Annotated in this window: 42 protein-coding genes, 4 tRNA genes and 2 pseudogenes (2 of these 48 running past the window's edge); 22 read left to right on the plus strand and 26 right to left on the minus strand. The window is 70.2% G+C overall.

The window, feature by feature from the left end; genetic code table 11:
• From P2L57_RS16970 to P2L57_RS16990, 5 genes are all read right to left on the minus strand, one after another.
• Nucleotides 1-1,177, minus strand: partial view of an MFS transporter gene (locus P2L57_RS16970; RefSeq protein WP_275815250.1) — the 5' portion only. It extends 335 nt beyond the left edge of the window; the window shows 1,177 of its 1,512 coding nt (coding positions 1-1,177); it begins with the start codon at nt 1,175-1,177; its stop codon lies beyond the left edge, outside the window.
• Nucleotides 1,178-1,254: 77 nt separating this feature from the next.
• Nucleotides 1,255-3,480 carry a glycosyltransferase family 39 protein gene (locus P2L57_RS16975; RefSeq protein ID WP_275815252.1) on the minus strand — a complete coding sequence of 742 codons (2,226 nt, stop codon included), beginning with the start codon at nt 3,478-3,480 and terminating at the stop codon, nt 1,255-1,257.
• Nucleotides 3,477-4,781 carry a bifunctional glycosyltransferase family 2/GtrA family protein gene (locus P2L57_RS16980; protein WP_275815254.1) on the minus strand — a complete coding sequence of 435 codons (1,305 nt, stop codon included), beginning with the start codon at nt 4,779-4,781 and terminating at the stop codon, nt 3,477-3,479. The genes P2L57_RS16975 and P2L57_RS16980 overlap by 4 nt, the downstream gene beginning before the upstream one ends.
• Before the next feature lie 27 nt (nt 4,782-4,808).
• Entirely contained in the window at nt 4,809-6,446 is a 1,638-nt protein-coding gene (locus P2L57_RS16985) for a sensor histidine kinase (protein ID WP_275815256.1), read from the minus strand.
• Nucleotides 6,443-7,261: a response regulator transcription factor gene (locus P2L57_RS16990; RefSeq protein ID WP_275815258.1), complete on the minus strand. Its 819-nt coding sequence runs from the start codon at nt 7,259-7,261 to the stop codon at nt 6,443-6,445. Before P2L57_RS16990 ends, P2L57_RS16985 begins: the two co-directional genes overlap by 4 nt.
• A 433-nt stretch (nt 7,262-7,694) precedes the next feature.
• Between P2L57_RS16990 and P2L57_RS16995 the strand changes: the two genes are divergently transcribed.
• Nucleotides 7,695-8,084, plus strand: coding sequence for a VOC family protein (locus P2L57_RS16995; RefSeq protein WP_275815260.1), 390 nt, complete (start codon nt 7,695-7,697; stop codon nt 8,082-8,084).
• Nucleotides 8,085-8,113: 29 nt separating this feature from the next.
• Here the strand turns inward: P2L57_RS16995 and P2L57_RS17000 are convergent, their stop codons facing one another.
• A complete protein-coding gene (locus tag P2L57_RS17000) occupies nt 8,114-8,890 on the minus strand; it encodes an alpha/beta fold hydrolase (RefSeq protein WP_275815262.1) in 777 nt (258 codons plus the stop codon).
• A gap of 91 nt (nt 8,891-8,981) precedes the next feature.
• Between P2L57_RS17000 and P2L57_RS17005 the strand changes: the two genes are divergently transcribed.
• The gene (locus P2L57_RS17005) at nt 8,982-9,620 is read left to right on the plus strand and encodes a TetR/AcrR family transcriptional regulator (protein WP_275815264.1); all 639 of its coding nucleotides are present in this window, start codon (nt 8,982-8,984) and stop codon (nt 9,618-9,620) included.
• Nucleotides 9,621-9,677: 57 nt separating this feature from the next.
• On the opposite strand, the gene P2L57_RS17010 is transcribed toward P2L57_RS17005, so the two are convergent.
• A tRNA-Met gene (locus P2L57_RS17010) sits at nt 9,678-9,751 on the minus strand.
• 956 nt (nt 9,752-10,707) lie between these two features.
• Here P2L57_RS17010 and P2L57_RS17015 point away from each other — a divergent pair.
• A complete protein-coding gene (locus P2L57_RS17015; protein WP_275815265.1) occupies nt 10,708-11,415 on the plus strand; it encodes an alpha/beta fold hydrolase in 708 nt (235 codons plus the stop codon).
• 346 nt (nt 11,416-11,761) lie between these two features.
• On the opposite strand, the gene P2L57_RS17020 is transcribed toward P2L57_RS17015, so the two are convergent.
• Nucleotides 11,762-11,834 (minus strand) — tRNA-Arg (locus tag P2L57_RS17020).
• A gap of 230 nt (nt 11,835-12,064) precedes the next feature.
• Nucleotides 12,065-12,154: transfer RNA gene (locus P2L57_RS17025), tRNA-Ser, on the minus strand.
• 257 nt (nt 12,155-12,411) lie between these two features.
• On the opposite strand from P2L57_RS17025, the gene P2L57_RS17030 reads away from it, so the two are divergent.
• Together P2L57_RS17030 and P2L57_RS17035 are read left to right on the plus strand one after the other, a co-directional pair.
• Nucleotides 12,412-12,939 (plus strand): SSI family serine proteinase inhibitor, encoded by a 528-nt coding sequence (locus tag P2L57_RS17030; protein WP_275815266.1) that lies wholly within the window; start codon nt 12,412-12,414, stop codon nt 12,937-12,939.
• A 348-nt stretch (nt 12,940-13,287) separates the two neighbouring features.
• On the plus strand, nt 13,288-16,881 hold the full coding sequence (locus P2L57_RS17035; RefSeq protein WP_275815268.1) for a response regulator: 3,594 nt from the start codon (nt 13,288-13,290) through the stop codon (nt 16,879-16,881).
• Between the two features lie 77 nt (nt 16,882-16,958).
• Here P2L57_RS17035 and P2L57_RS17040 read toward each other — a convergent pair whose 3' ends face one another.
• The 7 genes from P2L57_RS17040 to P2L57_RS17070 form a co-directional block, all read right to left on the minus strand.
• Complete coding sequence (locus P2L57_RS17040) at nt 16,959-18,605, minus strand: long-chain fatty acid--CoA ligase (RefSeq protein WP_275815269.1); 1,647 nt, start codon at nt 18,603-18,605, stop codon at nt 16,959-16,961.
• Between the two features lie 142 nt (nt 18,606-18,747).
• Nucleotides 18,748-19,257 carry a SigE family RNA polymerase sigma factor gene (locus P2L57_RS17045; RefSeq protein WP_275815271.1) on the minus strand — a complete coding sequence of 170 codons (510 nt, stop codon included), beginning with the start codon at nt 19,255-19,257 and terminating at the stop codon, nt 18,748-18,750.
• Between the two features lie 214 nt (nt 19,258-19,471).
• Nucleotides 19,472-20,707 carry a DUF1906 domain-containing protein gene (locus P2L57_RS17050; RefSeq protein ID WP_275815273.1) on the minus strand — a complete coding sequence of 412 codons (1,236 nt, stop codon included), beginning with the start codon at nt 20,705-20,707 and terminating at the stop codon, nt 19,472-19,474.
• Between the two features lie 159 nt (nt 20,708-20,866).
• Nucleotides 20,867-22,051 (minus strand): lipid-transfer protein, encoded by a 1,185-nt coding sequence (locus P2L57_RS17055; RefSeq protein WP_275815274.1) that lies wholly within the window; start codon nt 22,049-22,051, stop codon nt 20,867-20,869.
• Complete coding sequence (locus tag P2L57_RS17060; protein ID WP_275815276.1) at nt 22,048-22,455, minus strand: MaoC family dehydratase; 408 nt, start codon at nt 22,453-22,455, stop codon at nt 22,048-22,050. The genes P2L57_RS17055 and P2L57_RS17060 overlap by 4 nt, the downstream gene beginning before the upstream one ends.
• Nucleotides 22,456-23,352 carry a bifunctional MaoC family dehydratase N-terminal/OB-fold nucleic acid binding domain-containing protein gene (locus P2L57_RS17065; protein WP_275815278.1) on the minus strand — a complete coding sequence of 299 codons (897 nt, stop codon included), beginning with the start codon at nt 23,350-23,352 and terminating at the stop codon, nt 22,456-22,458.
• Nucleotides 23,353-23,558: 206 nt separating this feature from the next.
• The gene (locus P2L57_RS17070; protein ID WP_275815280.1) at nt 23,559-23,816 is read right to left on the minus strand and encodes a hypothetical protein; all 258 of its coding nucleotides are present in this window, start codon (nt 23,814-23,816) and stop codon (nt 23,559-23,561) included.
• Nucleotides 23,817-24,391: 575 nt separating this feature from the next.
• Between P2L57_RS17070 and P2L57_RS17075 the strand changes: the two are divergent.
• Nucleotides 24,392-25,263 (plus strand): annotated as a pseudogene (locus P2L57_RS17075) (NADP-dependent oxidoreductase).
• Between the two features lie 470 nt (nt 25,264-25,733).
• Here P2L57_RS17075 and P2L57_RS17085 read toward each other — a convergent pair.
• From P2L57_RS17085 to P2L57_RS17095, 3 genes are all read right to left on the minus strand, one after another.
• Nucleotides 25,734-26,828: an RICIN domain-containing protein gene (locus P2L57_RS17085; protein WP_275815282.1), complete on the minus strand. Its 1,095-nt coding sequence runs from the start codon at nt 26,826-26,828 to the stop codon at nt 25,734-25,736.
• A 431-nt stretch (nt 26,829-27,259) separates the two neighbouring features.
• A tRNA-Ser gene (locus P2L57_RS17090) sits at nt 27,260-27,346 on the minus strand.
• Between the two features lie 85 nt (nt 27,347-27,431).
• The gene (locus tag P2L57_RS17095; RefSeq protein ID WP_372515732.1) at nt 27,432-28,847 is read right to left on the minus strand and encodes a S1C family serine protease; all 1,416 of its coding nucleotides are present in this window, start codon (nt 28,845-28,847) and stop codon (nt 27,432-27,434) included.
• A gap of 238 nt (nt 28,848-29,085) precedes the next feature.
• Between P2L57_RS17095 and P2L57_RS17100 the strand changes: the two genes are divergently transcribed.
• From P2L57_RS17100 to P2L57_RS17110, 3 genes are all read left to right on the plus strand, one after another.
• On the plus strand, nt 29,086-29,919 hold the full coding sequence (locus tag P2L57_RS17100; protein WP_275815284.1) for a glycerophosphodiester phosphodiesterase: 834 nt from the start codon (nt 29,086-29,088) through the stop codon (nt 29,917-29,919).
• 189 nt (nt 29,920-30,108) lie between these two features.
• The gene (locus tag P2L57_RS17105; protein ID WP_275815286.1) at nt 30,109-30,675 is read left to right on the plus strand and encodes an ATP-binding protein; all 567 of its coding nucleotides are present in this window, start codon (nt 30,109-30,111) and stop codon (nt 30,673-30,675) included.
• Nucleotides 30,676-30,806: 131 nt separating this feature from the next.
• Entirely contained in the window at nt 30,807-31,787 is a 981-nt protein-coding gene (locus P2L57_RS17110; RefSeq protein WP_275815288.1) for a DUF5926 family protein, read from the plus strand.
• A gap of 252 nt (nt 31,788-32,039) precedes the next feature.
• Here P2L57_RS17110 and P2L57_RS17115 read toward each other — a convergent pair whose 3' ends face one another.
• Complete coding sequence (locus P2L57_RS17115) at nt 32,040-32,774, minus strand: hypothetical protein (RefSeq protein WP_275815290.1); 735 nt, start codon at nt 32,772-32,774, stop codon at nt 32,040-32,042.
• A 184-nt stretch (nt 32,775-32,958) separates the two neighbouring features.
• The gene (locus P2L57_RS17120; RefSeq protein ID WP_275815292.1) at nt 32,959-33,669 is read right to left on the minus strand and encodes a bifunctional DNA primase/polymerase; all 711 of its coding nucleotides are present in this window, start codon (nt 33,667-33,669) and stop codon (nt 32,959-32,961) included.
• Nucleotides 33,670-34,369: 700 nt separating this feature from the next.
• Between P2L57_RS17120 and P2L57_RS17125 the strand changes: the two genes are divergently transcribed.
• Both P2L57_RS17125 and P2L57_RS17130 read left to right on the plus strand, forming a co-directional pair.
• Nucleotides 34,370-35,914, plus strand: coding sequence for a PP2C family protein-serine/threonine phosphatase (locus P2L57_RS17125; RefSeq protein WP_372515733.1), 1,545 nt, complete (start codon nt 34,370-34,372; stop codon nt 35,912-35,914).
• 113 nt (nt 35,915-36,027) lie between these two features.
• Entirely contained in the window at nt 36,028-37,485 is a 1,458-nt protein-coding gene (locus P2L57_RS17130) for an aminopeptidase P family protein (protein WP_275815294.1), read from the plus strand.
• A 93-nt stretch (nt 37,486-37,578) separates the two neighbouring features.
• Here the strand turns inward: P2L57_RS17130 and P2L57_RS17135 are convergent, their stop codons facing one another.
• Nucleotides 37,579-38,022 (minus strand): ATP-binding protein, encoded by a 444-nt coding sequence (locus P2L57_RS17135; protein WP_275815296.1) that lies wholly within the window; start codon nt 38,020-38,022, stop codon nt 37,579-37,581.
• A gap of 206 nt (nt 38,023-38,228) precedes the next feature.
• On the opposite strand from P2L57_RS17135, the gene P2L57_RS17140 reads away from it, so the two are divergent.
• From P2L57_RS17140 to P2L57_RS17180, 9 genes are all read left to right on the plus strand, one after another.
• On the plus strand, nt 38,229-39,041 hold the full coding sequence (locus tag P2L57_RS17140; protein WP_275815298.1) for a hypothetical protein: 813 nt from the start codon (nt 38,229-38,231) through the stop codon (nt 39,039-39,041).
• Between the two features lie 111 nt (nt 39,042-39,152).
• Nucleotides 39,153-39,866 (plus strand): YcnI family copper-binding membrane protein, encoded by a 714-nt coding sequence (locus tag P2L57_RS17145; protein WP_275815300.1) that lies wholly within the window; start codon nt 39,153-39,155, stop codon nt 39,864-39,866.
• A gap of 83 nt (nt 39,867-39,949) precedes the next feature.
• Nucleotides 39,950-40,615, plus strand: coding sequence for an SCO family protein (locus P2L57_RS17150; RefSeq protein ID WP_275815302.1), 666 nt, complete (start codon nt 39,950-39,952; stop codon nt 40,613-40,615).
• Nucleotides 40,612-41,076, plus strand: coding sequence for a copper chaperone PCu(A)C (locus P2L57_RS17155; protein ID WP_275815304.1), 465 nt, complete (start codon nt 40,612-40,614; stop codon nt 41,074-41,076). The genes P2L57_RS17150 and P2L57_RS17155 overlap by 4 nt, the downstream gene beginning before the upstream one ends.
• A 7-nt stretch (nt 41,077-41,083) precedes the next feature.
• Nucleotides 41,084-43,000 (plus strand): copper resistance CopC/CopD family protein, encoded by a 1,917-nt coding sequence (locus P2L57_RS17160; RefSeq protein WP_275815306.1) that lies wholly within the window; start codon nt 41,084-41,086, stop codon nt 42,998-43,000.
• Nucleotides 43,000-44,289, plus strand: coding sequence for an iron uptake transporter deferrochelatase/peroxidase subunit (gene efeB / locus P2L57_RS17165; RefSeq protein WP_275815308.1), 1,290 nt, complete (start codon nt 43,000-43,002; stop codon nt 44,287-44,289). The genes P2L57_RS17160 and efeB (P2L57_RS17165) overlap by 1 nt, the downstream gene beginning before the upstream one ends.
• A gap of 119 nt (nt 44,290-44,408) precedes the next feature.
• Entirely contained in the window at nt 44,409-45,341 is a 933-nt protein-coding gene (pheA, locus tag P2L57_RS17170; RefSeq protein ID WP_275815340.1) for a prephenate dehydratase, read from the plus strand.
• Between the two features lie 675 nt (nt 45,342-46,016).
• Nucleotides 46,017-47,306: a serine--tRNA ligase gene (gene serS, locus P2L57_RS17175; RefSeq protein ID WP_275815310.1), complete on the plus strand. Its 1,290-nt coding sequence runs from the start codon at nt 46,017-46,019 to the stop codon at nt 47,304-47,306.
• Entirely contained in the window at nt 47,303-48,106 is an 804-nt protein-coding gene (locus P2L57_RS17180) for an HAD family hydrolase (protein WP_275815312.1), read from the plus strand. The genes serS and P2L57_RS17180 overlap by 4 nt, the downstream gene beginning before the upstream one ends.
• Before the next feature lie 52 nt (nt 48,107-48,158).
• Here the strand turns inward: P2L57_RS17180 and P2L57_RS17185 are convergent.
• A pseudogene (locus tag P2L57_RS17185) lies at nt 48,159-48,684 on the minus strand (DUF1203 domain-containing protein).
• A gap of 172 nt (nt 48,685-48,856) precedes the next feature.
• Here P2L57_RS17185 and metG point away from each other — a divergent pair.
• Complete coding sequence (metG, locus tag P2L57_RS17190; RefSeq protein WP_275815314.1) at nt 48,857-50,581, plus strand: methionine--tRNA ligase; 1,725 nt, start codon at nt 48,857-48,859, stop codon at nt 50,579-50,581.
• A gap of 165 nt (nt 50,582-50,746) precedes the next feature.
• Here the strand turns inward: metG and efeB (P2L57_RS17195) are convergent, their stop codons facing one another.
• The 3 genes from efeB (P2L57_RS17195) to aspS all read right to left on the minus strand — a co-directional run bounded on the left by efeB (P2L57_RS17195) (nt 50,747) and on the right by aspS (nt 56,274).
• Nucleotides 50,747-52,063, minus strand: a complete 1,317-nt coding sequence (efeB, locus tag P2L57_RS17195) for an iron uptake transporter deferrochelatase/peroxidase subunit (protein WP_275815316.1) — start codon at nt 52,061-52,063, stop codon at nt 50,747-50,749.
• Nucleotides 52,063-54,303: an iron uptake transporter permease EfeU gene (gene efeU, locus P2L57_RS17200; RefSeq protein WP_275815318.1), complete on the minus strand. Its 2,241-nt coding sequence runs from the start codon at nt 54,301-54,303 to the stop codon at nt 52,063-52,065. The genes efeB (P2L57_RS17195) and efeU overlap by 1 nt, the downstream gene beginning before the upstream one ends.
• 192 nt (nt 54,304-54,495) lie before the next feature.
• Nucleotides 54,496-56,274, minus strand: a complete 1,779-nt coding sequence (gene aspS / locus P2L57_RS17205) for an aspartate--tRNA ligase (RefSeq protein ID WP_275815320.1) — start codon at nt 56,272-56,274, stop codon at nt 54,496-54,498.
• Between the two features lie 308 nt (nt 56,275-56,582).
• Between aspS and P2L57_RS17210 the strand changes: the two genes are divergently transcribed.
• Nucleotides 56,583-57,671 carry the 5' portion of an ATP-binding SpoIIE family protein phosphatase gene (locus P2L57_RS17210; RefSeq protein WP_275815322.1) on the plus strand. It continues 1,032 nt past the right edge of the window, so 1,089 of the gene's 2,121 nt are visible here — the first part of the coding sequence; the start codon lies at nt 56,583-56,585; its stop codon lies off the right edge, out of view.

Genomic DNA, 57,671 nt, shown 5'->3' on the forward strand with positions numbered 1-57,671 from the left:
GCTCCGGCGGAATCGCGCTCATCAGCGCGGCGCCCATCGCGGGCATGGCCAGCGCGATGCCGATCCCCATCAGGATCAGGCCGAGCAGCATGCCCTGGTACCCATGCCTGCCGAGGACCGAGACCAGCGCGAGGCCGATCGCCAGCAGGCTCATGCCCACGACGACGATCCTCGCCGTACCGATCCTGCCCAGCAGGCGGGCGCCGACGCCCAGGATGTTCAGCAGCGCGATGCACGCGGCGAGCGGTGCGGTGCACAGGCCCGCCTTCAACGGCCCGTAGCCGAAGACGAACTGCAGATGCTGGGTGAGCAGGAAGAACGATCCGCCCATCCCGAAGGCCACCAGGATCCCGCCCGCGACCGCCCCGACGAAGCGGCGGTTGCGGAAGAACCGCATGTCCAGCATCGGGTGCGAGGTGCGGCGCTCCCACAGCGCGAATCCGGTGAGCGCCGCGACGCCGATGAACACGGGGAGCAGCGCTTCGGAGGACGTCCAGCCGTGGGCGGGCCCCGAGATGATCGCGTAGACCACGCCCACCATGCCGACGGTGGACAGCAGTGCGCCCAGCAGGTCGGGGCGCTCGCCCAGCGGGTTCTTCGACTCGGGGATCAGGCGGGCGACGGCCACCAGCCCGATCAGCGCCACCGGGACGTTGATCAGGAAGACCGATCCCCACCAGAACCGGCCGAGCAGCGCGCCACCGATCAGCGGCCCGGCGGCGAAACCGAAGGTGAGGACGGTGCTCCACAGGCCGATGGCCTTCGTCCGCTCCTGGTCGTCGAAGACCTGGATGATCACGGCCAGGGTGGTGGTCATCAGCAGTGCGCCACCGATGCCCATCCCGGCGCGGGCGGCGATGAGTTCGCCGGGGTTACGGGAGAACGCCGCGAGCAGGGAGCCCAGGCCGAAGAGGCAGAGCCCGGTCATCAACCCGAGCTTGCGGCCGAAGCGGTCGACGGCGCTGCCGACGGCGAGCAGCAGACCGGACTGGACGAGCGAGTACGCGTTGATCATCCACTGGATGTCCGCGGTGGTCGCGCCCAACTCCTTGGTGAGGGACGGGATGGCGACGTTGAGGATGGTGTTGTCCAGCAGGACCGTGAGCTGCGCCAGACAGATGACGCCGAGGATCAGCCAGCGGCGGGGGTGTGGCTGGTGAGCTGTGTCAGAGGTCAAGGCGGCTCCTTGTAAGGCGTACGGGACGGTGCGGTGCTGTACACCGTAGAAGCCTTCCCATACGCCGTACAAGTCGTTTATTGCGATGCCGCCATGGAAGTGAGGTCGTAGACCGTGGTGCCGCCCACCGTCTTCTTGCTGAAGGTCTTCTCGACCCATGCGCTGATCTGGGCGGAGGTGTTGGTTCCGGCGGTGCCCATGCCGGGTCCGAAGCCGGAGCCGCCGCTCCCGATGAAGTAGTGGATCCTCCGCTCGGCGACCAGCTTCTCGAACTGGGCCAGGACGGGCGCCGGATCCGAACCGTTGAAGCCGCCGATGGCCATCACCGGTCGGCCGGTGGCCAGTTGGTAGCTCGCCTGGTTCTGCGAACCGATGGCGGCGGCGACCCAGGTGTAGTCGTCCGCGTGCTGGGTGAGCAGGTCCTTCATGGCGGTGCTCACCTGGGCGCCGCCCAGCAGCCCGCCCATCCCGCCGCGTCCGCCACCAGGGGCAGCGGGCGAGCCGCCGGGGGCAGTGGCGGAGCCGCCGGGGGCAGTGGCGGAGCCGCCGGGGGCAGTGGCGGAGCCGCCGGGGGCAGTGGCGGAGCCGCCGGGGGCGGCAGGTATGCCGCCGGTGGCCGCGGGCGGGCTGCCCGGCAGGCGACCGCCGCGCGACCCGCCGGGACCGCCCGCCCCACCCGCACCACCCGGACCACCCTGACCCATGCCCGGACTCATGCCGGGACCCATGCCGGGACCGCCCAGGCCACCGCGACCACCGCGAGCACCTGGCCCGCCCGGGCCACCCGGCCCACCCATGGCGCCCGCTCCCGCCGGGCCCGCCGACGGCAGCGAACCGGTGTGGCCGGTGGAGACGGTACTCGCGGCATACGCGGCCGGTCCGGCCAGCGACACCGCGAGCCCGGCCGCCGCCGCGGTCACCGCCATCGCCCGCAGCATCCGGCGCCCGGCCACCGCCAGCACCAGTGCCAGTGCCAGTCCGGCCGCGAGGCCACCGACCAGCACCAGCCAGCGAAGCCACGGCAGCCAGTGCGGGGTACGCCCCAGCAGCTCGTACGACCAGAACGCGGTCACCGCCACCGTCAGCCCGAGCGTGACCGCCGCGAGGGGTGTACGTCGCCGCTCCCACAGCAGCGCGCAGCCCATCCCCACCACCGCCGCGATATGCGGCGCAAGCGCGATGTTGTAGTACGGGTGAAAGATCCCGGCCATAAAGCTGAAGACCCCAGCGGTGATGAGCAGCGCACCGCCCCAGAGCAGCAGCGCCTGCCGCCGGGCATCGCTCCGCTTCGTCCGCCAGGTCACCGCGATCCCAGCGACCAGCAGTATCAGCGCGGCGGGCAGCAACCAGGCGATCTGGCCGCCCATTTGGGCGGAGAACAGCCGGGCGAGGCCGGTCTGCCCCCACATACCGCCGCCCTGTCCCGCCCCCTGGCCTCGGCCCATACCGCCGCCGACACTGCCGGTCTCGTTGCCGCTCAGTCGGCCGAATCCGTTATAGCCAAAGGTGAGTTCAAGGAAGCTGTTGTGCTGGGAACCGCCGATATACGGGCGAGTGGACGCGGGCCATAGCTGGACCACGGCCACCCACCAGCCGCCGCTCACCACCAACGCCACTGCGGCCAGGGCCAGTTGCCACAGCCGCTTCCTCAGCCGTACCGGAGCGAAGACCACGTACACCAGCGCCAGCGGCGGCAGGATCAAGAACGCCTGCAAGGTCTTCACCAGGAACGCGCATCCGAAGAGCACTCCGGCCCACACCAGCCACTTCGTCCGGCCCTCTTCGAGGGACCGCTGGACGGCGTAGACCGCGCAGACCATCAGCAAGGCCAACAGCGCATCGGGATTGTTGAACCGGAACATCAGCACCGCGACCGGAGTACACGCCAGCACCGCCCCCGCGACCAGTCCCGCGCCCGGCCCGAACCGGCGGCGCACCGCCGCGTACAGCACCGCGACCGTCGCCACCCCCATCAGCGCCTGCGGCACCAGCACCGCCCAGGAGCCCAGCCCGAAGAGGCGGACGGACAACTCCATCGGCCACAGTGAGACCGGGGGCTTGTCGACGGTGATGAAGTTGGCCGCGTCCGAGGAGCCGAAGAAGAACGCCTTCCAGCTCCGGCTGCCCGCCTGGACCGCGGCGGAGTAGAAGGAGTTCGCCCAGCCGGAGGAGGACAGGTTGACCAGGTAGAGCAGCGCGGTCGCGGCCAGCAGGCCGACGAACCCCGGCCGCTCCCAGCGGGGTTCGCGGGCGCGTTCCGGCGCCGCGGTGGCGTTCACCGGTGCGCTGACTGCCGTGCTCATCGCGCCTCCTCGTGGCGTTCGGCCGCGTCCGGAAAGACCCAGGCGCGCAGCAGCAGGAAGCGCACCACGGTCGCGGCAAGGTTGGAGACGACCAGAACGGCCAGTTCCGCACGCTGTGTCGGCCGCCCGTCCGCCAGTTGGAGGGCGGCCAGCGAGCCGGAGGTCAGCGCCAGGCCGATAGCGAACACCACCAGACCCTGCGCCTGGTGGCGAGCGGCGCGATCACGCCCGCGCACACCGAAGGTGAAGCGCCGGTTCGCCGCGGTATTGGCCACCGTGCAGACCAACAGCGCCAGGGCGTTGGCCAGTTGAGGACCGAGGCCCTCGCGCAAGGCCGCGAACAGAGCGGCGTTGGCGGCCGTGCTCAGCGCGCCGATCACCGCGAACCCGGCCAGCTGCCGGGCCAGTCCGCTCGGTACCCCGCTGAGCGCGCGGTCACGCGGATCGTCACCGAACGGCCGACGCAGCCGGTCAAGCGGCAGCGCGCCGGTGGCCAGTGCTCGGCCGACCCGCCAGACGCCCTTGAGGTCATCAGTCGCGGTACGCACTATATGGACGGTGCTATGGGGATCGTCTATCCAATCCACCGGCACCTCATGGATGCGCAGGCCCCCGCGCTCGGCGATAACCAGCATCTCCGTGTCGAAGAACCAGCCGGTGTCCTCGACCAACGGCAGCAGCCGCTCCGCTACGTCCTTGCGGATCGCCTTGAACCCGCACTGCGCATCGGAGAAGCGGGCCGCGAGGCCGCCACGCAGAATCAGGTTGTAGGCGCGGGAGATGAACTCCCGTCTGGCCCCCCGCACCACACGTGAACTGCGGGCCAGCCGCGACCCGATGGCCAGGTCGGAATGGCCGGAAACCAGCGGGGCGACCAGCGGCAGCAGCGCGTTGAGGTCGGTCGACAGGTCGACGTCCATGTACGCCAGTACCGGCGCGTCGGACTGCGACCACACGGCGCGCAGCGCCCGCCCCCGCCCCTTCTGCACCAGATGCACCGCGCTGACCTGCGGGAACTCCCGCTCCAGAGCCTCGGCGACCACGGCTGTGCGGTCCGTACTGGCGTTGTCGGCGATGGTGATCCGGAAGCCGTACGGGAAGGCGGCGGCGAGGTGTGCGTGCAGCCGGCGAACGCACGGTTCGAGGTCGGTCTCCTCGTTGTAGACGGGGATGACGACATCGAGCACGGTGTCCTGCGCGGCGGGGCGCAGCGGTGCGCGGGCAGGCAGCCGCTGCCGGGGGCCGCCGGGCGGTGCACCGGCGCGAGCGGGCGGAAGCGGGGGAAGCGTCAAGGTCCTCATGGATCACGACACTCGGCGGCCCCGCTGTCACGACCGTGTGGTCAGCCTGTCCCCAGCCTGTGAGTCCGGGCGGGCGCCAGCGGAAACGGACTCCGCGGGGGCGGTGTCGGCGGCAGCGGTGTCGGCGGTGCCGGGCAGCAGCACGCGGAAGACCGTACGGCCGGGAACGCTTTCCGCCGTGATCCGGCCACCGTGCGCGGTGACCACCGCATGCGCGATGGCCAGGCCCAGGCCGGTGCTGCCCGCCGTCCGGGAGCGGGACACCTCACCCCGGGCGAACCGCTCGAAGACATACGGCAGCAGCGTGGCAGGTATACCCGGACCGTTGTCCAGCACCTCCAGCAGCGCACCGCGCGGATGGCGGGAAACCCGGGCGGTGACCGTGGTGTCCGGTGGGGTGTGGGTACGGGCGTTGGCCAGCAGGTTGGCCAGCACCTGATGCAGCCGAGCCGGATCGGCGCGTACCAGCACCGGGTCATCGGGCAGATCCAGCCGCCAGCGGTGGCCCGGACCCGCCGCACGGGCGTCACTGACCGCGTCGACCACCAGTGGCGAAAGATCCAGCGCCTCGTACGACAACGGGCGTCCGGCGTCGAGCCGGGCGAGCAGCAGGAGGTCCTCCACGAGCGTCGTCATGCGCTTCGCCTCGGACTCGATCCGGCCGAGCGCATGCCGGGTGTCGGGGCCGATCGGCTCACCGCCGCGCCGGGTCAACTCGGCGTAGCCGCGAATCGAGGCCAGCGGCGTACGCAGTTCATGGCTGGCGTCGGCGACGAACTGGCGGACCTGCGTCTCACTGGCATGCCGGGCCTCAAGCGCCGAACCCACATGGCCCAGCAGGCGGTTGAGCGCGGCACCGACCTGTCCGACCTCGGTACGCGGGTCGGTGTCCGACACCGGGACACGGTCGTGCAGCGCCACCTCGCCACGATCCAGGCGCAGTTCGGAGACGCGGGTGGCGGTCGCCGCGACACGGCGCAGCGGGCGCAGTGCGTACCGGGTGGTCACCGCACCGGCCAGCCCGGCGGCCACCAGCCCGCCGGCGGTGACGCAGATCGTGATCACGATGAGCTTGCGCACCGTGTTCTGCACGTCCTTCGCCGGCTGCCCGACGACCAGCGGGACGCCGTCCTCGCTCACCACCCGCATGATCCGGTAGTCGCCAAGGCCCGGGATGTCGACGGTGCGCGGGGTGCCGTCCAGGGCCAGGCCGCTCAGTGCCGCCCGCTGTGCGCCGTTGAACGGGATGCCGGTGAGGTCCCGGCTCTGCGTCGCGGCGCTGAACTGGCCGTCGATGACCTGGCCCTTGAGGTCGAGGATCGCGCCGAGCGTTCCGGGGGCCTGTCCACCGCCGGTGACGAAGCCCAGTACCTGGGCCGGGGTGGGAGCGGACAGGTCCGGACCCGGGCCGGAGTGCCCCACGTCCGGCGGCAGATGCGTCGCCCGCCCGGCCACGCCCCGGACACTGCCGTCCAACTGCTTGTAGAGATAGGACTGCAGTGCCACCGTCGTCACCACGCCAACCACCGTGCAGACGACGGCGACCAGCGTGACCGACCAGGCCAGCAGTCGCGCCCGCAACGACCAGCGGCGACGGGACGCGGTCGCGGAACGCGTCACAGCCGGGTTTCCGATCGGGGCCGAGGGACCGGGCGCGGCGGTCATCCGGCTTCGGCAGGCTTGATCAGATATCCGGCGCCACGCCGGGTGTGAATCATCGGCGCCCGACCCGCATCGATCTTCCGCCGCAGGTACGAGATGTAGAGCTCGACGACGTTGGCCTGGCCGCCAAAGTCGTAGCTCCACACCCGGTCAAGGATCTGGGCCTTGCTGAGCACCCGGCGCGGGTTGCGCATCAGGTACCGCAACAGCTCGAACTCGGTGGCGGTGAGGTGGATGGACCGGCCGGCGCGGCTGACCTCATGGCTGTCCTCATCAAGGGTGAGGTCACCCACCACCAGCAGCGACTCCGAGCGGATGGCCGCCGCCCCGGACCGGCGCAGCAGACCGCGCAGCCGGGCCACCACCTCCTCAAGGCTGAAGGGCTTCGTCACATAGTCGTCGCCGCCCGCGGTCAGCCCGGCGATCCGGTCCTCGACGGCGTCCTTGGCGGTCAGGAACAGCACCGGCACATCGGGCAGTTCGCGGCGCACCCTGGACAGCACCTCAAGCCCGTCGACGTCGGGGAGCATGATGTCGAGCACCACCGCGTCGGGCCGGAAGTCACGCGCGGTCCGCAACGCGGCGCCACCGTCGGCCTCGGTGCGCACTTCCCATCCCTCGTACCGCAACGCCATGGACAACAGATCGGCGAGTGCCGACTCATCGTCGACGACAAGCACCCGGACCGGCGACCCGTCGGGACGCAGCAACTCGGTACGGCCCGCGGCCACGGGCGCGGCGGCGGTCTGGCTGGCGACGGTCCGGCTGGCGCTGGTGGCAGTCCGGCCGCTCTGCGTGGAAGAAGGAATGGCAGGCATGGCCAACACCTTCGACCTCGCCAGTGAGAGCATCCTTTCCGCAATCTGTGAGTTGTCTGAGAAACTCCGGGCCACTCCGTTAAGGAGCCGCCCAGCCAAGGAATAGGCGGGGGGACCTCCGGTTGCCGCTGCCGAGTACACCGGCAGGGACACCACACGGAGGGGGACGGGCCATGGGCACGGCACTGGGACGGTACGGGATCTGGAGCGTCGCGCTGGGGGCGGACGCCAACTCGGACAACGGCGAGGTCATCGAGGCCGTCCGGCGCGGCCGGCCTGGCGCGTGAGGGCTGGCGGCGCCTGGCCGAGGCGCTGGAGCTGAAGGGCTGAACCGGCCCGACAACCCACCCTCGGATCGGACCCGGTGGCCGCTCGGGGCGACAATCAGCCACGACCGGCAGTGTTGGGCCGCTCAACACCCTATGGAGGAACCATGCGCGTGATCGACTTCGACCATCTCGTCCTCAACGTCGCTGACATCGAGCGTTCCCTCTCCTTCTACTGCGGCCCGCTCGGCCTCGCGCCGGTCCGCGTCGACGAATGGCGCGCGGGCAAAGCGCCCTTCCCCTCGGTACGCGTGAGTCCGACGACCATCATCGACCTCGTGCAAGGCCCGTCCGACTCCGTCCAGGGCTCCAACGTCGACCACATCTGCCTGGTCGTGGAGCCCCTCGACTGGCAACAGGTCATCGACTCAGGCGAGTTCACCGTCCTGGACGGCCCCGGCCCCCGCTTCGGCGCCCGCGGCACCGCCCAGTCCCTCTATGTACGCGACCCGGACGGCAACACGGTGGAACTGCGGTGGTATCCCGAGGAGGGGTAACGGGGTCAGCCAGTTGGCGAGTTCCCGGGTCAGGCGACGAAGTCCCTGATGAGACCGGCCAGTTCAGCGGGACGCTCATGGATTACCAGGTGCCCGCTGTCCAGTTCCTCGTAGCGGCTGCCCGGTATCGACTCATGCAACTCGCGAGTGTAGGCGACCGGGACTATCTGGTCCCGGGCCGCGCCGACGACCAGGGTGGGCGCGGTGATGTCGGGTAGCAGCGCGCGGATGTCCAGTGCGATGTCGAGATCGATCTGGCGCCGGGCGCCGTCCGGGAAGCTGGTCTGCGCCACGGTCCGCTCGATCGCCGTGTCCCCCGCGTCATCCAGCCACGCCGAGGACCACCCCTCGGTCGTCACGAAGCGCGCGAACAGTGCCGGGTCCGCTGTCCACAGCCGCCGCCAGAGGCCGAACGCCAGACGCTGCCGCGGGCCGGTGGCCGCCCACCCCGCCACCAGTACGAGTTTGCTGACCAGCTCGGGCCGGATGGCGGCCAGGGCCGCCGCCACGGCGGCGCCAAGAGAGAACCCCACCACGGCTACCGGTCCCGGCGCCCCCGCATCGGCGACCGCCGCTTCGACCTGCCGGGCCAGACCGTCGATGGTCAGCGGACCGCCAGAGTCCTTCGTTCCGCCGCTGCCCGAGTAGTTGGGCGTGATCACCGTGTGCCGATCGGAGAACCGGCCCACCAGATGCCCGTAGTTGCTCTCCGCGTCGCTCCCGGTGCCGTGCACCAGCACCAGCCCGGGACCGCTGCCCGCCGTCGCGTACTCGACCAGGTCAGTACCGCTCGCCACGTATCGCATGGCGCACCCCTCCCGTACCCCCGCGACCTTCTGTAGTAGTCGCTACGGAAAACCATAGCACACCACCTATCGATCGCTATAGAATTTCCCCATGACCGGAACACAGCCGCTGGAGCGGCAGCGGCGGCAAGAGAAGGAGAAGCCGAAGGGCCGCCCCCGGGGCTTCGACCGGGAGACGGCACTGGAGCGGGCCCTCACCCTCTTCTGGCAACACGGCTACGAGGCCACCTCCATCTCCGGGCTGACCAAGGCCATGGGCATCAGCCCGCCCAGCCTCTACGCCGCCTTCGGCGACAAGCGCTCGCTGTTCGAGGAGGCCGTCGCCCGGTACCAGGAGTCCTACGGCGCCTTCACCCCCCGCGCGCTCACCGAGGAGCCGACCGCCCGGGGCGCGATAGAGCGCGTACTCCACGAGGCCGCCGCCGAGTTCACCGCCCCCGGCCGCCCGCACGGCTGCCTGGTGATCTCCGGCGCCGTCAACTGCGGGCCGGAATCCGCCGACGTCGAGGCCGCACTGCGTGACATTCGCGAGGCGAGCAAGCACGCGATACACGACCGCGTGGTCTCCGGCGTCCGCACCGGCGAGCTCCCCGCCGACACCGACACCGAGGCTCTCGCCCAGTACTACGCCGCGGTCTTCCAGGGCATGTCCACCCAGGCTCGGGACGGCGCGAGCCGCAGCGAGCTGGAGGCCCTGGCCGAACTGGCCATGCGCGCCTGGCCCAGCTGAGCGAGCGGGAAGACGCCACGGGCCCGGCACTCGTAAGTGCCGGGCCCGTGACCGCAGTAGCGGGGACAGGATTTGAACCTGCGACCTCTGGGTTATGAGCCCAGCGAGCTACCGAGCTGCTCCACCCCGCGTCGTTGGACACCACCTTACATGCACGAAGACCCCCCGGAACACCACACCACCGCCGGGACACCATGCGGGGCGCTCGAAGCACCTGGGAGGCGCACGCCCGCCCCCCAACGCGCGGGCGCGCGAGAACAGGCCGGTGGGGTATGCCCAGTGCTCTACCGACAGCAGCAAGGCCCTGTCATCATTCACCCTCAGGAGGAGACGTGACCTGTCCCATGTGCGGCTCGACGGACGGCAGGCAACTCAACAATGGAAACTGGCAGTGCAACAAGTGCGGAGCGGTCACGGCAGGCCAGGGCCGCGTGGGAAGCGCTCGACCCTGAGACGCGCGAGCGCGTGCCGTTCTTGTCGCCCGAGGAGTTCACCGTCGCCGACGGCGAGGAATCGGCCCAGCAGTGGCAGCGCTTCGTCGACGTACTCGACCGCGCGGAACGCCACGAGGGCCTGTAGGCCCCACCCCCAGACCGCGCCCCGGTGACCAGCGGCCCAGGTGGCCAGGCAGACTCCGGAAGCCGCACGCGCCCTGCCTGATCTGTGGAAGGCCCGTTCCGACGTCGGAACGGGCCTGATGATGTTGTGCACGCGGCAGGGTTGGAAGCTGCGGCCTTGGATCCGTCGTCGGCGGTCATACAGGCCACCATGGGTGCGGTTCTGACCTGATCGGCACGGACAGACACGGAGCCGTCCCCAGACTCCGGGTTCACGGCATGCCCTGGCCGCGGGGCGGACGCGGGGCCGGCCAACGTCTTCACTGGTGTGCCGCCGCCCCGTGACAGCTGGCGCCGTCTCATGTCGATAAGCGTCATTCGATCGCGGTCTGACGTCGGAATGCCGCTGGATCAACCTCCTGGATCAGGATTCGCCGTCCCAGGATGGTTGTGTGGCGCCGGTGATGAGATCCGTCCGCGACGGGCGCGATCACAGCGCCGGTCGTGGGTTGGGAAACATGGAGGCGGCAGTGTCGAACATCGTGCTGGTGCACGGAGCTTGGAGTGACGGGTCGAGCTGGCAGGAGGTGATCGCCGCCCTCCAGGACGAGGGGCACCGGATGCTGGCCGTCCAGCTGCCGCTGACCTCGCTGGAAGCGGACATCGCCTGGACACAGCGGCAGATCGCGACATTCGACGAGCCGGTGACGTTGGTCGGGCACTCCTACGGCGGCATGGTGATATCCGCGGCCGCGCATCAAAACGCCCAGGTCACCGCGCTGGTGTTCATCGCGGCCTACGCACCCGACGAATCCGAGACGATCCAGATGCTGAGCGATCGTGGCGCGCCGACCCGTGGCCGCGCCGCGATCCGGTTCAGTGAAGATGGCTGGTCGACCATCGATCCCGACCTGTTCGGGGATGCGCTCGGAGCCGATCTTCCGGCGACGACGACCCGGATCCTGGCAGCAGTGCAGAAGCCGACCCACAGCGCCTGCTTCTCGCGTCCGTCAGGGCGCGGTGCGTGGCATGACCTGCCGTGCGCCTACGTCCTCTCCGTGGACGACCAGATCCTCGACCCCGGGCTGCAGCGGTGGTTCGCCGAACGGGCGAATGCCACGGTCACCGAACTACCCTCCAGCCATCTCTCGATGGTCTCGCATCCCGAAGAGGTGGCCGCCGCCATTGGCAGGATGCTGCGCGAGAGAATGTCCCGAAGCCGACGGTGCGCCGGCTGACGTGGGTCAACTACGCATCAATGCTACGGAATTACATCGTTCCAGGGACCGGTCGAAACAAGGCCGCCCGCTCCTCGCTTCCACGGTCTTCGGCCTGCTTGCGCCTCATCGCTCCATGAGCGGCAGACCGACACCCCGACGATCATGGAAGGCCTCGGGCGTGGCGCTGCCCCGGCGCAGGATGACGGCGACGACGGCAACGGGCCGGATGACGATGACGGTTCGGTCGAGGAGCGGTGGCAGTGGCGGTGGCGGAGGCGATCCAGGAGCGGCTGCCGTCAACCACTGCTGTCACGTCCAAGGCAAGAGGCCCTCTCGATCGTTCGAGAGGGCCTCTGAGCTGCTGTGCACTCGGCAGGATTCGAACCTGCAACCTTCTGATCCGTAGTCAGATGCTCTATCCGTTGAGCTACGAGTGCTTGTGCTTCCCGGCGTTTTCTTGCCGGTCGGCGTTGCGGGAACAACATTACATGAACCCCGCCGCCAGGCGAAATCCATTAGCCATACCCACTCCGACCTGGGGAAACGCCGCAACGAGGGGCGTCTGGGCGGCAGCCGGGGCGCGCGGGGGCGATCACGGGGGTGCCCGGAGTCGCTCGGGAAACGCGACAGCCCCGGCCGGAGAACCGGACGGGGCTGTCGGTGAAAGCGGAGGCTCCGGGATTTGAACCCGGGATGGGCGATTAACCCAAACCGCATTAGCAGTGCGGCGCCATAGACCAGACTAGGCGAAGCCTCCAGCACGATCCGCGCGAGCGCGGTGCGTGTCCAGATAATGGCACACCCCCGAGGGGCGTTACCAATCGCAGCTTACGGTACAAGGCCGCCGGTCGGGAGGGCAAAGCCGTTACGAGGCGGTGCGCCGACATGCCCACGATCGGGTGATATGCCGTGGCTGGGCGCGGCCCGGGCGGTAGGAGAGGCGCGTCGCCTTCCGCTGCCCCGCCCCTTCTCCGCCCCTTCTCCGGCGCTTCGCCGCCTTCTGGGAGCCGCCTCATGTTCCGTATCCGTGACCGCGCTCACACCGAGAGCCGCTTCGAAGCCCGCCCGCCGCGGCCGCTCGGACTCTCCCTCACCGCCACGGCGGTCCTGGCGCTGGCCGCCGTTCCCGCCCCGGCCTCCGCGGCCGCACGGCTGCCGGTGCCAGTACCGCTGCCACTGCCGCTGCCGTTGCCGTTGCCCGACTCCGCGGGCGATCAGCTCACCATCACGTACGCCGACGGCAGCGGCCCCACCGTCACCAGCACGCTGAGCTGCCATCCGGCGGGCGGTACGCACCGGAACGCGCGGGCCGCGTGCGACCGGCTCGACGCGCTGGACGGTCCGCTCGGCCCCGTGCCGCACGACCAGATGTGCACCGAGCTCTACGGCGGACCGCAGACCGCGCGGATCACCGGCACCTGGCGCGGTCGGCACGTCGAGGACACGTACACCAGGACCGATGGCTGTCAGGCCGCACGCTGGCAGCGGATGGAACCGGTACTCCCCGAGCCGGGCCGCCCGCCCCGGACCCCGGCCCCGTAGGGCGCGCGCCCGCCAGGTCATCCGGGCGGCGCCCCGGAATCACCCGGGCGGCCAATCGCTCAGCACAGTCGCTCATCCCAGGCCCGGGAACGGTCCGGCGCAGGCGAGAACGGTCCGGCTTGGTCGGCATTAGTCGGTCTTAGTCGGACCCGGACAAGATCGTCACGAAACCTCTCCTCGCTCTCCGTCATCCGCCACCGCGCCCAGGAGGACGCCCCTTACACTCCTGTGGTGACATGCCACGGGGGGAAGGGCAAGATGGGCCATCGGTGATAGCAGCCCGCGATCGCCGAGCAAGCTGAACAAAGAGCGGTATCAGCAAGTGCGGTATCAGGGAGGACGCGTCTCGTGAGCAGCAGGCCATCCCGAGGCGCTGCTCGCCTCGCGGCAATACTCGATGCCCTCCCCGACGCGCTCCTGTTGGTGAACGCCAACGGAACAGTGGTCAACGCCAATGCGATAGCCCTGGAGACGTTCGAGGCCCCCGGCACCGCGCTGGTCGGGCGGGGTCTGCTCGATCTGCTGCCCGCCTTCGACTCCCGGCGCATCCCCGGTTCGATGCGCCGCCCGGACTCGGAGGAGGACCGGCGCACCAAGCCGACCCGGATGGTCGCGCGGCGCACCGACGGCAGCGAGTTCCCGGTCGAGGTGACGAGCGCGAACCTGGAGGACGGGCGCACCCCGTACGCCGATCCGCACCACCTGTACACCGGTGACGAACTGCTGATGCTGGTGGTCCGGGACCTGACCGGCACACTCGACACCGAGGCCGAACTCGCCCGCCAGCAGCGGCAGACCGAGATGATCCTGCGCGCCGCCAGCGAGGGCGTGGTCGGCGTCGACACCGAGGGCAAGGTCGTGCTGGTCAACCCGGCCGCGGCGCAGATCCTCGGCTTTCGGGCCAGTGACCTCGGCGGACAGGAGCTGCACCCGCTGATCCATCACTCTCGGGCCGACGGCACCGCGCTGCCGTACGAGGAGACGCCGCTCGCCGACACGCTGCGCTCGGGACGCAAGCACCGGGTGCGCGGACAGGTGCTGTGGACGAAGAACGGGCGCGCGGTGCCCGTCGACCTCACCACCGCGCCGGTGCGCGAGGGCGAGCAACTGGTCGGCGCGGTGATGTCCTTCACCGACCGCGGCCGCTTCGACGCGCTGGCGGCGCGCCATGCGCAGTTGCGCGAGGTGCTGGACGCGTCGCTGCGCGCGCCGCTGGACGAGCTGCGCGGTGAGCTGTCCGGGCTCGCGGCGGACCCGGCGGGGCAGTTGTGGCCGGAGGCCAACCAGACGCTGCACCATTTGGCCGCCGGGTACGCGCGGATGACCACGCTCATCGACAACGTGCTGGCCTTCCAGCGGCTCGACTCCGGCAAGGAGAAGCTGGAGCGGGCGTCGGTCGGTCTCGACGACGTGGTCGCGGCGGGCGTGGAAGGGGCGATCGACCTGATCGGCCCGGGCCGCGCGCAGTACGCGGTGCACGCGCCGCCGATCGAGGCCGTGGTGGACGGGCCCCGGCTGTCGCAGGCGCTCGCGCATCTGATCGCCGATGTGGCGGGTGTGGACGCCACGGGCCGTACCGCGGTGGTCGCCGGAGGCGGTGACTCCACAATCGTGGTCGCGGCGGCGCAGCGCGGCGACGTGGTACGGATCGAGGTGCGCGGACCGCACAGCGGCGGCAGCCCGGTCCATCTGCCGATCACCCGTGGAATCGTGGAGCGGCACGGCGGAGTGCTGCAGACGCATGACGTTCCGGGGCAGGGCGGTAGCGCCTATGTGCTGGAGGTGCCGGTCGGCGACGGCGGCACGGGTGGTGACACCGACCCGGGCAAGGCGTCGGCGGCGGTGCGCGAATCCGAGACGACGGTGCTGCCGATGCCGTCCGCCCCGGCCCGCGGTACGCAGGGTGCGACGGCCGGGCAGAAGGCCGACGACCCGACGGGCCCGGCCGCCGGGCGGGCGCCACGGCCGCGGCGGCCGGTTGACGACAGCAACGGCGGTCCCGGTGCGGCCATCGCGCTTCCGGCGGGACCGTCGGCCGCCGCGAGCGGCACGTCCGCGACACCGGACCAGCCGACCGGGCGGCGTCGGGCGCTGCGCCGTGCGGAGCCGGGCGGCACGGAACAGCTGCCCGGTCCTGTACCCGACAGCGCGGACGGAACGAACGGCTCCAACGGGTCCGGGCCGCAGCCGCAGGCCGCGGCGGCAGCCCGGCCGAGCGGTCGGCGGGCGCGCCGCACGCTGGCCGAGGGCCAGCAGCCGGAGCTTCCCGCGGGTCCCGCCGCACACGCACTGCCGCCCGGCGATCCGCAAGGCGGCGGGCAGGTGAACGTACCGATGGCCGGTACGCTGCCCGCCCCGCAGGAGCAGTTGAGCCGTCCGGCCCTGCCCGCTCAGGCGGCGCCGCCCGAGCAGGCCGCGGCGCAAACGGCGACGCCTCGGGGACGCCGCGCACGTGCTGTGGACGGTCCAGGCGCGCTGCCCGAGGAGTCGGGTCCGCTCCCCGGTCCTGAGCAGCCCCAACGGCTCGCCATCGAACCGCCGTCCCCTTCGCCCGCCACCGAGTCGGCGCCCCGGCCGTCCGGCCGTCGGGCCAAGAAGCCTGCCGCCGGGCCGGAGTTGCCGGGCGCGATGCCTCCGGCCGCCGAGGCCATGGAACCGGTTCACCAGGGCCTGCCCCAAGGCGAGCGTCCGAGCCAGCAGCAACCGGCACGTCCGACCCCGCACCACGCGCTGCCCGGCCCGGTCAACGGCCAGCAGGGTACGGCCGGTTGGCACGCGGCGGCCGGACCGCGCCCGCTACCCGCGCTCCCGACGGCGCCGGGCGGCGAAGCCGCTCAGTCGCCGCAGTCGGAGGGGCGGGCGATAAGCGTACGGACGCTGGGGCAGGGCGTGGCGTTCACCCAGCCGGGGCAGGCGACGCCCGCGGCCGGGCAGCCCGCCGCGTCCGGTGGTTCGGGGCGGCGCCGGAAGCTGTCCGCTCCGCCGCAGGCGGTGGCCACCGGCGCGGCACAGGCCGTCGAGCCCGCCCGGCCGCACCCGACGGACGCCGTCTCGGCATCGAATCCGGCGTTCCAGCCCAGTGACAGCCAGGGTGAGGGCCAGGCGTTCGCCATAGGCGCGCCCGCCGAAGGGGACGAGGGTCCCGAGCATCTCGACGGCCCTAACGGCGCGGTGGAGGTCAGCGCGGCCTCGGCGCCCGCCGAGGCCGACGGCGACGCGGCGGCCGAACTGAGCAGCCCGCGGCGGCTGCTGGTCTGGCCGGAACCCGATGTGTCGACCCGGCAGGCGTTGACCGACCGCGGCTACCGTCCGGTGACGGTGCGGTCGCGCGAGGAGGTGGACGCGCAGGTCGCCGAGTATCCGGCGGCGCTGTTCGTCGACCCGCTGACCGGCCCGATCACCCGTACAGCGCTTCAGTCGCTGCGTGCGGCGGCGGTGGCCGCCGAGGTCCCGGTGCTGGTGACGGCCGGGCTCGGCCAGGCCACCCGCGAGGCGGCGTACGGCGCCGACCCGGCCGTGCTGCTCAAGGCCCTCGCGCCGCGCGACAGCGAGCAACACCCGCCGCGGGTACTGCTGGTGGAGAGCCACCGGGACATCGCGGCGGCGTTCACCGCGACGCTGGAGCGGCGCGGAATGCAGGTCGCGCACGCGGCGTCGGAGGGCGACGCGGCAACGCTGGCCGCCCAGATACGACCGAATCTGGTCGTGATGGATCTGATGCTGATCAGGCGCCGTCGGGTCGGCATCGTCGACTGGCTGCGGGCGAACGGCCTGTTGAACCGCACTCCGCTCGTCGTCTACACCTCGGTGGATATCGACGCGGCCGAGCTGCCACGGCTCGGCTCGGGCGAGACCGTGCTGTTCCTCGCGGAACGCTCCACCAGCGGCGAGGTGCAGGGCCGGATCGTGGACCTGCTGAGCAAGATCGGCACCGAGCTCTAGGGCCGTCCGTCCGGGGGAGGTTGGCCGTGGTTCACCGCGGCCGTGCGCCCGCCGGACGGACCCCAGAAGGACGGGCCCTAGAAGACGGTCACGTCCAACTGCCCGTCCGCGTACTGGCGGCGGATCACCTTCTTGTCGAACTTGCCGACCGAGGTCTTGGGGACGGCGGTCACGATCGTCCAGCGCTCCGGGACCTGCCAGCGGGCGACGCGTTCGGTGAGGAAGACCCGCAGCGTGGCGTAGTCCGCCGCAGCGCCTTGCTTCAACACCACGGTGGCGAGCGGCCGTTCGCCCCACTTCTCGTCGGGGACCGCGATGACGGCCGCCTCGGCCACATCCGGGTGAGCCATCAGGTGGTTCTCCAACTCCACCGATGAGATCCACTCACCGCCCGACTTGATGACGTCCTTCGCGCGGTCGGTCAGTGTCAGATAGCCGTCCGATGAGATCACCCCGACGTCGCCGGTGCGCAGCCAGCCGTCGTGGAACTTGTCCTCGGGAGTGATGGGTTCGGCTCCGGCGCCGCCGAAGTAGGCGCCCGCGATCCACGGACCGCGTATCTCCAGTTCACCCGCGCTCTGACCGTCCCACGGCATCACCTCGCCGGAGGGGCCGATCAGCCGGGCCTCCACGGAGGTGGGGAAGCGGCCCTGGGTGACCCGGTACTTCCATGCCTCCTCGCCGGTGACTCCGGCCGGGGGGTGGGCCGTCGTGCCCAGCGGCGAGGTCTCGGTCATCCCCCAGGCGTGGCAGACGTCGATGCCGTGCCGCTCCTCGAAGTCCCTCATCAGCGAGGGCGGGCAGGCCGAGCCGCCGATGATGACCTGGCGTACCGAGGAGACGTCCCGTGGCTTGGCGGCGAGTTCGGCGAGCAGCCCCTGCCAGATGGTGGGGACGGCGGCGGCGTGCGTGGGCCGCTCGGCCTCGATCATCTCGGCGATCGCGGCGGGCTGCAGGAACCGGTCGGTCATCAGCATGTTGATGCCCGTCATGAACGCGGCATGCGGAATGCCCCAGGCGTTGACATGGAACATCGGGACGATGGGAAGGGTGGTGTCCTGGTCGGTCAGCGCGAACGACTCGGCCATGTTGACCTGCATCGAGTGCAGGTAGATGGACCGGTGGCTGTAGACCACGCCCTTGGGTTCGCCGGTGGTGCCCGAGGTGTAGCACATCGCGGCGGCCTGCCGTTCGTCCAGCTCGGGCCAGTCGTAGTGGTGCGCGCGGTCCGCGATCAGCGACTCGTACTCATGGACGGTCGGGCGGCAGCCGTCGAGCACGGAGGTGTCGCCTGGGCCCACGACCACCAGGTGCTCCACGGAATCCAGCCGCGGCAGCAGCGGGGCGAGCAGCGGCAGCAGCGTGCCGTTGACGATGATGACCCGGTCCGCCGCGTGGTTGACGATCCAGGTCAACTGCTCGGCGGGCAGCCGCAGATTCAGCGTGTGCAGCACCGCACCCATGGACGGGATCGCGAAGTACGCCTCGACGTGCTCCGCGTTGTTCCACATCAGCGTCGCGACCCGGTCACCGGTGGCGACGCCCAGTTCGTCGCGGAGCGCGTTGGCCAGTTGGACGGCGCGGATCCCGATGTCGTGGAAGGAGCGGCGCTGTGGCTCGCCCTCCCCGGTCCAGGTCGTCACCTGTGACCGCCCATGGACAAGCGCACCGTGAACAAGGATGCGCGTGACGGTCAGCGGTACGTCCTGCATCGTGCTGAGCACCGGGAGCCTCCCACGTTACGGGCGAGTAATCTCCAGGTGATTGTGTCGGCATACCCAGCGGTATGTCACTACCGCGTGACCCACCCGTTGCCAGCGGATCCGTGTGATCCACGGTCTGCCACCGGCGGCACGCCGCCCGCTATCAGGCGAGCAGCTCCGGATCGGTGCGCAGCTTCACCAGCGCCCGCGAGACCGAGCTCTTGACCGTGCCCACCGAGACACCGAGCACCTCGGCGGTCTGCACCTCGGTGAGGTCCTCGTAGTAGCGCAGGACGACCATCGCGCGCTGCCGGGCCGGGAGCCGGCCGACCGCGGTCCACAGCGCGTCGCGCTGCGCCTGGTGCTCAGCCGGGTCAGGGGCGGGCGAGGTGCTCTCCGGCAGGTCCTCGCAGGCGAACTCGTCGAGGCGGCGCTTGCGCCACTGCGAGGTGCGCGTGTTGACCAGGGTGCGCCGTACGTAACCGTCCAGCGCGCCGTGGTCGGCTATCCGGCCCCACGCCAGATAGGTCTTGGCCAGCGCGGTCTGCAGCAGGTCCTCGGCGTCACAGGGGTTGGCGGTCAGGGAACGGGCGGTACGCAGCAGCACCGGCCCCCTGTTCCGTACGTAGGTGGTGAACTGCTGCTGAGCGCTGGTGCACACAGGCGTGGTCATGCCCTCAACGCTATGAGCGCCGACGGCGGCGGGGATCGCCCGCAGGTCCCGAAGCGGGGTCACCCTGAAGTCGTAGTGGTGAGGGTTTCCCTACCTCCCGAGGGTGGACATGATGCGGGGTTCCACCCGAGGGGACACCCCCGGGAGCCGCGGGCAGGGACTATCGGACCGCCGGGATCCGTCCCCGCCCGAAACAGCGGGGCGTTACGGTGCGTTATGCGTCGTTACGGATGATCGCCACCGGTGCGTCGACCAGGTCCCGGTCGATGACGAGGGTCCGGCCGCCGTGCGTCTCGCGCCGGTCACCGGCGTACTGGTGGACGCGGCGGTGCGGGCGCCAGGCGCCGCTGGACAGCTTCGGCTCCTCGTAGACGTCCGGCTCCACGCCCCAGCGCGCGAACCAGATCAGGTCCGGCAGGTCGGGGTGACCGTCCCGGCGGGCGCGCTCCATCTGCGCGATTCCGGCGTTGGCGTTGCTGTAGAAGCCGGGCAGATAGCCCCTGGCACGCAGCTCGCGGCTCCAGGCCTGGGTGAACTCCAGCACCGGACGGGTGCAGTACCGGTAGTTGGTGTCGTACGACTCCATGTCGAGGTAGATCGGACTGTTGCGCTCCATTCCGAGGTCTTCGGCGTTCCGCACCGCGTCGTCGGCCTCGTGCGTGGCCTGGCCGTCGATGTCGTCCTCGTCGATGACGTTGCCGCGGTGGTTCGGGTTCGTGGCGCACGGCGACTGCGCGCCGACGTAGACCGGCAGCAGCCGCCAGCCCATCGTGGTCACCTTGTGGACCCAGGAGTGGGTGAGGTGGTCCTGGGGGCAGCTGCGGGAGTCGCCGCCGATGTAGACCCCGATCGCGCCGTACTTGGAGTCACGCCATGCCCGCATGGTGTCCAGCGGCGGGGCCGAGCAGGTGTCGAGACCCCAGCCCTGGAAGATCTGGGCGCCGTGATGGCGGGGGTCTTCCGTAGTGGGCCACACCCTCGACTCCGAGGCGCGCGGGCGCTGCGTGCTGGGCGGGGTCGGTGCGGTGGGAGGATGGGCGCGCGTGCTGTCGCCTGGTGTGTCCACGCCGCCCACGACACCTACGCCCCCCGGATCTCCCGGGTTCCCCAGATCCCCCAGGTTCCCCAGATCCCGCAGGTCTCCCAGGTCAGGCAGCCGCAGGTCGCCGGGCCATCCGATGCCCGGGAAGGGGTCGCCGGGCAGGCCGGGTCCGGGTACCGGGCCGGGTCCGCCCTGTGCCGGTCCGGTGCTCGGGCCGCTATCGCCGGGCGCACCGAACGGTGCGCTGCCCGGGCCGGGGACGCCGGGACCATCGCCGGCGCTGTGCGCCGGGTGCGGACCTGGCCGGGTCGGGCCCTTCGCCGCGACCGGCAAGATGCCCACGACCCCGCAGGCGAGCGACGCCATCATGACAACCACAAGTCGGATCATCCGGTTGTTATCACGCATGACGGCGAGTCAAAGCGGCGGAGCGCACGGTACGCAGGAGGCGCGCCCCGCAAGATGCCCGGTTCAGCCGTCTGCACCCATCCCGTCCCCCTTGGGTGGGGGAACGGGCATCGCCCCGGCCACACGGGGAACCGTCACTGCGGTCACCCGGTGAAACCGTCACTGCGCGCGGCCGAGCAGCAATCCCGAGGTCGGCACTCCGGTGCCGGCCGTCACCAGGACCCGGGACGCGTCCGGTACCTGGTTGACGCTGGTGCCGCGCACCTGCCGCACCGCCTCGGCGATGCCGTTCATCCCGTGCAGGTAGGCCTCGCCGAGCTGGCCGCCGTGGGTGTTGACCGGCAGCCGCCCGCCGATCTCCAGCCCGCCGTCGGCGGCGAAGTCGGCCGCCTCACCACGCCCGCAGAAGCCGAACTCCTCCAGCTGCATCAGCACGAACGGTGTGAAGTGGTCGTACAGCACGGCGGTGTCCACGTCGCCGGGCCCGAGCCCCGACGTACGCCACAGCTGGCGTGCCACCACCCCCATCTCCGGCAGCCCGGTGAGATCGTCCCGGTAGAAGCTGGTCATCTGCTCCTGTGCACGGCCCGCGCCCTGCGCGGCGGCGGTGATGACGGCGGGGCGTCGCCGCAGGTCATGTGCGCGTTCCAGGGAGGTGACGACGAGCGCTTGGCCCCCGTCGGTCTCCTGGCAGCAGTCGAGCAGCCGTAGCGGTTCGGCGATCCAGCGCGAGGCGGCATGGTCGGCGAGGGTGATCGGCTTGCGGTAGAAGTACGCGGCCGGGTTGGTCGCGGCATGGCGGCGGTCGGCGACCGCGACCGGTCCGAAGGCGTCGGGGCTCAGCCCGTAGGTGTGCAGGTACCGGCGCGCGGCCATGGCGACCCACGAGGCGGGCGTCAGCAACCCGAACGGCAGCACCCAGCCGAGCGCCGCGCCCTCGGCGGACGGCTCGCGGTGCTGGACGCCGGAACCGAAGCGGCGGCCGGACCGCTCGTTGAACGCCCGGTAGCAGACGACCACCTCGGCCACCCCGGTCGTCACCGCGAGCGCCGCCTGCTGGATGGTCGCGCAGGCCGCGCCGCCGCCGTAGTGGACCCGGGAGAAGAAGGACAGCTCGCCGATGCCGGTCGCCTGCGCGACGGCGATCTCCGGACTGGTGTCCATGGTGAAGCTGACCAGCCCGTCGACATCGACGGGACTCAGCCCCGCGTCGTCCAGCGCGGCACGTACCGCCTGCACGGCGAGGGTGAGCTCGCTGCGGCCGGAATCCTTGGAGAACGAGGTGGCGCCGATGCCCACGATCGCGGCGCGGCCGCCGAGGGCGTCTGGACGGCGCAGGCTCATGCGTCCGCCCCCCGAGGAAGGCGGACGGTGGCCTGTCCGGTGACGTGGTGGCCGAGCGCGTTGGCGCCCGTCACCTCGACGACCGCCGTCTGGCCGTCCGCATCGCCCGCCAGCGAAACGATCCGTCCGCTCAACACCATCTCGTCGCCCGGGTAGTTGGGCGCTCCCAAGCGGATGGCGACCCTGCGCAGTTCGGCCTCCGGCCCGAAGTGTTCGGCGAGGTAGCGGCCGACAAGGCCGTTGGTCGTGAGGATGTTCATGAAGATGTCGGGGGAGCCTTTGGCGCGGGCGGCCTCGGCGTCGTGATGCACGTCCTGGTAGTCACGGGTGGCGACGGCACCGGAGACGATCAGCGTGCGGGTGATGGGTATGCGCAGCGGCGCGAGTTCGTCACCGATCCGCATCTAAACCCCCTCCCTCACCCGGAACACCGGAAGGGTCAACTCATCGTCCACGACCGCGAATTCAAGCTCCACGGGCATGCCGATGCGCACCTTGTCGTACGGGACACCGGTCACGTTGGCGATCATCCGCACTCCTTCGGGGAGCTCCACGAGCGCGACCGCGTACGGAGGCTCGAAGGCCGGAAACGGCGGGTGGTGCATGACGACGTACGAGTAGACCGTGCCGGAACCGCTCGCCTTGACGGTGTCCCACGCCTGCCCGCCGCAGCTGTTGCACCCGGGCAGCCAGGGGAAACGCGGCGTACCGCAACCCGTGCACCGCTGTATGAGCAGCTCATGCCGCGAAACCCCGTTCCAGAACCCGGCGTTGTCACGGTTGACGACCGGTCGCGGGCGCTTGCCGGGCGCCTTGCGCGGCGCGGGCGCGTACTTGAGGATCCGGAACCGGTGGGTACCGACCTGTTCGCCGCCGGACCGCAGATCCATCCTGGTGGTGATGAAGTGGCCGATGCCGAGCTTGGTGGTCTTACGTGGTGAGACCGACTCGATCACGGCGTCGAAGACGATCCGGTCACCGGGGCGCAGTGGTCGCACGTACTCCTGCTCGCAGTCTGTGGCGACAACGGCGTCAAACCCAGCGGCGTCCAGAGCGCCCAGCAGTTCGTCGTATGGTCCGGAACGGTCGCCATGGCCGGAGAGCCCGGCCATGGTCCATACCTGCAGCATGGTGGGGGGTGCGGAACCGTCGACGGGCAGGAGGTGCCCCATCGCCTCGCACCAGTGCCGGATCATCGGGGAGTTGACGGGATCCCTGCCCTCGCCTCCGACAGCGGCCGACTGTCCCTCGTAGGCCTTGATCCGCTCGTAGAACCCGGCAGCGGGCTCGGCATCCGTCATGTTCTGACTGTTCGTCAGGTCAGGTGAAGGTGTCAAGACATCCAGAGGTTGTCCACAGCCTGTGGACAACCTCTGGCCATGCCAAAGACACCGAAACAGACTGTGCGACGGCACCGATGATGCCGTCGCACAGCCATCTCACCGGCCTGCCGCGCGGGACCCCGGCCACTGGGAACGGTCGGAGCGTCCGGGCCCCCGCGCGCTCCTCACCAGCACCTGGCGAAGTTCACCCGCACATCGCGCTGCTCGATCCGGGTGTCGCCGGATCCGTTCACACTGGCGGTGTTGCTCTGGTTGGTGGCGCCCGCACCTGAGGACACCTGCCCCGTGCTGTTGACGCTCGCTTGCGAGTGGTCGTTGGCGAAGGAACCGTTGTCCGCCGATGCGGTGCCAGCGAACAGAACCCCGGTGAGCGGCAACGCGGCAAGTGCGGCCAGGGCACGGGCGGTACGGATCTTGCTCATCAATTCCTCCCAGGAACTGGAAGTCAGGGGCGAGGCGGGGCGGTTGGCCGACCGCTCCGCCGACTCTGCGGCGTCGCGAGATCAGACTTGCCCACGGGATCCCCCAGGAACCACTCTGGATAGCCTATTTACCTCGCAAGCGTGACGATCTGTCGATAAACATTCTCAATCCCATCACATGACCGGCAGTCATCGGCGCCACTGTGTCGTCCTTGCGGCGCAACGGGAGAAACGTTACGGCGCACATGTGACCGCAGCTTCAGTATGTCGACTTACCGATACAGGTGGGACTTTATGGCATGCGTGAGGTCAGGAGCCTTGCCGACATGGGACGTTGAGATTCCGAAGGCCGCTTTGGGTTCGGCGACCCCCCGATTGTCGCCGGATGCCGAGCCCCTGGGCGCTCCCATCGACCAACATCCTGCCTGAAGTCTTGGCAGCGAGCGACCAGCAGCTCTTCCCAAAGGGAAGTAGTAGCCCTTGCCGGTAACTACACACCCGGGGATAGCTTCATCGCTGTCAGCGGGAACGGCCGGTGACGGCCCTTCCCCGTGCTCGATCGCCGGAGGTGACGCATGTCCGCATCCACGATGCGCGTGGTGGTCCAGGACGGTTTCGGAGGCCCGGAGGTGTTGCGGGTCCAGGAGGTGCCCCGGCCCGAACCGCTTCCCACGGAGGTCCTGGTGCGCGTGCACGCGGCCGGCATCAACCCGGTGGACTGGAAGACCCGGGCCGGCACCGGCATGGCCGGCGTGCTGGGCGAGCCGCCGTTCGTGCTGGGCTGGGACGTCTCCGGGGTGGTGGAGGCGGTGGGCTTCGGCGTGACCACGCTGAAGGCGGGCGACGAGGTCTACGGGATCCGTGGTTCCCGCGCGCGGCCGGCGGCTACGGCGAGTACGTCACCGCTCCCGCCCGCCAGTTCGCCCGCAAGCCCGCCACCGTGAGCCACGAGCAGGCCGCCGCCGTGCCGCTCGCGGCCCTCACCGCCTGGCAGGCCCTGGTGGACACCGCCGGCGTCCACGCCGGGCAGCGCGTACTGGTGCACGCCGCCGCGGGCGGCGTCGGACACTTCGCGGTCCAGTTCGCCAAGCACCTGGGCACGCACGTCATCGCCACCGCGAGCAGCGCCCGCCACGAGTGGCTCAAGGAACTCGGCGCCGACGAGGTCATCGACTACACCGCCGTCCGCTTCGAGGACATCGCGCGGGAGGTCGACGTCGTCATCGATCTGGTGGGCGACGCCCACGACAAGACCGGGTCGCGCTCGCTGGAGGTGCTGCGTCAGGACGACTCGCCTCCTGATCCCTCGGTCAGGGTCGCGCCTCACAACCACATACGAAAGCCGGACCACCCCTTCGCCTGGACAGCTCTCGGGGTGGTCCGGTCAAGAGTCCCTGTTCAGGACCCCGGTGCCGATGGTACCGGGGTCGTCGTCGTGCGCTCATGACGGGTGACTCCCGTGCCAGGCGGTTGAGTTGGCTCGGCCGATGGAGAGAGACAGTGGTATTCGTCGGATTCGTCAGTGGTGCCGCCCCGTTGGACCTGAGCCACGGAAAGTCAGGGTGTCGCCCCCGCCGAGGTCGCGCGCCGCGCGGGCCACAGCATCGCTGTCCTCTTCCGCTTCTACGCCAAGGTGATCCACGGCCTCCAGCAGCAAGCGAACGAGAAGATTGAGCGGGCTCTGCTGGAAGGGGGCGAAGCCCCCGAGTAGAAGATGCCCGACGGCTAAAAACCCGAGTGCAGTCCGCAGCACAACCAAGCTGCGGACTGCACTCTTTGGTGCTGATGCGAGGTGTCCGGGGCGTCAGTTCGCTACCCCCCGGCCGATGCCCCACACCCACCACTGCGACGGCGGCCGTGGGGGGCGTACGGCAAGACTGGTGAGTACTCAGAAGACTCGGGGCCTGGGTCGTACGGTCAGGACTGCTCGGGGCTGTATTCCAGAGCCTCACGGGGGTACGCGTCGGCGATAGAGGTGTTCGGGTCCCTTGTGGTCCATTCAAGAACCTTGGATCCGTCGAGACGTTCGAGGACGTACTTGTCGCTGCGGTACCAGATCGCCTCGGTTACCCGCCTGCCCGCCTGGTAGTTCCGCTCGAGTGTCACCTCCCGCGAGTGGCTCTTGACCTCCTCGTGCGTGGTGATGACCTTCAGTTCCTGGCTGATGGTCGTGCTCAGCGAAGCACCGACGCCCTTGAATCCGAAGCTGGCCTCGGCGCTGACCGAGATCGTGGTGGTCTCCTCGACGGTCCTGGCGTTCGCCGTCGTCAAGCCCACGGTCGTCTTCTCCGTGTGGGTGTAGTCCGAGGCGCCGCCGTGCTCGTAGGAGTAGACCCGCTCCCAGTAGCCGTACCGACGCAGGATGTAGTACGGGTTCTCCCGGGCCTGGCGCTGACGGTCGAAGGCGGAGTCCTTGACCAAGGGGAAGGGATAGGCCATGACCCCCACCTCGACAGCATCGGTCTTCGCGGACGGCGTCGGCTGATAGCTCGTCATACGGTGGATGTCACCGATACCGGTGTCGGGGATGTCGGGCAGGTCGAGCACGGCCTTGTACTCGTCCTCGACCTCGAAACGCCACGCTTGGCTGTGTTCCAAGTACCACTGCTCGACGATGGCCGACGGCTGCGGGCTGTAGCTCTTGACGTTCAGCGCTAACTGGCTCTTTTCGTTGCTGATGCGGAAGACGCCGCTGCTCACCTGGTTCAGGAACCAGACCTGGGTGGGGCCGTGGAGCGAGGGCTGGAGAGTGAACTGCTCCGCTGGCGCCCCCGCTTTGGTGCTGTTGGAGGCGATGTTCACCACGAGTCCACTGGCCTTGTTGGCCAGCAGGTACTTGCCGAAGTCGAGTGGGAAGACGTGCCAGGTCTGATGGATGCGAGAACCGGAGGGCTGAGAGTTCCACTGCTCTAGCCGCGCGGAAGGAGCGAGGCTGTTGGACTTGACGTTCAGGTACAGGTTGCTCTGCTGGTTCTTAAGCCGGTAGGACCTACCCGCCGGGATACCCGACATCACGGCCACCCTTTCGCTCGGAGATGGAGCCCGACCCACCGCATAGGCAGCACTCATCTCCGACATCCACGACAAGGCGCCGCTAATGAGGTGGTTTCACCCGGGAATGAGTCAATCGCTCAGGACTGTGGACGTCTAGGGAGAGAACCAGCCGCTTTACGCAGGCAGGTGACTTGTACGCGGACAGCCGGTCACGCCGACACAGCGGCCAGTCGCGATCAGTTGTGCAAGACCCGGACGTGGCTATCAGCGGGCCCAGATAACGGCGCCCAGCCCCGCCACGCACCATGCCGTTGAATCTGGTCCACGCCTGGCCCACACGCACTGGTCAACGGCGCGACAGGGGCGGATCAAGGTGAGACAGACCCTACGAAGAAGGGGTGCCCCGAGACTGGAGCACCCCTCCTGACCAGCACATACGCTGGCCTGCGCGGAGAGTGTGGGATTTGAACCCACGGTGACATCGCTGCCACGACGGTTTTCAAGACCGTTCCCTTAGGCCGCTCGGGCAACTCTCCCCCGCGTCGCCTAGGGCGACGCGGGGGACAGCCTAGCCGGTTTCGGGGGGCGGGTGCTCGGGTTGGGGTGCGAAGGGATCTTGGGTCAGCTGTCGCCCTTGCGTTCGCCCAGGGTGACCGTTGTGGTGTGGGTGGAGCCGCCGCGCTGGTAGGTGACCTGGGCCTGGTCGCCGGGGCGGTGCTGCCAGATGGTGCCGATCAGGGTCGGGCCGCTGTCGACCACGGTGTCGTTGAGCTTGGTGATGACATCGCCCGGCTTGAGGCCCGCCTTGTCGCCGGGGCCGCCCGCGGTGACCGCCGAGCCGCCGTTGGCGCCGTTGTCGGAGATCTGGGCGCCCTGGCCGTTGTAGTTCATGTTCACGGACAGGCCCATCACCGCGTAGACCGGCTGGCCGGTCTTGATCAGGGTGTCGGCCACGTACTTCGCCTCGTTGATCGGGATGGCGAAGCCAAGGCCGATGCTCCCGGCCTGCGAGGAGCCGCCGAACGGGCTGCTGGCGCCGTTGTTGGCGGACTGGATCGCCGAGTTGACCCCGATGACCGCGCCGTTCGCGTTGAGCAGCGGGCCACCGGAGTTGCCCGGGTTGATCGAGGCGTCGGTCTGCAGGGCGCTCATGTAGGAGGCGGTCGAGCCCTGTCCGTCGCTGGAGGCGACCGGGCGGTTCTTGGCGCTGACGATGCCGGTGGTGACCGTTCCGGACAGACCGAAGGGGGCGCCGATCGCGATGGTCGCGTCGCCGACGGCGGCCTGGTCGGAGTTGCCGACCGGCAGCGGGTTGAGCTTGGCGTCGCCGGCGTTCTTGAGCTTGATCACGGCGATGTCGTAACCCTGGGCGCGGCCGACGACCTCGGCGTCGTACGTCTTGCCGTTGGAGAAGGTCACGGTCAGTTTGCCGCCGTTCGCGGCGGGGGCGACCACATGGTTGTTGGTGAGGATGTGGCCCTGGGTGTCGTAGACGAAGCCGGTGCCGGTGCCGCTCTCCTGGCTGCCGCTGGCGTTGATCGTCACCACACTGGGGAGCGCCCTGTTCGCTATGCCGGCGACCGAGCTGGGCGGGCGGTTGAGTGCCTTGGGGTCGACGGCGGACGACACCGTCGTCGAGCCGTTGTCGGCGCGGTTCGCCGCCCAGTAGCCGATGCCGCCGCCGACGCCGCCCGCGACCAGCGCGGCCACGATGACCGCGGCGACCAGGCCGCCCGCGCCGGGACGCCGCCTCTGCTCGGGTGCGGGCGCCGGGCTCAGCGCGTACGAACCGTACGGGTCCTGCGGGCCGTTCGGCGGCTGCGGCGGATCCGCGGGCTGCCCGGGTGTGCCCGGTGCGGGAGCGGAGAAGGCCGACGGCGGCACGGGAGGCGGTGGCACGGTGGGGTGCGCCGGGGGGACGGGGGGCATCTGCGCGGTGTCGCGAGGCTGCTCCGAGACGCCCGGCTCGCCCTCCATGGGCCGGCCGCCACCGTCCTGCCCGGAGGCGGGGAGGCCGCCCTCGTACTCGGTGCTCACAGCTGTATCTCCTCGAAGTGCGCGATATGGACGCGATGTGGGGCTGACGGGGACCGTCAGCTGACGGACAGCGGGAAGAGTGCCGTAGGACAGCCTTTCCCATGGGGCGTCGGACCACCGTAAGCAGTCGCCGCCCAAGTGGCCGTATTCCTTTACACCTGATGAAACGGCCATCTTCGACGGATCAGACATCTCCGACTAATCGGATCCTGTCACCAGGCGATGGCACGATAACCTCGTGACCCATGCGTACGTAGCCGGGGATGCCCTGCCAGGCCCGAAGGCCATCCAAGTCGTCGCTCACCGCGGCGCTTCGGAAGACGCCCCAGAACACACCCTCGCCGCGTACCGCAAGGCGATCGACGACGGCGCCGACGCGCTGGAATGCGATGTCCGTCTCACCGCCGACGGTCACCTGGTCTGCGTACACGACCGCCGCGTCAACCGTACGTCCAACGGGCGCGGCGCCGTGTCCGCCCTGGAGCTTTCCGAGCTGGCCGCGCTGGACTTCGGCTCGTGGAAGGACGCCTACGAGTCACCCGACTGGGAGAGTTGGACGCCGGATCCGCTGGAGCGCAGTTCCGTCCTCACCCTGGAGCGACTGCTCGAACTCGTCGTCAGCGCCGACCGCCGCATCGATTTGGCGATCGAGACCAAGCATCCGACGCGCTGGGCCGGCCAGGTCGAGGAGCGGCTGCTGGAACTGCTGGCCCGCTTCGATCTGCTGCGGCCCGCCGAAGGCCGCCCCCAGGTGCGGGTGATGAGCTTCTCCGCGCGTTCGCTGCGCCGGGTGCAGGTCGCCGCCCCGAGCCTGCCCACGGTGTTCCTGATGAGTTACGTGCTGCCGAGGTACCGCGACGGACGGCTTCCGGCCGGGACGCAGATCGCCGGTCCGGGGATGCGCATCCTGCGTACGAACCCCGGATATGTGGCGCGATTGCATCGGGCCGGACACCGCGTACACGTCTGGACGGTCGACGAACCGGCGGACGTGGAACTGTGCGTACGGCTGGGAGTTGACGCCATCATTACCAATCGCCCGAAGCGAGTACTGGAACAACTCGGGCGATAGGCAGTCAAAAACGGCAAGAAATGGTGATAGCCGGACCACTTTGCCCAGTCGCCCCACACGGGGAGTACACCGGCGCGTTCGGACCGTGTTCGACCGCCAAGAGTGCACCAAGGGATGGTGAATGGCCTGTTTCCGGTCCAGGCCTTTGGGGCATCCAATCCGTGGCGTGGGGTGAAGGAGGTAGCGGGGGTGGCGTTGGTGGCAGCCCAAGAGGTACCGACATCCTCGACCATGGCCCTGCCCCATGGTCCGGCGGGAGTCGGCGCGGCACGTCGGCGACTGCGTGAGGAACTGTGCGAGTACCAGACCCCGGACACGGTGGTCGACGATGCGGTGCTGGTCCTTTCCGAGTTGCTGAGCAACGCGTGTCGGCACGGCCGTCCGATCGACGGCGGCGCGGGCGTGAACGGTGACGGCGAGGGTGCGCACGACTTGGGCATACGCGCGGCCTGGCGGCTCGACGAGGACGGATTGCTGACCCTGGAAGTGACCGACGGCGGCGGCCCCACCCGGCCCAAGCCCTCCAGCCCCTCACTGACCGCCCGCGGCGGCCGGGGACTCGGCATCGTCGGCGCCCTGTCGCTGGACTGGGGCGTCAGGGACCGGCCGGGCGAGGTCACGGTGTGGGCGGTGCTGCCGGTACGCGGTCGGCACGCCCGGCGCGATGGCGTGGGCGCACGGATGGCGGTGCCCGCCCTGGGGGCGGTTCCGGACGCGCTGGGGGACCTCGGCGGGCTCTTCGACGATCTGGGGTGAGGGCGCCGGGGCCCCGGTTGCGGCGTCCGAAGCATCTTGACGCGGGACACGTCCGGTGCGGCAACGTCCGCGGCCCGCAGGGCACTAGGCTCGCGCGGGAAACGTTCGCCGCACGCGGGAGACACCCAGTCATGGCCAAGAAGCGCCCCCTCACCAAGGACCGCAAGCCGTCCGCACCGCGAGGCGACGGGGAGGTCCCGGTCGTCGGTGCGCGGGAGGCCTGTCCGTGCGGTTCCGGTCGCCGGTACAAGGCCTGTCACGGGCGCGCGGCGGCACACGCGGTGACCGAGCTGGTGCAGCGGCCGTTCGAGGGTTTGCCGGGCGAATGCGACTGGGTGGCGCTGCGTGAACTGGTCCCGGCCGCCACCGTGGAGTTGACGCTCAAGGGCGGACTGCCCGAGGGTGTGCCCTCGGTCACCCTGGCGACCGTGCTGCCGATGGCCTGGCCCGCACTGCGCCGCGACACCGGCGCCGTGCTGCTCGGCCTGCAGAACGACACCGCGTCCGGCGACATCAGCCGTGATCTGGCCGACACGCTGCGGCGCGCGCTGGAGACCGAGCCCGGCAACCAGGTCGAGGCGCACCGCCCCGACCCGGCGGGTCCGCGGCTACAGGATCTGCTGGATGTGACCGCGCCGTTCAGCCCGGTCGTACACACCGGCTTCGAGTTCTGGCTGGGCAGCCCCGAAGAGGCGGCGAAGGCCACCGGTGAGGTCGCCGCGTCCCTGGAGCGGGCCAACGAGGCGGCGCTACCGACCGTGCGGCTGAGCGGAGTTGAGGCCGCCTACTGGTGCGCGACGCCGGACAAGAACCATTTGCGGTGGGTCATGCCACACCCGGAGGAGAAGCTGCTGGACGCACTGGCCCGGCTGCACGCGGCAGGCGCCGCGTCGTTGGGCGAGGGGACGCGACTGGTGGGCTCGTTCCGCGCGCACGGCCTCGTGGTGCCGGTATGGGACCTGCCGGGGTCGGTGGGGGCGGACGAGGTCGAGAAGCCCGCGGCGGCGTTCGGCGAGCGGCTCGGTGAGGCGCTGGCCTCGGACTCTCCGCTGACCGCGCAGGAGCGCAAGGCGCGCAGCGGCCTGGCGAATCGGCAGATCACGTTGAGCTGAACGACAGATGATCGCCATCGGATCGGCGCTTGATTGGCGTGCGATGGGAACGTGATCCCTGTCACAACTTTCCATAGGGGCCGGTAAATAGGGGTTTTGATCTCGGCACACGAATTTGCGAACGGCCGATCTCTTGTTACCGTTAATTACAGCCCGGTCGCTGGTGCATCCCCCGTCGCCAGCGACCGGGTCTTTCCATGCCCGGATGCCGCCGACGCGTTAGTCGTGACGTTTCCGGTCCGGACCACCCCGCTATTGATCGGTATCGCCGCCGCCATCGCTTCCGGCGTGCAGCAACACCCGGTCCCCGTCCGCCGAGGCGAACTCCGCCACGGCCTGGTACGGCGGTGCGGACGGGTTCGGCGCCACGGTCGGGTCGTGCGGCGTCTCGCACACCCGCGGCTCGGCCGACGCCGCCACCGCGCAGTGCACGACGACGGTCCGCTGGTCCGGCCGCATCAGGGTCAGTACGGCGGTGAGCGGACTGCCGGTCGTGTTGCGGTAGTAGGTACGTCCCCACGTGTTGTGGCCGTCGGTGAGTACACAGGTCTGGGCCTCGACTCCGTGCGGCGAAGTGAGTTGCGGGCCGCAGTTGGCAGATGCGGAAGATTGTCCTCCGGTATTGGATTGCGCTCCGCTCACGCCGATAGATCCGGCGGTTCCGGGCGCTCCGGGAATTGGCGGAAGATCCAGCCCGGAGTCACCCAGCAGACCGCCCGCGTTCTTGGCCGCCCCCGAGGGCGATTCCTTCAGCCCGTTGTCGGCGGATTTCCCAGCCGCGTTCCCGGTTTTGGCGGCGTCACTCGCGGCGCCCTCGGGGGCGCCGGCTGATTCCCGGGACGCGTTGCCGACCAGCCCCGGCGGGGTCGCCGGGGCCTTCCTGCCCTGCCCCGCCGGGCCCGCCGTCGCGGCGGCCAGTGGCAGCGCCACGGCGAGGGCGGCGACGCTTGCCAGGGCGATCATGCGCAGATTCGACGCGCGCTCCATGGAGACCCACCTGCGTTAGCCGGGGACAGCTTCGGTGGGCCGAACATATCGGGATGAACGGGGCTGTTCTGGTGGCCGCGCGCGGTACACCCGCTATGGGCGGCCTCTCACACCCGAAAGAGTGAATGGCGATGGTTGAGGAGCCCGATGCGCGCCGGGACGCCGGACCCGGCAGGCAGCAGGCTCAGTACGCGAGACGGCTGCCGTCGGGCGCGGACGCTCCCGCCTCGACCAGCGTGTCCACGATGACCGCGATGTCCGGCAGCCACGGCGCCGAACCACCAGGTCCCGGCTGTGGTGCCCGCTCCCAGGCCGCCCGGCTCGTGCCGGTGTCCGACGGCGGCAGCACCACATAGCCACCGCGTCCGTGGTAGCGCAGCGAGGAGGGCACCCAGTCGTGCCGGTGCAGCAGCTCGCCCAGTTCTTCCATCGAGTACGGGGCGACGAGCAGCGTGGTGCGCGTCGGCGTCGCGATGACGGGTCCGAGCCGGACGCCCATTGCGTCGAGCGTCGCGAGCGCCTTGACCCCCGCGCTCGCGGGCAGGCTGACCGCGGAAGCCGGGCCCCCGGTGGCGAGCAGCACGGGTGCGTCCGGCCGTTTGGTCCACCACCAGCCGACCATCCGCGGGTCGGTGGTCGCCGCGAGCAGCTCGGGGTCGTGCGGATGTACGCCAGGCACCGCGCAGTCCGGCCGCCCGCAGGCGCAGGCCCGTACCGCACCACTACGGGACGTACCGCGCCGCTCCTCGGCCCCCAACTCGAATCCGGCACCGGGCACCACCGGCCAGCGCCACTGCTCGGCGCAGGTGAGCGCCGCGGCGCGCGGCGTCGACCGCTCCCGCCTGGACCACTTGGACCACATGAACCCGCGTCGCCTTCCGAGGATCTCGCGCATCAGCGCTCGTTCCCTTCCCGTAAACGCTCCAGGATCTGCCCATTACCAACCCGAACCGCGTCTCCCCCGTGAGGGCAGCACACCGCGTACGAGGCAGCGCATCACGCTGCCGGCCGAGCGTGAAACATGGCGAGGGGTGGCGCTCACCTGGCGCTTCGCTTGCTGTTCTCGGTCCCGCCGGTGGTGCTTGCCGGCAACCCCTCTGCTTGCAACGCCTCTGTTGTGGCAACCCCTTGTACAGGGGTACGTCAGCCGTCGTCGTGTAGGACGCGCGGGCCGGGTCGCGGGTTCCTGCCGTATCGGATCGATCGGCGGCCCTGCCCTGTCCCATCACGTACGTACCCGCCGACGCGGATATGACGCACTGTTGGACGCGCTGGTGATTGGCACTGATTGGCCTCAGTCGATCGTGAATTGACTTACCCGGCGGCTATTTTCAGTCAACCTCTCACCATGAGCCGCTTCTGAGAAGCGGCGGAGACACCTACGCGGCCACCTGCGCAATCCTGGACATGCCCTCATCCATGCGTGTACAAGGGAGGTATTGATAGCGGCGCAGCATGACATGGGGGTTTGCGATGCTATTGACAGAAAAAGGCAGTTCGCATGCCGAGGTATTCCGCACGCCTAAATGCCTGGAAAGCAGTAGAAATCCGGGCATCTTCCCCTCCGACCGGATTCACTCCGGAAGCCCCCGACCATGAGTACAGCCCGCGTCCCGAAAGTGGCCGGAATCGATCCTCCCACTACTGGCGTCGCAGAGAATCCCGCCAGCACCGCCGACCACCCCCCCGCCGAGGACTCCCCCGCCGCCTCGTCAGGACTGTGCGCCGAAGCCCCGACGACGCGCTCCGCGGCGAGCGGATCCCCTTCGTCCGCGGCGAACCCCGCACAGCACGCCGGCCACGCCGCGACCGCCGCCGATGGACTCGCCGACGCCTTCCGCTCGATCGACCAGCTCGCCGCCCTCCAGGACCGTATGGCCTCCTGGATCTCCGACCTCACCACGCTGCACGAGCTCACCGAGGAGCTGGCCCGCGCCGCCACCCTCGACGCCACCCTCCAGGAACTGCTGCGCACCGGCGCGGGCTTGGTCGGCGCCCGGCGCGGGCTCGCGGTGCTGGAACCCGCCGACGGCCTCGGCCCGCACACGTCCATCGGCTACGGGCTGCTCCGCGCCGACCTCGGCACCATCGAGACGGTCCCGCGCGGCGAGGCCGCCTTCGGCCGCCTGCTGGACGGTCCGGTCGTCGGCTGCGGCGACGGTCTCGTCGAGGTGCTGCACACCGACCTGGCCCGCGAACCGGACCTCGACCAGCGCCATCGCGAGGTCGCCTGCCAGCTCGGCTTCGGCGCGAGCTACGGACTGCGGCTGGCGACCGCCCGGGACGGCAGGCTCGGCGCCGTCGTCTGGCTCTACGACGAACCGGCGGAACCCACCGAACGCCAGCGCCACCTCGCCTCCTTGTACGTGCGGTACGCGGCCGAACTGGTCGCCCGACAGATCGAGCACTCCCGGGCGCACCACACCCTCGCCGTGGTGCGCGAGGAACTGCTGCCCAGCAGGCTGCCACGGGTGCCCGGGGTCCGGATGGCGGTCCGGCACCGGACCGGGCCGCGCGGCGGCGGTGACTGGTACGACGCGCTGCCGCTGCCGGAGGCCGCGCTCGGACTGGCGGTCGGCTCGGTCACCGGCTCGGGCCCGAGCGCGGTGGCCACGATGGGACGGCTGCGGGCCTCCCTGCGGGCGTACGCGGTGATGGAGGGCGAGGACCCGGTCGCGGTCCTGTCCGACCTGGAGCTGCTGCTACGGGTGACGGAACCGGCCCGGTCGGCGACCGCCCTGTTCGCGTACGTGGAGCCGGGGACGCGCAGGCTGCTGCTCGCCGGGGCGGGGCACTGCCCGCCGCTGATCGTCGGCGAGCGGCGCACCGAGTACGTGGAGACCTCGCTCTCCGCGCCACTGGGGATGCTCAGCTGCTGGGAGGCGCCCAGCGTGGAATTCGAGGTGGAGCCCGGCGAAACGCTGCTCCTCTACACCGACGGACTGCTGCACCGGATGGGCCAACCGGTCGACCGGGCGTTCGCGATGCTGCACGCGGCGGCAGCCGACACCCCGCGGGCGGCCCGGGAGGACCCGGAGCTGATCGCCGACCACGTACTGCGTGTCTGCCTGCCGGACGAGCGGGACGCGCCGGGCTGCGACGACGACGTCGTGCTGCTGGCGACCCGCTTCGAGCACTGACCGGCGCCCGGGTGGCCGCTTGACGGTGCCCCGACAGTGGTTATCCACAGGCCGGGATACGAGCACCCGTACACGCTTACGATGGCAATCGTCCTAGTGCGAGGAGGCATGACGTGGCCGAGGAGCGCGCCCCGGAGAACCCCGAAGGCGATGAGCCCATCAAGCAGCGGAAGAACGGCCTGTACCCGGCCGTTTCCGATGAGCTGGCCGAGTTGATGAAGTCCGGCTGGGCCGACACCGAGCTGCGTGACCTGCAGCCGATCGCCCAGGCTCGGTACGCGGCCGAGCACCGCGCCGCACTGTCCGCGCGCTTCCCCGGCGAGCGGCTGGTGATCCCGGCGGGCAACCTGAAGACCCGGTCCAACGACACCGAGTACTCCTTCCGCGCCTCGTCGGAGTACGTCCACCTGACCGGCGACCAGACCGAGGACGCCGTCCTGGTGCTGGAGCCCGTCGAGGGCGGCCACACCGCGACCGCGTACCTCCTGCCGCGCTCCAACCGGGAGAACGGCGAGTTCTGGCTGGACGGCCAGGGCGAGTTGTGGGTCGGCCGTCGGCACAGCCTCGCCGAGGGTGAGCGGCGCCTCGGCATCCCCACCCGCGATGTGCGCAAGGCCGCCGAGGAGTTGGCCGCCGCCTCCCCGGCTGCCACGCGCATCGTCCGCGGCTACGACTCCGCCCTTGAGCAGACGCTCGCCGGTGTGCTGGACGCCGAGCGCGACGAGGAGCTGAAGGCGTTCCTCAGCGAACTGCGCCTGGTCAAGGACGAGTGGGAGATCGGCGAGCTGCAGCGGGCGGTGGACTCCACCGTGCGCGGCTTCGAGGACGTGGTGAAGGTCCTCGACAAGGCGGAGGCCACCTCGGAGCGGTACATCGAGGGCACGTTCTTCCTGCGCGCCCGCGTCGAGGGCAATGACGTCGGATACGGCAGCATCTGCGCGGCCGGCCCGCACGCCACCACCCTGCACTGGGTACGCAACGACGGCCCGGTCCGCTCCGGCGACCTGCTGCTGCTCGACGCGGGCGTGGAGACCACCTCCCTCTACACCGCCGACGTCACCCGCACGCTGCCCGTCTCCGGTGCGTACACCGATCTGCAGCGCAAGATCTACGACGCGGTGTACGAGGCGCAGGAGGCGGGCATCGCCGCCGTCCGCCCGGGCGCCAAGTACCGCGACTTCCATGACGCGGCGCAGCGCGTGCTGGCCGGGAAGCTGGTCGAGTGGGGAATCGTCGAGGGCCCGGTGGAACGCGTCCTGGAGCTGAACCTGCAGCGCCGCTGGACGCTGCACGGCACCGGTCACATGCTCGGCCTGGATGTCCACGACTGCGCTCAGGCGCGCACCGAGACCTATGTCGACGGCACGCTGGAGCCGGGCATGGTGCTGACCGTCGAGCCCGGGCTGTACTTCCAGGCCGATGACCTGATGGTGCCTGAGGAGTACCGCGGCATCGGCGTCCGTATCGAGGACGACATCCTGGTCACCGAGGACGGCAGCCGGAACCTGTCGGCGGCGCTGCCGCGCCGCTCGGACGAAGTCGAGACCTGGATGCGGGAGTTGCGCGGCTGACCGGGCGCCGACCGCGGCCGGCGGTTTGACGATCGCGGTGCGGGGCCCGCTGCCCGCGCCGCGGTCCCGTCCTCTCCGCCGAGACCAGCAGGGTCATGACGCTTTCAGCAGCGAGTCCTCACGCCATTTGAGGACCTTGTCGAAGCTGACAACAGCGCCGTGCCCCGGTCTGTTGTGGAAGTGGACGTGGTCCACCAGCGATTCGATCAGGAACAGCCCCCGGCCGTGCTCCGCCTGATGGGATCTTCTGCCCAGCGGGCGCACCGTGCGCCGGATGCGGCCGAGTGGAAAGCCCGGCCCCGAGTCGGTGACCTCGATCCGGCAGCGGTCGCCCTCGATATGGGCGGTGACCTGGTAGGCGCCACCCGCGCCCGCGTGCTCCACGGCATTCGCGCATGCCTCGGAGAGTGCGACCGACAGGTCGTAGGAGATGTCCGGATCGACACCCGCGGTCTCCATCGTGCCCAGCAGGAGCCGTCGGGCGAGCGGAACGCTCGCAGCTTCGCGCCGCAAATGGAGTGACCACCAGATGCTCATGCTCCAGCCTCCTGGCCGCGGCTCGATGTACGGATACGTATTGCCGCGAAAGTCGACCGGTAAGCGTGGTGTTGACGTGATGCCGCTCATTCGGCGGATGCACGGGGCGGACGTAGCGGAGTAATGGGGCACGCTTCGCGCACCGTCGCGAGCCGGGCACCCTGATGTTCGGGTTGCCTGTGACGGGTGGGATGATGACGCCCGCCATGACTGCCCCCGTGCGCGCCGGCGCCGACCTGAGACTGCTGAGGGCCGCGGTGTTCGCCGCGGTCTGCGTCACGCTGTCCGCGGCCGGACACGCGATGGCGTCCGGGGGCGGCATCCCGCTGTGGACGCTGCTGGCCGGTTGGGCCGGGGTGCTCGCGGTCGCGGCGCCGCTCGCGGGGCGGGAGCGTTCGCTGCCCGGTATCGCGGTCGCCATGCTGGGCGGACAGCTCGGGCTGCACGCCCTGTTCAGTACCGGGCAGTGGTGCGCCGAGCCGGTGTCCGACGGCCGGTCGGGGCGGATCATGGCGCTCGCCGGGCATCTGCTGTGCAACGACCAGCTGCTGCGGCTGACGCCGGACAGCGCGGCGCAACTGCTGCGGCAAGCCCATATCGACCCGTCATCCGCCGCCGCGACGGCCACCGCCACTCAGAACATGCCCGGAATGGCGGGCATGCCCAATATGCCGGGCATGACGGAAGCGCACGGCTGCCTGTCGTACTCACTGCCGATGCTGTGCGGGCACCTGGCGGCCGCGCTGGTCGCCGGATGGCTGCTGCGCCGTGGCGAGGCCGCGTTGTGGCGCCTCGTCCAGTTGTCCGGCTACGGCATGGAGCAGGCCTCGGCGCTGCTGCCGCTGCGTCTCGCACTCATCGCCGCCCGGACCCTGGCCCTGGTCGCCGGGCTGCTCGGCGAGCGGCCGACCGTGGTGCGACCGCGTCGGGTGGCGTACGGATCCGGGCGCCCGGAGTCCGTGCATCTTCAGCACTCGGTGATCCGCCGGGGTCCACCCGCTGTGGCCCTCGCGGCCTGAGACGACCCTCCACACACCCAACGGCGAAACACGCCCTTCGGCGTGCTGGGGTCGCGGCCGCATGCGCGTCACCCTGAAGATCGCCTCCCCCACCTGTGGAGTTCCAGCATCATGACCATCTCCCGTAAGCCCGCCGTCAGCCGTCTGGCCGCCGTCGGTGCCGCCGCCGGCGCCTCCGTACTGCTGCTCGCCGCGCCCGCGTTCGCGCATGTCACCGTCAGCCCGTCCACCGCCGCCAAGGGCGGCTACAGCACGGTCGACTTCAAGGTGCCCAACGAGCAGGACAACGCCAACACCGTCAAGGTCGAGGTCGACTTCCCCGCAGACCACCCGCTGGCCTCGGTGCAGACCGAGCCGGTACCCGGCTGGACCGCCACCGTCACCAAGACCAAGCTCGCCAAGCCGATCACCACCGACGACGGTCAGGTCACCGAGGCCGTCACCAAGATCACCTGGTCCGGTGGACAGATCAAGCCGGGCGAGTTCCAGCAGTTCCCGGTGGCGTTGGGCCCGCTGCCGAGCGACACCGGCAAGCTGGTGTTCAAGGCGCTGCAGACGTACGACAACAACCAGGTCGTGCGCTGGATCGACGCCTCGACGCCGGGCGGTGCGGAGCCCGCACACCCCGCCCCGACGATCACCCTCACCGACGCCAAGAGCGGCGACGCCACCCAGGCCACCGCCCAGCAGAGCGCCGCACCGGCGTCGTCCAGCGGCGGCAGTGACACCACCGCCCGTGTCCTGGCCGTGGTCGGCATCGTGGTCGGCGCCGCCGGTATCGGCTACGGCGTGCTCGCCGGCCGCCGGCGCGGCTCCGCCGCCTGATCCTCCGTACGGCCGCCCCGGTCCCCGCTCGGCAACGCCGGACAGGGGCCGGGGTCCGCATCACCTCTTTTGGGGAACCCTGAATGCGTACACACAAGCTCCGCGCACGCAGCGCCGCGTTCTGCGCGGCGTTCGCGGCGACCGCCGCGCTCACCCTCACCGCGTGCGGCAGCTCCACCGACGACAAGCCGGTCGCCTCGGTCTCCGCCTCCGCCACCAGCGGCAGCGCGCTGCCGCTCAGCCCCGCGCAGCCCAAGCCGAACCTGGTCCTCACCGACACCCACGGCCACAGTTACGACCTGGCCAAGGAGACCGCGGGCAGGCCCGTGCTGCTCTACTTCGGCTACACGCACTGCCCGGACGTCTGCCCGCTGATCATGTCCGACATCGGCAACGCCAAGCGCAAGCTGCCCAAGGACGAGCAGGACAAGCTCCAGGTGGTCTTCATCACCACCGATCCGGACCGGGACACCCCGCAGCGCCTCGCCGGCTGGCTGCCCGGTCAGGGCCAGGGCTTCATCGGACTGACCGGCAGCTTCGACGCCATCCAGGCCGGTGCCAAGTCCGTGGGGATAACGATCGAGAAGCCGGTCAAGCAGAAGGACGGCAGCTACACCGTCACCCACAGCGCCGAGGTCCTGGCGTTCTCGCCCAAGGACGACAAGGCGCACTACGCGTACACCGACAGCGCGGACTCCGCCACCTACCAGCGCGACATCCCCAAGCTGATCAAGGGTGAGGACCTGTGAGGCGGCTCGCGGCCAGCGCGGCCGCCTTGGCACTGGGCGCGCTGGCGCTCACCGGATGCGGTTCCTCCGGATCCTCCCAGTCGGCCGGCGCCAAGCCGGAGTTGAAGGTCAGCGGCGGATATGTGCCGCAGCCCGCGATGGACGACATGGCGGCCGGATACTTCACGGTGACCAACACCGGCGGGGCCGACGACCAACTGACCGGTGTCACCAGCGATGTGGCGTCCGACGTCACGATGCACCGGACGCAGTCGAACGCGATGCAGGAGGTCAAGTCCTTCTCCGTGCCCGCCCAGGGCAAGCTGGTGCTGAGCACCGGCGGCAACCATCTGATGCTGATGGGCATGAGGAAGAAGCCGACGGTGGGCGAGAAGGTGTCCTTCGTACTGCACTTCGCCAAGTCATCGCCGATCACGGTGAACGTCCCGGTCGAACCCGCGACTTACCGGCCGAAGGGCTGAACCGCCCATGTCCGCCAAGCCGCTGATGACCGCCGGACGGCAGCCGACCGCGAGGCGGCTGCTGCTCGTGCTGGCGGCGCTGCTGACCGCGCTGCTGGCCGGGGCGGCCCCGGCCGCCGCGCATGCCGCCCTGATCAGGACCGACCCCGGCGAAGGATCCGTGGTGCCCTCGGCACCCTCGCGGGTGCTGCTCACCTTCTCCGAGGGGGTGCTGCTTTCCGCCGACTCGCTGCGGGTGCTCGATCCGTCGGGCAAGGAGGTCCAGCAGGGCGGCGCGGAGCACGCCTCGGGCGCCACGGACACCGCGACCGTCCGGCTGCGCCCGGGCGTCGGCAACGGTACGTACACCGTGGCGTGGAAGGCGGTCTCGGCGGACACCCATCCGGTCTCGGGCGCCTGGACGTTCTCCGTCGGCGCGCCATCGAAGACCTCGGCGGCGGTGCCGCGACAGGACGTCGGCGGTGGACCGGCCGGGGTGCTGTACGGCATCGGCCGTTACGTGGCATACGGCGGGTTCGCACTGCTGGTGGGGTCCTGCGTGTTCCTCGCGGTGTGCTGGCCGCGCGGCGTCCGGCTGCGGGCGATGCGGCGGCTGGCGGTCGGCGGCTGGGCGGCGATGGCGGTCTCGACGCTGGCGTTGCTGCTGCTGCGCGGCCCGTACGTCAACGGAACCGGGCTGGGCGGCATGTTCGACCTCGGCGCGGTGCGGTCCGCGATCGAGACCAAGCCGGGGGCGGCGCTGCTCTCCCGGTTGCTGCTGCTCGCCGCGGCGGCGGTGTTCCTCTCGGTGCTGTTCGGCGCCGCGTCCTCCCGGGCCGCGGCCTCCGGACCGCCGGACGAGCGGTCGCCCGAGAGCTCGGCCGGGCGGCGGAATCTGGCGATCGGGCTCGGCGTCGGCGGCGCGGCCGTCGCGATCGGCCTCGCGGCGACCTGGTCGCTGGCCGAGCACGCCTCGGTCGGCATCCAGCCGGGCCTCGCGATGCCGCTCGATGTCCTGCATCTGCTGTCCATGGCGGTCTGGTTGGGCGGTCTCGCGGCACTGCTCACCGCGCTGTACCGGGCCGCGGGGATCGAACGGCAGGCGGTACGCCGCTTCTCGCGGATCGCCTTCGGGTGCGTCTGCCTGCTGGCGGCGACCGGCGGCTACCAGGCGTGGCGGCAGGTCGGCTCCTGGGACGCGCTGGTGGCGACCTGGTACGGGCAGCTGCTGATCGCCAAGGTCGCGCTGGTGGCGGTCGTGATCGGCGCCGCCTACGTCTCCCGGCGGTGGACCGGGCGGCTGGCCGACCAGGACCTGCCCGAGGAGGAGCCGGAGCCCGTCCCGGCCACCGCGACGTCCGCCGATCCGGCGCGCGCCGCCCAACTCGCCCGTCAGCACGCCGCGTTGGCCACCGCGCGGGTACGCAAGCGGCGGGACGCCGACCCGGGGCGTACCGGGCTGCGCCGCTCGGTGCTCGCCGAGGCGGCCGTGGCGGTCGTCGTCCTCGCGGTCTCCACCGTGCTGAGCGGCACCGAGCCGGGCCGCGCGGTGGAGCAGGCGGCGGCCGCCGCAGCCGCGCCGGGCGCGGTGCCGGTGAGCGGCGGCCCGGTGTTCGCCGCCATCCCGTACGACACGGGTGGGCCGAACGGCAAGGGCATCGCGAGCGTCCACCTCGACCCGGCCCGTACCGGGGACAACGAGCTGCATCTGATCATCACCGACCCGGCGGGCAATCCGGTCGACGTGCCCGAGGTGGACCTCTCCCTCACATTGCGGTCCAAGAACATCGGGCCGCTGCCGGTGAAGCTCAGCCATGCCGGTACCGGCGCGTGGACGGCGATCTCCGTCCAGTTGCCGATGCCCGGGCAGTGGCAGCTGTCCTTGACCGTACGCACCTCCGACATCGACGAGGTCACCGAGACCAAGAATGTGGCGATCGGCTGATGAAGAACCCGACGACCAAGCAGGCGAAGCAGGCCGACGAGCAGGCACGGCAAGCCGAGCTGACGCAACCTCAGGAAATAACCAGGCGACGGCTGTTGGGCACCGCCTCGGCGGCGGGCGCGGCAGGTCTGGTGGCCGGCGGCGCGGGTGGTGCGTACGGCTACGCGGCGACGACCGGCGGCGATCCGCTGACCTCGGTGGGCAGTACGGCGGTCCCGTTCCACGGCAGCCACCAGGCGGGCATCGTCGACCCCGCCCAGGCCACCGGCCATCTGATCGCCTTCGACCTGGCGCCGGGCGCCGGGCGCAAGGGCGCCGCCGCGCTGCTGCGCCGCTGGTCGGCGGCGGCGGAGACGATGGCGGCGGGGCGGACGCCGAACGGCGACAACCAGATCGCGCTGGACGCCGGCCCGTCCTCGCTGACGGTGACCTTCGGGTTCGGGCTGGGCTTCTTCGCCAAGACGGGGTTGCAGAACCGCGTTCCGGAGAACCTCGCGCCGATTCCGCCGTTCTCCTCCGACGCGCTCGACCCCAGGCTCAGCGACGGCGACCTGTGGGTGCAGATCGGCAGCGACGACGCGCTGGTCGCCTTCCACACGCTGCGCGTACTGCAGAAGGAGGCGGGCGACACCGCCAGGCTCCGCTGGCAGATGAACGGGTTCAACCGCGCACCGGGAGCCACCGAGCGGCCCAGGACGGGCCGCAACCTGATGGGCCAGATCGACGGCACGAACAATCCCAAGCCGACCGACAAGGACTTCGCCGCGAAGGTCTTCGTGTCCGGGAAGTCGGGCGCGGAAAGCTGGCTGAACGGCGGCTCCTACGCGGTGGTACGCCGGATCCGGATGCTGCTCGACTCCTGGGACCACCTGCCGTTGGACCGGCAGGAGATGGTGATAGGCCGCCGCAAGTCGGACGGCGCACCGCTGTCCGGCGGCACCGAGACCACCCCGGTGGACCTCAACAAGATCAACAAGGACGGTTCGCTGGCGATCGCCGGAGACGCCCATATCCGCGTCGCGGCGCCCGCGTCCAACGGCGGTGCGGCGATGCTGCGGCGGGCGTTCTCGTACCACGACGGATACGACCAGGACGGCACGCCCAACGCCGGGCTGCTGTTCATCGCCTGGCAGGCGGACCCGTTCAACGGCTTCATCAAGGTGCAGCAGAAGCTGGACCGGGCGGACGGCCTGTCGCGGTTCATCCGCCATGAGTCGAGCGCGCTGTTCGCCGTACCGGGCGGCTGCGCGCCGGGCGAGTACGTGGGCCAGCGCCTGCTGGAGTCGTGAGCCGCGGTGGCTCGCGGTCACCGTTGGCGCTCGGCGGCGCCGGAGGTGCCCTGAGCCCGGCCGCGGGGTTCGGGCGGAGATCCCCCAAGGCCCCCGCGCCGCACTAGGGTGGCTCCATGATGTCCTCGTCCGCTGCCCGCTATACGTACCTCGGACCCGAAGGCACCTTCACCGAAGCCGCGCTGCGTACGCTGCCCGAGGCGGCCACCCGCGTGCTGGTGCCGATGGTGTCGGTGCCCGCCGCGCTGGACGCGGTGCGCAACGAGGAGGCGGGCGGCGCGCTGGTGCCGATCGAGAACTCGGTCGAGGGCGGGGTCACGGCGACGCTGGACGAACTGGCCACCGGCACACCGCTGATGATCTACCGCGAGGTGCTGCTGCCGATCGCCTTCGCGCTGCTGGTCCGGCCAGGCACCAGGCTGGCCGACGTCAAGACGGTCACCGGGCATCCGGTGGCCCAGCCGCAGGTGCGCAACTGGCTGGCGGCGAACCTGCCGGAGGCGGTGTGGGAGTCGGCGGCGTCCAACGCCGACGGAGCCCGGCAGGTTCAGGAGGGGCGGTTCGACGGCGCCTTCGCGGGCGAGTTCGCGGCGCCGACGTACGGCCTTGAACCGCTGGTCACCGAGATCCACGACGCACCGAACGCACAGACCCGGTTCGTCCTGGTCGGGCGACCGGGGCGGTCGGTGGCACCGACCGGCGCGGACAAGACGTCAGCGGTGTTCTGGCTGGGCGACGACCACCCGGGAGCGCTGCTCGAACTGCTCCAGGAGTTCGCGGTGCGCGGGGTCAACCTGCTGCGCATCGAGTCGCGGCCGACCGGCGAGGGTATCGGGCGCTACTGCTTCTCGGTCGACGCGGAAGGCCACATCACCGACCGCCGGGTCGGCGAGGCGCTGATGGGGCTGAAGCGGATCTGCCCCCAGGTACGGTTCCTCGGCTCGTATCCACGAGCCGATGAGACGACGCCGCAGGTACGGCCGGGCACCACCGACGAGGAGTTCGCCGCCGCCGCGGACTGGTTGGGCCGCGCCCTGGACGGCCGCGCGTAGGCCCTCCCGGCGGGTTCGCGGGCCTCGGTCGGGGCCGTGGCTCTGGGTCGGGGGTCTGGGCCGGGGGCCTTGGCCGGTTCGGCCGGTTCGACAACGCTGGGCTGGGCCGTGGGGCCTGCCGCAGCGGGATCTCCTGCCGCAGCGGCGTAGCCGCGCGGGTTATCCACCGAAGTTATCCACAGGCGCTCAAGGTGACCTGGGGATAAGTCGACAGATCAACGCGCCACCAATAGGACTTAGTCGACAAATCACTCTGATGGCATCAACCCGGCCCACAGCCCGGCAGCACACCATTCGTCAGCCCAATTCCTTCGAACAACTCTATAGGGGGAGCGAGGGGGAGTGATTCTCACTCGAAAGTGAGTATGGGGCTGGTTTAAACCAGGAATCATTGCCGCCAGCTCGTACCACAAAACGATCAAGCCCGTTCTCCACAGACCCTGCGCACACCCTGTGGATAACGAATAGAACCCCCATCCACCTGTGGATAACCAGCCCCCAACTCCCGTTCGCCGCAGGGCAGATGCCCCCATGGGAGGGATGCGGTGAATTCGGTTGACGAATACGTTTCCCACCCTTATCGACTTTCCCCACCCTTTCCTCAAAACGGGCAAATCGCCACATATTCCACTTAACTTGTCGCGGCCACGGTCAGCGTCCCGGTAGCCTGTAGCCGTGATTGACCTTCGCCTGCTCCGTGAGGACCCCGACCGTGTGCGCGCCTCCCAGCGCGCCCGTGGAGAGGACGTCGGCCTCGTCGACGCACTGCTCTCCGCCGACGAGCGGCGCAGGTCGTCCGGCTCCCGCTTCGACCAGCTGCGCGCCGAGCAGAAGGTACTCGGCAAGCGCATCCCCAAGGCCACCGGCGACGAGAAGGCCGAACTGCTCAAGCAGGCCGCCGAGCTGTCCGCCGCCGTCAAGGCCGCCGACGCCGAGCAGGACGAGGCCGCCGAGGAAGCCCAGCGACTGCTGCGACAGCTCGGCAACGTCGTCCACCCCGACGTACCGGTCGGCGGCGAGGAGGACTTCGCGGTCCTGGAGACCGTCGGCACGCCGCGCGACTTCGCCGCCGAGGGCTTCGAGCCGAAGGACCACCTGGAGCTCGGCCAGTCGCTGGGCGCCATCGACGTCGAGCGCGCCGCGAAGGTCTCCGGGTCGCGCTTCTACTACCTGACCGGCATCGGCGCCCTGCTGGAGCTGGCCCTGGTCAACGCGGCCATCGCGCAGGCCACCGAGGCCGGTTTCACCCCGATGCTCACCCCCGCGCTGGTCCGGCCGCAGGCCATGGAGGGCACCGGTTTCCTCGGCCAGGCCGCGGAGAACGTGTACCACCTGGAGAAGGACGACTACTACCTGGTCGGCACCTCCGAAGTACCGCTCGCCGCCTACCACATGGACGAGATCATCGACGCCGCGCGGCTCCCGCTGCGCTACGCGGGCTTCTCGCCCTGCTTCCGGCGCGAGGCGGGTACGTACGGCAAGGACACCCGCGGCATCTTCCGGGTCCACCAGTTCGACAAGGTGGAGATGTTCTGCTTCGTCGCGCCGGAGGAGGCCGAGGCGGAGCACGCCCGGCTGCTGGCGTGGGAGAAGCAGTGGCTGAGCTCGCTCGGCCTGCCGTTCCAGGTGATCGACGTGGCCACCGGCGACCTCGGCGCCTCGGCCTCCCGCAAGTTCGACTGCGAGGCGTGGATCCCGACGCAGGGCAAGTACCGCGAGTTGACCTCCGCCTCGAACTGCACCGAGTTCCAGGCCCGCCGGCTGTCCGTGCGGGTCCGCGAGGAGCGGGACGGCAAGCAGGTCACCCGGCCGCTCGCCACGCTCAACGGCACGCTGTGCGCGGTGCCTCGCACGATCGTCGCGCTGCTGGAGAACCACCAGCAGGCCGACGGTTCGGTGCTGGTGCCCGAGGTGCTGCGGCCGTATCTCGGTGGCCGTGCGGTACTGGAGCCCGTCGCCAAGTGACGCTGCCGTATCGCCTCATCGCGACCGATCTCGACGGAACCCTGCTGCGCGGCGACGGCTCCGTCTCGCAGCGCACCCGTGACGCGCTCACCGCGGCCACCGCGGCGGGCGCCGCGCACATCGTGGTGACCGGGCGCCCGGTGTCCCGGACCAAGCACATTCTCGACGCCCTCGGCTACCAGGGCCTCGCGGTCTGCGGGCAGGGCGCGCAGGTCTACCACGCCGGGGAGCACCGGCTGCTGACCTCGGTGACGCTGGACCGGCAGTCCGCGGCGACGGCGCTGGCGAAGATCGAGGCGGAGATCGGTGAGCTGGCCGTGGCCACCATCCGCGACGGCCTGGACGGCGAGTTCCTGATGGGTGAGGGTTATCGGCTCGCCACCGAGCTTCCGGTCACCCGGCTGCGGGACCGCGCCGAGATGTGGGCCGCGCCCATCGGCAAGGTCTTCATCCAGCACCCGGAACTCGACGACGACGCACTCGCCGAGGTGGCCCGCGGTGTCGCGGGCCACCTGGTCGGGGTGGTCATGGCGGGCGAGGGCATCGTCGAGCTGCTTCCGCTGGGCCTGAGCAAGGCCACCGGCCTGTCGCTCGCCGCCCGCCGCCTGGCGCTGACCGCGGCGGACACCATCGCCTTCGGCGACATGCCGAACGATGTGCCGATGTTCGGCTGGGCGGCCCATGGCGTCGCGATGGCCAACGCGCACGAGGAGTTGAAGGCGGTCGCCGACGAGGTGACGGCCACCAACGAGGAGGACGGGATCGCCGTCGTCCTCGACCGCCTTTTCGCCGGCCGCTGAGGCCGTCCCGGGGGCTTGCTCCCCAGGGCGTGGGGCGCTGCGGCGGGGGTCTCTACTCCGGGGCAAGCCCCCCGGCCCCCGGAGCCGCCGGGTGGACCCTGCGTAGCTCGAACTGGAAGCAGCCGAATTCCACGGCGCGGACGTGTACGACGGCCACCTCGGGGTCGGCCAGCGCCTCGCCGAGCAGTGCCTCCGCTTCCTCCCGGCCCGGCCATGCGATCAGCCGGCCGCCCAGGATCCCGCCGTCGGCGCCGTAGGCCCGCAGTACGCGGCGCGCGCCGACCCTGATCTCCGGGAAGTCGAGCGGACCACCGCACGGCTCGGGATGGATGAAGACCGGTCCCACCTCGTCGTACGGCCCGGGCCGGGCCCCGGTCTGCGCCGCCCAGCGGCGCAGCGGCGCGTAGCTCACCAGCGCGACGCGCTCGCCGGGGCGGCTTGCCGCGAGGCAGCAGCGCAGCGGGTGCCCGCCCTCCTCCCCCCTCGATCACGATCCGCGGCCGCTGCCCGGCGTCGTCCCGCACCCGCAACTGGTGCAGTACCTCCGGTGTGATGGCGCGGATCCGGTATCCGGTGATCTCCTTGGTATCCATACGCTCGATGCTCCACCGGGCAGCGCTTGGCGTGCGGCGGGAATCGGCCGTCCACCCTGGGGAAACAGCGAAGGGACGGTCATCGCTGTTCCTATACGATGTCTACAGTCCGTAGACGAAATCCTCACGCCACGTAGCGACTTGGGAGCTCCAAGCAATGGCCCGACACCTGATCACCAGCGCCCTGCCGTACATCAATGGCATCAAGCACCTGGGCAACATGGTCGGGTCCATGCTTCCCGCGGATGTGTACGCACGGTATCTGCGCCAGCGCGGTCATGACGTGCTCTACATCTGCGCCACCGACGAGCACGGCACACCGGCCGAACTCGCCGCCAAGGAAGCCGGGCTGCCGGTGGACACCTTCTGTGCGCAGCAGCACGACGCACAGAAGGCGATCTACGACGGCTTCGAGCTGTCCTTCGACTACTTCGGTCGCAGCTCCTCCGCGGAGAACCGCGACATCACCCAGCACTTCGCGCGCCGCCTGAAGGAGAACGGCTTCATCGAGGAGCGCGCGATCCGCCAGGTGTACTCGCTCGACGACGAGCGCTTCCTCCCGGACCGCTACATCGTCGGCACCTGCCCGCACTGCGGCTATGACAAGGCACGCGGCGACCAGTGCGAGAACTGCACCCGGGTGCTGGACCCGACGGACCTGATCGACGCACGCTCGGCGATCAGCGGCAGCAGCCGTCTGGAGGTCCGCGAGACCAAGCACCTGTTCCTGCTGCAGTCCAAGCTGCAGCCCGAGGTCGAGGGCTGGCTGGACAGCAACGGCAGCAAGGAGTGGCCGACGCTGGCCTCGTCGATCGCCCACAAGTGGCTGACCGAGGGCCTGCAGGACCGGGCGATCACCCGCGACCTGGAGTGGGGCGTGCCGGTACCGGCCGACTCCTGGCCGGAGTTGGCGGCCGAGGGCAAGGTCTTCTACGTCTGGTTCGACGCCCCGATCGAGTACATCGGCGCCACGAAGGAGTGGGCGGACGCCGACCCGGAGAACCGCGACTGGAAGTCGTGGTGGTACGAGGCCGACCGCACCGTCCGCTACACCGAGTTCATGGCGAAGGACAACGTCCCGTTCCACACGGTGATGTTCCCGGCCACCCAGCTCGGCACCCGTGAGCCGTGGAAGAAGGTCGACTACGTCAAGGCCTTCAACTGGCTGAACTACTACGGCGGCAAGTTCTCCACCAGCCAGCGGCGCGGTGTATTCACCGACGCGGCGCTTGAGCTGTTGCCCGCCGACTACTGGCGCTACTTCCTGATGGCGAACGCGCCGGAGTCCGACGACACCAGCTTCACCTGGGAGTTGTTCACCTCCTCCGTCAACAAGGACCTGGCCGACACGCTCGGCAACTTCGTCAACCGCGTGCTGTCCTTCTCCCGCAAGCGGTTCGGCGACGAGGTCCCGGCGGGCCGGGAGGCGGGCGAGGCGGAGGCCAAGCTCGGCGAGCAGATCGCCGAGCTGCTGGCCGAGTACGAGAGCCACTTGGAGGCGATGCAGTTCCGCAAGGCCGCGCAGGCGCTGCGCGCGCTGTGGAGCGCGGGCAACTCGTACCTGGAGGAGAAGGCCCCCTGGCTGGAGATCAAGACCAACCAGGAGGGCGCGGCGCTCACCCTGCGCACCGCGATGAACCTGATCCGCCTGTACTCGGTGATCTCCGAGCCCTTCATCCCGGCATCGGCGCGGGCCATGCGCGAGGCGTTCGACCTGCCGGGCGACGACGCGCGCTGGGTCACCGCGGACCAGGCCCGCGCCCTGGACGCGGTCCCGGCCGGAACGCCTTTCACGGTTCCTCCGGTGCTGTTCGCCAAGATCACCGAGGAGGACCTGGAGTCCTACCGTGAGCGCTTCGGCGGCTCGGAGGAGAACGCCTGAGAAAGCGCGTAGCGCGACGCGTACGCGGGCCCCGGAACCGTTGCGGTTCCGGGGCCTTGTGCCTTCGCGGCGGATGTTCTTCGGGCGGATCTTCGGGGGCGTGGGTTGCGGCGGGTTCGGGATCGCCGGTCCGGCCGCAGCCGGATCCGCCACAAGCCCAGGCGGCTAGCCGGCGAGCAATCCGCGGCCGAGCCAGTCCTTGTCGTCCTTCACGCCGGGCAGGCAGAAGAAGTAACCGCCGCCCGTCGGGGAGATGTAGTCGACCAGCGGCTCATCGATGAGCCGCGTCTGGGTGGCCTCGAACTGGCGGATGACGTCCTGCTGGTAGCAGCAGAAGACCAGGCCCATGTCGAGGTTGCCTACGTTGTCGATGCCCCGGTCGTAGTTGAAACCGCGGCGCAGGATGCGGGAGTCGTCGGACTTCGCGGTGCGCGGGTTGGCGAGCCGGATGTGCGCGTCGAGCCGGATCGCGTTGCCCTGCGGGTCCTTGGCGTAGTCCGGGATGTCGGTCTCGTCGGCGCCGTCCAGTGGCGCTCCGGTGTCCTTGCGGCGGCCGAACATCTTCTCCTGCTCGGTGAGCGAGACACGGTCCCAGAACTCAACGAGCATGCGGATGATGCGTATCACCTGGTAACTGCCGCCGACCGCCCAGGAAGGCTCGCCGCTGGAGTCGGTCACCCAGACCAGATGGTCCAACTCGCGGGGGGACTTGACATCCGGATTGGCGATGCCGTCCTTGAAGCCAAGGAGGTTGCGCTGGGCGCCGGTTGGCCGCGGGGCGCTCTGGAAACCGTCGATCTTCCACTTGATCTGCATCGCGCCACGGGTGTGCTTGGCGATGTCGCGCAGTGCGTGCAGCACCGTGTCCTGGCTGCCCGCGCAGATCTGCAGCGACAGGTCGCCATGGCACTCGGCCGGGTTCAGGTTGTCGTTGGGGAAGGTCCGCATCGGCGTCAGCCTGCGCGGCTTGGCCTTGGCCAGACCGAAGCGGTCGTCGAACAGCGAGGAGCCGACGCCGAGGGTGATGGTGAGCGCGTCGGCCGGGACGACCGGGCCCAGGATGCCGTTGTCGGACGGCGGCGCGCCCACGCCGAGGTCGACCGGGGTGCCGCCCGCCGTCAGGAAGCGCGCCCGGTCGCTGATCGTCTTCAGCAGGTCCGCCAGATCCTTGCGGTTCTGGGCGATGACGTTGAAGGAGACGAAGGTGGCGGCCGTCGGCTGCGGGGTGACGATGCCCGCCTGGTACGCACCGTGGAAGTCGACGGCGGACGCACGGCTGGTGATCGGCGCACCCTGCTCCGTGGTGCCGTCCGCGGCGGCCGAGGCCCGGCCCGAGCTGAGCGCGACGCTGCCACCGGCGAGCACGGCACCGGCCGCGCCCGCACCCAGCGCCGTCTTCATGAACGAACGGCGCCCGTGGCCCGCGGGGCAACCGCCCTGCGCGGCGGCGGTCATGGCTTCGTGATTCACAGGGCAGGACATCAGGCAGACTTCCGGATCTCGAGGAGGTCGGGGATCGGGGACAGGTCCTCAAGGAGCTGGCCGGTGGCGCCGCTGAGCGTGGCGCGGGCGGTCTGGTCGAGCTTCTCGACCGGGGTCCAGCTGTCGCCGTTGTGCTGCGCGTCCAGGAGCTTTTGAACCCGCGCGATGTCGGCGTCGACGGTGCCGAGCAGGTGCGGCGAGCGCTTGGCGATCAACGGGCGCAGTACGTCGAGGAGTTCACCGGTACCGGCGAGGTTGGCGTTGGCGGTCGCCAGGTTCGTACCGCTGCCCTCGTCGGTGTCCGAGGTCAGCTCGAACTGGAGGGTGTTCTCCAGGATCTCGTGGGTACGAAGCGGCAGGTCGGCGACGTCGAAGTCCTGGGTGGGGAAGGCCTTCTGCAACCCCTGGGCGTCCTTGACGAGTTGGTCGGCGCCGCCCTGGACGTCGGAGGCCGGGGCGCCGTGCCACAGCTGGTACTCGATCTTGTGGAAGCCGGTGAAGCCCGGGTCGTTCCCGCCCTGCGGCAGGCCGTCGGACCGCCCGTTGATCTTCTTGTCGAAGTCCTGGAACGTTCCGTAGGCCGCGCCGAGCGAGGAGTACGTCACGTGCGCGGTCAGCCAGTCCTTCCTGGCGGTGTCCAGGTCGTTGTTCTTGATGTCGTTCTGCAGGGTCTGGGTCTGGGCGACAAGAGTGGCCAGGCCCTTGTTCACATAGGACTTGTAGGCGGCGAGGGCGGGCGCCAGGTCCTCCTCGGAGACCGGGGTGACGGCGGTGACGTTGCCGCCGCCGCTGACCTGGATGGCCGCGGAGGTGGTGACCTTGCCGCCGGTCGGCACACAGCGCCAGGCGTACGAGCCGCTGCCGACGGTGGCGATCAGATCGCGGGTGGTGCCGGGCGCGAGGCCCTCGATCTCCCCGTAGACCGCGTTGCTCGACGGGTCGATGAGGTAGACCTCGGAGGTCTTGTTACCGGTGTTGTGCATCTGGAAGCTCTGGCGCCCCGGCTTGGGTGCCTTGAAGCCCTTGCCGCAGTCGGTCTCGGAGACGGCGATGGTCTGCGCCTCGTTGGGCTTGGAGCCGGACAGTGCGATGACGCCTCCGGCGACCACGACCGGAACCGCGACCACCGCGACGGGCACCACCCAGGCGGGCCGCTTGCGCGCCTGCGGCGCGGGCTCTTCGGCTTCCTGCGCCCGCGGCTGCCCCGGCTCCGGGGCACCGGCTTCGGCCTTCTCGGGCGCCGCTTCGGTGGATTCGGTCTTCTCCTGGGCCACGTCGGCGGATTCCGTCCGCTGGGACTGCGCGGCAGCGGCTTCGGCGCTGACCGCCTCGGTGGTCGCGGTCCCGGCCTGCTTGGAGTCCGCGTTGGCGGCCTCCGCCGTGACCGCCCCGGTCTTCGCGGCAGCCGCCGTCGCCTGCTGCGGCTTGGCCGCTCGCAGGCCCCGGACGAAGAGCGTCATCACGACGACGAGGTAAACGGCGTACGCACCGGTCTGCAGCCACGTCATCTGCGGGGTGAGGTTGAAGACACCCTGCAGCAGGGTGCCCCACCACGAGCTGGCGTCCACGCTCTGGCTCAGGTGGACGGCGAACGAGGTCGCGCCGGGCAGTACCCCGCCCTCCTGCAGATCGCGCAGACCGTAGCCGAGGACGCCGGAGGCGATGACGATCAGGACGATGCCGGTGTAGGTGAAGAACCTGGTGAGGTTGATCTTCAACACCCGGCGGTACAGGCCCCAGCAGAGCCCGGCCGCCAGCACCAGGCCGACCGCCGCGCCGATCATCGGGCCTGTCGACTCGCCCGCGGCTCGTGCGGTCGTCCACAGGAACAGCGCCGTCTCAAGACCCTCGCGGCCCACCGCGAGGAACGAGGTGACGACCAGCATGCCCGCGCCCATGGTGAGCGCGCTGGTGACCTTCTCGCGGATCTCGCCGGACAGGTTGCGCGCGGAGCGGCGCATCCAGAACACCATCGCGGTGACGAAGGCGACGGCAATGACGCTCAACGTGCCGCCGAAGGCCTCCTGCGAGGTGGCGGAGAGATTGGCGGCGGTGAAGGTGAGCACCGCGCCGAAGCTCATGGACAGGGCGACCGCGCCCAGTACGCCCGTCCACACCTGCGGTAGACGGGATTTCTGGTCGGCGCGCACGAGGGTGGCGACGAGGATGGAGACGATCAGACCGGCCTCAAGTCCTTCCCTGAGGCCGATCAGAAAGCTGGGAAACGAGTCGTCCCACATGGTCGGTGTCCTCCCCGGGGCCCTTCCCGGCGCTGTACGAAAATCAGGAAATCGCGCTAGTACACCCGAACGGCGACTTAGCTTAGGCGAACCTTAGTAGACGTTTCCAGAGGTTGTACGCCCCGGGTATGGGCCAGCGCACGAAAAGGCCCCGGAACCAAGGCAGTTCCGGGGCCTTTTGCGTTTTATGCGTTACTTGTCCGTTGTTGGCTTGGCCTGCGGCCTACGGAGGCTGAGATGCAGTTCACGCAGCCGGGCCTCGTCGACCTCGCTCGGGGCGCCCATCAACAGGTCCTGGGCGGTCTGGTTGAGCGGGAAGGCGATCGTCTCGCGGATGTTGGGCTCGTCGGCGAGCAGCATCACCATGCGGTCCACACCCGGAGCGATGCCACCGTGCGGCGGAGCGCCGTAGTGGAAGGCGCGCAGCATGCCGCCGAACTCCTTCTCCACCGTCTCCCGCGAGTAGCCCGCGATCTCGAACGCCTCGTACATCACGTCCGGTTCGTGGTTCCGGATCGCGCCCGAGGACAGCTCGACGCCGTTGCAGACGATGTCGTACTGCCAGGCCAGGATGGACAGCGGGTCCTTGGTCCGCAGCGCCTCAAGGCCGCCCTGCGGCATGGAGAACGGGTTGTGGCTGAACTCGATCTGGCCGGTGTCCTCGTTCCGCTCGAACATCGGGAAGTCCACGATCCAGCAGAAGCGGAAGACGTCCTCGGTGAAGTGGCCGGACCGCTTGGCGGCCTCGACGCGGACCGCTCCCATGATCTTGGAGACCTCGTCGAACTCGCCGGCGCCGAAGAAGACGGCGGTGCCGGGCTTGCCGTCGACGGCCTCGACCAGAGCCTTGGTGTCGTCCTCGGTGAGGAACTTGGCGATCGGGCCGGTGAGTTCGTTGTTCTCACCGATCCGGATCCAGGCCAGGCCCTTCGCGCCCTGCTCGACCGCGAACTCGCCCATCTGGTCGAAGAACTTGCGCGGCTGGCCCGCGGTGTCCGGCACCGCCAGGGCTCGTACGTGCTTGCCCGCGAAGGCCTTGAAGCCGGAGTCGGCGAAGACGTCGGAGACGTCGACCAGTTCGAGCTCGGCGCGCAGGTCCGGCTTGTCGGAGCCGTACTTGAGCATCGCCTCGCGGAACGGGACGCGCGGGAACGGCGAGGTGACATGGCGACCGCCGCCGAACTTCTCGAACAGGTCGGTCATCACCGTCTCGATGACGCCGAAGACGTCCTCCTGCTCGACGAAGCTCATCTCGACGTCGAGCTGGTAGAACTCGCCCGGCGAGCGGTCGGCGCGGCTGTCCTCGTCGCGGAAGCACGGCGCGATCTGGAAGTAGCGGTCGAAGCCCGCGATCATCAGCAGCTGCTTGAACTGCTGCGGGGCCTGCGGCAGCGCGTAGAACTTCCCGGGGTGGACGCGGGACGGGACCAGGAAGTCGCGAGCGCCCTCGGGGGAGGTCGCGGACAGGATCGGGGTCGCCATCTCGGTGAAGCCGAGGGCGGTCATCTCCTTGCGGAGGAAGGCGATGACCTGGGAGCGCAGCATGATGTTGCGGTGCATCCGCTGGCGGCGCAGGTCGAGGAAGCGGTTGGTGAGCCGCGCCTCCTCGTTGGCGTTGTCCTCGGGGAAGACCGGGAACGGCAGCGGGTCGGCGGCGCCGAGCACCTCCACCTCGGTGACCTCGACCTCGATCTCACCGGTCGGCAACTCGGGGTTGACGTTCTCCGTGCCACGGGCCAGCACCCGGCCGTCGACACGGAGCACGGACTCCTTGGTCTGCCGGTCCAGCGCCTCGTACGCCGGGGTGCCCGGACGGGCGACTAGCTGCACCAGGCCGTAGTGATCCCGCAGATCGACGAAGAGGATGCCGCCCAGATCGCGCCGGTTGTGCAGCCAACCGGACAGGCGCACCTCTTTGTCGACGTCAGCGGCGCGAAGCTCGCCGCAGGTGTGGGACCGGTACCGATGCATCGTCCATCCAAGTCTGGGGTTCGGGGTCAGCCCCCGGGAAAAACACAGCAGGCTCCCCAAAGGGTACCGTGACGCCCCGCGTCAACTCTTGGCATATACACGCCCAGCCGCCTCCCGTGGGCCCGGATCAAGATCGGAGGGCTGCGACCCCCGACCCCAACCACGCCGGAGGCAGTCCCGCACCCGCGGGGGCTCGGGGGCGAAGCCCCGCCAGGGCCTGGGGCGCAGCCACCAAATGAAGGTCCGGGGCCCGGCCCCCGTACGCCTGAACCGCGCCGGAGGCTGGACATTTCACTACAGTAGGGACGATGCGAACGGATGGCGCCACCCAGCCGCTCCGGGCCGAGGACGTGCTGTCCGTCGTCGGTACCGGCCTGTGGCGTTGGGACAACAGTTCAGGAACCGTCACCCTGGACGACGCCGCTGTCGAGTTGCTCGGGCTGCCGCCCGGCAGCCGCACCGTCCACGCGGCCGTGGTGCGGGCCTGTCTGGATCCCGAGGACTACATCGACCTGAACGCCGCCGTCTCGCTCGGCCTCGCCGAGAACGCCGTCGCGGACGCCCGGGTGCGGGTCGTCGCGGACGACGGCACCGTGCTGCGCAGGCTGCACACCCGGCTGCACTCGGTACCGGACGCCGGCGGCGAGTCGTCCACGGTGCTGGGCACGCTGTTCGAACTGCCCGAGCGCGGCCGACCCTCGCAGGTCTCGGGCGCCGGACGGCGCTCCCGCGAGGCGTTTCTGCTGGACGCCGGGCGCGCGCTGGCCGAGGCGAACAGCACCGCCGAGGTGCTGCGGGTCGCCGCCTCGCTGTCGATGCCGGGCTTCTCGCCGGACGGCCTGGCGGTCTTCGCCGTCGAGGGCGACCGGCTGATGATCATCGGGCACCACGGACACCGGCAGGGCCATGAGCGCCCCTTTCTGGAGATGCCGCTGGAGACCGACTACCCGGCCGCCGTGGTGACCCGTACCGGTCGGCCCGTCTATCTGCCCTCGCCGGAGTCGTACCGTGACCGCTTCCCGGCCATCTGGCCGCTGGTCGAACCGCTGAACCGGTCCTCCTGGGCGTTCCTGCCACTGGTCGTCGCGGGCCGGACCATCGGCGCCTGGCTGGCCGCGTTCCGCGAGCCGGTGGGCTTCACCCCGGACGAGCGCTCGGTGCTGACCACGGTGGCGCGCATGCTCGCCCAGGCGCTGTCACGGGCCCACCTCCAGGAGTCCGAGCGGGCGCTCTCCGACGGCCTGCAGCGCACCATGCTGCCCACCCACAAGCGGGAGATCGCCGGGATGACGCTGGCCGCGCGGTACGTGCCGACCGGCGGTGGCCTGCAGGTCGGCGGTGACTGGTACGACGTGATCGACCTGCCGTCCGGCCGCACCGCGCTGGTGATCGGCGAC

The organism is Streptantibioticus ferralitis (assembly GCF_029223525.1).
Lineage (GTDB): Bacteria > Actinomycetota > Actinomycetes > Streptomycetales > Streptomycetaceae > Streptantibioticus_A > Streptantibioticus_A ferralitis.

Excerpts from the sequence above, each read along its gene's own strand:
- P2L57_RS17140 (WP_275815298.1), top strand. The coding sequence starts at position 38,229 with ATGACTGCCCCCGTGCGCGCCGGCGCCGACCTGAGACTGCTGAGGGCC.
- efeB (WP_275815316.1), bottom strand. The coding sequence starts at position 52,063 with ATGTCCTGCCCTGTGAATCACGAAGCCATGACCGCCGCCGCGCAGGGC.
- P2L57_RS17070 (WP_275815280.1), bottom strand. The coding sequence starts at position 23,816 with ATGAGCAAGATCCGTACCGCCCGTGCCCTGGCCGCACTTGCCGCGTTG.
- P2L57_RS17065 (WP_275815278.1), bottom strand. The coding sequence starts at position 23,352 with ATGACGGATGCCGAGCCCGCTGCCGGGTTCTACGAGCGGATCAAGGCC.
- efeU (WP_275815318.1), bottom strand. The coding sequence starts at position 54,303 with ATGTGGGACGACTCGTTTCCCAGCTTTCTGATCGGCCTCAGGGAAGGA.
- P2L57_RS17110 (WP_275815288.1), top strand. The coding sequence starts at position 30,807 with ATGGCCAAGAAGCGCCCCCTCACCAAGGACCGCAAGCCGTCCGCACCG.
- metG (WP_275815314.1), top strand. The coding sequence starts at position 48,857 with ATGGCCCGACACCTGATCACCAGCGCCCTGCCGTACATCAATGGCATC.
- P2L57_RS17055 (WP_275815274.1), bottom strand. The coding sequence starts at position 22,051 with ATGAGCCTGCGCCGTCCAGACGCCCTCGGCGGCCGCGCCGCGATCGTG.
- P2L57_RS17115 (WP_275815290.1), bottom strand. The coding sequence starts at position 32,774 with ATGGAGCGCGCGTCGAATCTGCGCATGATCGCCCTGGCAAGCGTCGCC.
- P2L57_RS17085 (WP_275815282.1), bottom strand. The coding sequence starts at position 26,828 with ATGTCGGGTATCCCGGCGGGTAGGTCCTACCGGCTTAAGAACCAGCAG.
- P2L57_RS16995 (WP_275815260.1), top strand. The coding sequence starts at position 7,695 with ATGCGCGTGATCGACTTCGACCATCTCGTCCTCAACGTCGCTGACATC.
- pheA (WP_275815340.1), top strand. The coding sequence starts at position 44,409 with ATGTCCTCGTCCGCTGCCCGCTATACGTACCTCGGACCCGAAGGCACC.
- P2L57_RS17160 (WP_275815306.1), top strand. The coding sequence starts at position 41,084 with ATGTCCGCCAAGCCGCTGATGACCGCCGGACGGCAGCCGACCGCGAGG.
- P2L57_RS17150 (WP_275815302.1), top strand. The coding sequence starts at position 39,950 with ATGCGTACACACAAGCTCCGCGCACGCAGCGCCGCGTTCTGCGCGGCG.
- P2L57_RS16975 (WP_275815252.1), bottom strand. The coding sequence starts at position 3,480 with ATGAGCACGGCAGTCAGCGCACCGGTGAACGCCACCGCGGCGCCGGAA.
- P2L57_RS17120 (WP_275815292.1), bottom strand. The coding sequence starts at position 33,669 with ATGCGCGAGATCCTCGGAAGGCGACGCGGGTTCATGTGGTCCAAGTGG.
- aspS (WP_275815320.1), bottom strand. The coding sequence starts at position 56,274 with ATGCATCGGTACCGGTCCCACACCTGCGGCGAGCTTCGCGCCGCTGAC.
- efeB (WP_275815308.1), top strand. The coding sequence starts at position 43,000 with ATGAAGAACCCGACGACCAAGCAGGCGAAGCAGGCCGACGAGCAGGCA.
- P2L57_RS16980 (WP_275815254.1), bottom strand. The coding sequence starts at position 4,781 with ATGAGGACCTTGACGCTTCCCCCGCTTCCGCCCGCTCGCGCCGGTGCA.
- P2L57_RS17045 (WP_275815271.1), bottom strand. The coding sequence starts at position 19,257 with ATGACCACGCCTGTGTGCACCAGCGCTCAGCAGCAGTTCACCACCTAC.
- P2L57_RS17005 (WP_275815264.1), top strand. The coding sequence starts at position 8,982 with ATGACCGGAACACAGCCGCTGGAGCGGCAGCGGCGGCAAGAGAAGGAG.
- P2L57_RS17030 (WP_275815266.1), top strand. The coding sequence starts at position 12,412 with ATGTTCCGTATCCGTGACCGCGCTCACACCGAGAGCCGCTTCGAAGCC.
- P2L57_RS17135 (WP_275815296.1), bottom strand. The coding sequence starts at position 38,022 with ATGAGCATCTGGTGGTCACTCCATTTGCGGCGCGAAGCTGCGAGCGTT.
- P2L57_RS17125 (WP_372515733.1), top strand. The coding sequence starts at position 34,370 with ATGAGTACAGCCCGCGTCCCGAAAGTGGCCGGAATCGATCCTCCCACT.
- P2L57_RS17060 (WP_275815276.1), bottom strand. The coding sequence starts at position 22,455 with ATGCGGATCGGTGACGAACTCGCGCCGCTGCGCATACCCATCACCCGC.
- P2L57_RS16990 (WP_275815258.1), bottom strand. The coding sequence starts at position 7,261 with ATGCCTGCCATTCCTTCTTCCACGCAGAGCGGCCGGACTGCCACCAGC.
- P2L57_RS17145 (WP_275815300.1), top strand. The coding sequence starts at position 39,153 with ATGACCATCTCCCGTAAGCCCGCCGTCAGCCGTCTGGCCGCCGTCGGT.
- P2L57_RS17000 (WP_275815262.1), bottom strand. The coding sequence starts at position 8,890 with ATGCGATACGTGGCGAGCGGTACTGACCTGGTCGAGTACGCGACGGCG.
- P2L57_RS17050 (WP_275815273.1), bottom strand. The coding sequence starts at position 20,707 with ATGCGTGATAACAACCGGATGATCCGACTTGTGGTTGTCATGATGGCG.
- P2L57_RS16985 (WP_275815256.1), bottom strand. The coding sequence starts at position 6,446 with ATGACCGCCGCGCCCGGTCCCTCGGCCCCGATCGGAAACCCGGCTGTG.